This window comes from Dokdonella immobilis (genome assembly GCF_900115085.1).
GTDB lineage: Bacteria > Pseudomonadota > Gammaproteobacteria > Xanthomonadales > Rhodanobacteraceae > Dokdonella > Dokdonella immobilis.
Genome location: NZ_FOVF01000027.1, coordinates 2103 through 59773 on the forward strand (window position 1 = coordinate 2103; position 57671 = coordinate 59773).

47 protein-coding genes (1 of these 47 only partly in view) are annotated in these 57671 nt (G+C 65.9%); 33 read left to right on the forward strand and 14 right to left on the reverse strand.

Features of this window, described 5'->3' with window-relative positions; translation table 11 throughout:
• The first annotated feature begins 249 nt into the window (after positions 1 to 249).
• Positions 250 to 1293: a choice-of-anchor Q domain-containing protein gene (locus tag BM125_RS15305; protein ID WP_139225047.1), complete on the forward strand. Its 1044-nt coding sequence runs from the start codon at positions 250 to 252 to the stop codon at positions 1291 to 1293.
• Between the two features lie 45 nt (positions 1294 to 1338).
• On the opposite strand, the gene BM125_RS15310 is transcribed toward BM125_RS15305, so the two are convergent.
• The 3 genes from BM125_RS15310 to BM125_RS15320 form a co-directional block, all read right to left on the reverse strand.
• Entirely contained in the window at positions 1339 to 1767 is a 429-nt protein-coding gene (locus tag BM125_RS15310) for a type II toxin-antitoxin system death-on-curing family toxin (RefSeq protein WP_092409543.1), read from the reverse strand.
• 8 nt (positions 1768 to 1775) lie between these two features.
• The gene (locus BM125_RS15315; RefSeq protein WP_092409545.1) at positions 1776 to 1997 is read right to left on the reverse strand and encodes an AbrB/MazE/SpoVT family DNA-binding domain-containing protein; all 222 of its coding nucleotides are present in this window, start codon (positions 1995 to 1997) and stop codon (positions 1776 to 1778) included.
• A 240-nt stretch (positions 1998 to 2237) separates the two neighbouring features.
• Complete coding sequence (locus BM125_RS15320; RefSeq protein ID WP_092409547.1) at positions 2238 to 2897, reverse strand: glutathione S-transferase family protein; 660 nt, start codon at positions 2895 to 2897, stop codon at positions 2238 to 2240.
• Positions 2898 to 3117: 220 nt separating this feature from the next.
• Between BM125_RS15320 and BM125_RS15325 the strand changes: the two genes are divergently transcribed.
• The gene (locus tag BM125_RS15325) at positions 3118 to 3666 is read left to right on the forward strand and encodes a YdeI/OmpD-associated family protein (RefSeq protein ID WP_092409549.1); all 549 of its coding nucleotides are present in this window, start codon (positions 3118 to 3120) and stop codon (positions 3664 to 3666) included.
• Positions 3667 to 4283: 617 nt separating this feature from the next.
• Positions 4284 to 6449, forward strand: a complete 2166-nt coding sequence (locus tag BM125_RS15330; protein ID WP_092409551.1) for an ATP-binding protein — start codon at positions 4284 to 4286, stop codon at positions 6447 to 6449.
• On the opposite strand, the gene BM125_RS15335 is transcribed toward BM125_RS15330, so the two are convergent.
• From BM125_RS15335 to BM125_RS20285, 3 genes are read right to left on the reverse strand one after another with little or no spacing between them, the layout of a single operon-like run.
• Positions 6414 to 7289, reverse strand: a complete 876-nt coding sequence (locus BM125_RS15335) for a crotonase/enoyl-CoA hydratase family protein (protein WP_092409553.1) — start codon at positions 7287 to 7289, stop codon at positions 6414 to 6416. The two genes, BM125_RS15330 and BM125_RS15335, sit on opposite strands and share 36 nt — an antisense overlap.
• Before the next feature lie 44 nt (positions 7290 to 7333).
• Positions 7334 to 8617: a beta-ketoacyl-[acyl-carrier-protein] synthase family protein gene (locus BM125_RS15340; protein ID WP_092409555.1), complete on the reverse strand. Its 1284-nt coding sequence runs from the start codon at positions 8615 to 8617 to the stop codon at positions 7334 to 7336.
• 2 nt (positions 8618 to 8619) lie between these two features.
• Positions 8620 to 8877: an acyl carrier protein gene (locus BM125_RS20285; protein WP_175498118.1), complete on the reverse strand. Its 258-nt coding sequence runs from the start codon at positions 8875 to 8877 to the stop codon at positions 8620 to 8622.
• A 419-nt stretch (positions 8878 to 9296) separates the two neighbouring features.
• Here BM125_RS20285 and BM125_RS15350 point away from each other — a divergent pair, with 419 nt between their 5' ends.
• The gene (locus BM125_RS15350; RefSeq protein WP_175498119.1) at positions 9297 to 9614 is read left to right on the forward strand and encodes an EthD family reductase; all 318 of its coding nucleotides are present in this window, start codon (positions 9297 to 9299) and stop codon (positions 9612 to 9614) included.
• A gap of 93 nt (positions 9615 to 9707) precedes the next feature.
• Here BM125_RS15350 and BM125_RS15355 read toward each other — a convergent pair whose 3' ends face one another.
• Positions 9708 to 10280: a hypothetical protein gene (locus BM125_RS15355; RefSeq protein ID WP_139225048.1), complete on the reverse strand. Its 573-nt coding sequence runs from the start codon at positions 10278 to 10280 to the stop codon at positions 9708 to 9710.
• Between the two features lie 319 nt (positions 10281 to 10599).
• Here BM125_RS15355 and BM125_RS15360 point away from each other — a divergent pair, with 319 nt between their 5' ends.
• Both BM125_RS15360 and BM125_RS15365 read left to right on the forward strand, forming a co-directional pair.
• Positions 10600 to 11160: a DUF2975 domain-containing protein gene (locus BM125_RS15360; RefSeq protein ID WP_139225049.1), complete on the forward strand. Its 561-nt coding sequence runs from the start codon at positions 10600 to 10602 to the stop codon at positions 11158 to 11160.
• Positions 11161 to 11165: 5 nt separating this feature from the next.
• Positions 11166 to 11387: a helix-turn-helix domain-containing protein gene (locus BM125_RS15365; RefSeq protein ID WP_092409565.1), complete on the forward strand. Its 222-nt coding sequence runs from the start codon at positions 11166 to 11168 to the stop codon at positions 11385 to 11387.
• A 359-nt stretch (positions 11388 to 11746) separates the two neighbouring features.
• Here BM125_RS15365 and BM125_RS15370 read toward each other — a convergent pair whose 3' ends face one another.
• Entirely contained in the window at positions 11747 to 13210 is a 1464-nt protein-coding gene (locus tag BM125_RS15370) for a bifunctional serine/threonine-protein kinase/universal stress protein (protein WP_217647891.1), read from the reverse strand.
• Positions 13211 to 13217: 7 nt separating this feature from the next.
• Positions 13218 to 13958, reverse strand: a complete 741-nt coding sequence (locus tag BM125_RS15375; RefSeq protein ID WP_092409569.1) for a metallophosphoesterase family protein — start codon at positions 13956 to 13958, stop codon at positions 13218 to 13220.
• Between the two features lie 195 nt (positions 13959 to 14153).
• Between BM125_RS15375 and BM125_RS15380 the strand changes: the two genes are divergently transcribed.
• Positions 14154 to 14597 carry a hypothetical protein gene (locus BM125_RS15380; protein ID WP_245778945.1) on the forward strand — a complete coding sequence of 148 codons (444 nt, stop codon included), beginning with the start codon at positions 14154 to 14156 and terminating at the stop codon, positions 14595 to 14597.
• A 119-nt stretch (positions 14598 to 14716) separates the two neighbouring features.
• Here the strand turns inward: BM125_RS15380 and BM125_RS15385 are convergent, their stop codons facing one another.
• Complete coding sequence (locus tag BM125_RS15385; RefSeq protein WP_092409571.1) at positions 14717 to 17494, reverse strand: protein kinase domain-containing protein; 2778 nt, start codon at positions 17492 to 17494, stop codon at positions 14717 to 14719.
• Positions 17495 to 17827: 333 nt separating this feature from the next.
• Here BM125_RS15385 and BM125_RS15390 point away from each other — a divergent pair, with 333 nt between their 5' ends.
• The 8 genes from BM125_RS15390 (at position 17828) to BM125_RS20300 (ending at position 29009) form a co-directional block, all read left to right on the forward strand.
• Complete coding sequence (locus tag BM125_RS15390; protein WP_175498120.1) at positions 17828 to 18565, forward strand: LytTR family DNA-binding domain-containing protein; 738 nt, start codon at positions 17828 to 17830, stop codon at positions 18563 to 18565.
• On the forward strand, positions 18562 to 19845 hold the full coding sequence (locus BM125_RS15395) for an FG-GAP repeat protein (RefSeq protein ID WP_092409575.1): 1284 nt from the start codon (positions 18562 to 18564) through the stop codon (positions 19843 to 19845). The genes BM125_RS15390 and BM125_RS15395 overlap by 4 nt, the downstream gene beginning before the upstream one ends.
• Before the next feature lie 207 nt (positions 19846 to 20052).
• Positions 20053 to 21009, forward strand: a complete 957-nt coding sequence (locus BM125_RS15400; RefSeq protein ID WP_092409577.1) for a WD40/YVTN/BNR-like repeat-containing protein — start codon at positions 20053 to 20055, stop codon at positions 21007 to 21009.
• Between the two features lie 267 nt (positions 21010 to 21276).
• Positions 21277 to 24576: a sialidase family protein gene (locus BM125_RS15405; protein ID WP_175498121.1), complete on the forward strand. Its 3300-nt coding sequence runs from the start codon at positions 21277 to 21279 to the stop codon at positions 24574 to 24576.
• A gap of 383 nt (positions 24577 to 24959) precedes the next feature.
• On the forward strand, positions 24960 to 26210 hold the full coding sequence (locus tag BM125_RS15410) for an LpxL/LpxP family acyltransferase (protein WP_139225050.1): 1251 nt from the start codon (positions 24960 to 24962) through the stop codon (positions 26208 to 26210).
• Between the two features lie 440 nt (positions 26211 to 26650).
• Positions 26651 to 26791, forward strand: a complete 141-nt coding sequence (locus BM125_RS20290; protein WP_175498122.1) for a hypothetical protein — start codon at positions 26651 to 26653, stop codon at positions 26789 to 26791.
• 239 nt (positions 26792 to 27030) lie between these two features.
• On the forward strand, positions 27031 to 28305 hold the full coding sequence (locus BM125_RS20295; RefSeq protein WP_175498123.1) for a zinc metalloprotease: 1275 nt from the start codon (positions 27031 to 27033) through the stop codon (positions 28303 to 28305).
• A gap of 116 nt (positions 28306 to 28421) precedes the next feature.
• Entirely contained in the window at positions 28422 to 29009 is a 588-nt protein-coding gene (locus BM125_RS20300; protein WP_175498124.1) for an ECF-type sigma factor, read from the forward strand.
• Positions 29010 to 29034: 25 nt separating this feature from the next.
• Here BM125_RS20300 and BM125_RS20715 read toward each other — a convergent pair whose 3' ends face one another.
• Entirely contained in the window at positions 29035 to 29424 is a 390-nt protein-coding gene (locus tag BM125_RS20715; RefSeq protein WP_245778947.1) for a hypothetical protein, read from the reverse strand.
• Here BM125_RS20715 and BM125_RS15425 point away from each other — a divergent pair.
• The 4 genes from BM125_RS15425 to BM125_RS15440 all read left to right on the forward strand — a co-directional run bounded on the left by BM125_RS15425 (position 29308) and on the right by BM125_RS15440 (position 34635).
• On the forward strand, positions 29308 to 31548 hold the full coding sequence (locus BM125_RS15425) for a serine/threonine-protein kinase (protein ID WP_245778946.1): 2241 nt from the start codon (positions 29308 to 29310) through the stop codon (positions 31546 to 31548). The genes BM125_RS20715 and BM125_RS15425 overlap by 117 nt on opposite strands.
• Positions 31549 to 31997: 449 nt before the next feature.
• Positions 31998 to 32150 carry a hypothetical protein gene (locus tag BM125_RS20305; protein WP_175498125.1) on the forward strand — a complete coding sequence of 51 codons (153 nt, stop codon included), beginning with the start codon at positions 31998 to 32000 and terminating at the stop codon, positions 32148 to 32150.
• Positions 32151 to 32702: 552 nt separating this feature from the next.
• The gene (locus tag BM125_RS15435; protein WP_092409591.1) at positions 32703 to 33935 is read left to right on the forward strand and encodes a GGDEF domain-containing protein; all 1233 of its coding nucleotides are present in this window, start codon (positions 32703 to 32705) and stop codon (positions 33933 to 33935) included.
• Positions 33928 to 34635: an HAD family hydrolase gene (locus BM125_RS15440; RefSeq protein WP_092409593.1), complete on the forward strand. Its 708-nt coding sequence runs from the start codon at positions 33928 to 33930 to the stop codon at positions 34633 to 34635. Before BM125_RS15435 ends, BM125_RS15440 begins: the two co-directional genes overlap by 8 nt.
• Positions 34636 to 34739: 104 nt before the next feature.
• Here BM125_RS15440 and BM125_RS15445 read toward each other — a convergent pair whose 3' ends face one another.
• Positions 34740 to 35015, reverse strand: a complete 276-nt coding sequence (locus tag BM125_RS15445) for a hypothetical protein (RefSeq protein ID WP_139225053.1) — start codon at positions 35013 to 35015, stop codon at positions 34740 to 34742.
• Between the two features lie 243 nt (positions 35016 to 35258).
• Positions 35259 to 35549, reverse strand: coding sequence for an EF-hand domain-containing protein (locus BM125_RS15450; RefSeq protein ID WP_092409597.1), 291 nt, complete (start codon positions 35547 to 35549; stop codon positions 35259 to 35261).
• Between the two features lie 347 nt (positions 35550 to 35896).
• Here BM125_RS15450 and BM125_RS15455 point away from each other — a divergent pair, with 347 nt between their 5' ends.
• Positions 35897 to 36055: a DUF3309 domain-containing protein gene (locus BM125_RS15455; protein WP_092409599.1), complete on the forward strand. Its 159-nt coding sequence runs from the start codon at positions 35897 to 35899 to the stop codon at positions 36053 to 36055.
• A gap of 490 nt (positions 36056 to 36545) precedes the next feature.
• Here the strand turns inward: BM125_RS15455 and BM125_RS15460 are convergent, their stop codons facing one another.
• Entirely contained in the window at positions 36546 to 36821 is a 276-nt protein-coding gene (locus tag BM125_RS15460) for a hypothetical protein (protein ID WP_092409601.1), read from the reverse strand.
• A 528-nt stretch (positions 36822 to 37349) separates the two neighbouring features.
• Here BM125_RS15460 and BM125_RS15465 point away from each other — a divergent pair.
• From BM125_RS15465 to BM125_RS15525, 13 genes are all read left to right on the forward strand, one after another.
• Positions 37350 to 38600, forward strand: coding sequence for an efflux RND transporter periplasmic adaptor subunit (locus BM125_RS15465; protein WP_092409603.1), 1251 nt, complete (start codon positions 37350 to 37352; stop codon positions 38598 to 38600).
• A 152-nt stretch (positions 38601 to 38752) separates the two neighbouring features.
• Positions 38753 to 39541 (forward strand): ABC transporter ATP-binding protein, encoded by a 789-nt coding sequence (locus tag BM125_RS15470; protein WP_092409605.1) that lies wholly within the window; start codon positions 38753 to 38755, stop codon positions 39539 to 39541.
• A gap of 37 nt (positions 39542 to 39578) precedes the next feature.
• A complete protein-coding gene (locus BM125_RS15475; RefSeq protein ID WP_175498126.1) occupies positions 39579 to 41972 on the forward strand; it encodes an ADOP family duplicated permease in 2394 nt (797 codons plus the stop codon).
• Positions 41973 to 42080: 108 nt separating this feature from the next.
• On the forward strand, positions 42081 to 44510 hold the full coding sequence (locus tag BM125_RS15480; protein ID WP_092409609.1) for an ADOP family duplicated permease: 2430 nt from the start codon (positions 42081 to 42083) through the stop codon (positions 44508 to 44510).
• A gap of 54 nt (positions 44511 to 44564) precedes the next feature.
• Positions 44565 to 46979 carry an ADOP family duplicated permease gene (locus BM125_RS15485; protein ID WP_092409611.1) on the forward strand — a complete coding sequence of 805 codons (2415 nt, stop codon included), beginning with the start codon at positions 44565 to 44567 and terminating at the stop codon, positions 46977 to 46979.
• A gap of 10 nt (positions 46980 to 46989) precedes the next feature.
• On the forward strand, positions 46990 to 49443 hold the full coding sequence (locus tag BM125_RS15490; RefSeq protein ID WP_175498127.1) for an ABC transporter permease: 2454 nt from the start codon (positions 46990 to 46992) through the stop codon (positions 49441 to 49443).
• Between the two features lie 173 nt (positions 49444 to 49616).
• A complete protein-coding gene (locus tag BM125_RS15495; RefSeq protein WP_217647892.1) occupies positions 49617 to 50285 on the forward strand; it encodes an ABC transporter ATP-binding protein in 669 nt (222 codons plus the stop codon).
• A 75-nt stretch (positions 50286 to 50360) separates the two neighbouring features.
• A complete protein-coding gene (locus BM125_RS15500; RefSeq protein ID WP_092409615.1) occupies positions 50361 to 51749 on the forward strand; it encodes a sigma-54-dependent transcriptional regulator in 1389 nt (462 codons plus the stop codon).
• A 50-nt stretch (positions 51750 to 51799) separates the two neighbouring features.
• On the forward strand, positions 51800 to 52381 hold the full coding sequence (locus tag BM125_RS15505) for a winged helix-turn-helix domain-containing protein (RefSeq protein WP_092409617.1): 582 nt from the start codon (positions 51800 to 51802) through the stop codon (positions 52379 to 52381).
• A gap of 212 nt (positions 52382 to 52593) precedes the next feature.
• Complete coding sequence (locus BM125_RS15510) at positions 52594 to 54000, forward strand: hypothetical protein (RefSeq protein ID WP_092409619.1); 1407 nt, start codon at positions 52594 to 52596, stop codon at positions 53998 to 54000.
• A gap of 154 nt (positions 54001 to 54154) precedes the next feature.
• Positions 54155 to 55501 carry a sensor histidine kinase gene (locus BM125_RS15515; protein WP_092409621.1) on the forward strand — a complete coding sequence of 449 codons (1347 nt, stop codon included), beginning with the start codon at positions 54155 to 54157 and terminating at the stop codon, positions 55499 to 55501.
• Between the two features lie 61 nt (positions 55502 to 55562).
• Complete coding sequence (locus BM125_RS15520) at positions 55563 to 56228, forward strand: DUF2238 domain-containing protein (RefSeq protein WP_175498128.1); 666 nt, start codon at positions 55563 to 55565, stop codon at positions 56226 to 56228.
• A gap of 106 nt (positions 56229 to 56334) precedes the next feature.
• Positions 56335 to 57671 carry the 5' portion of a S9 family peptidase gene (locus BM125_RS15525; RefSeq protein WP_092409625.1) on the forward strand. Its footprint extends 775 nt past the window's final position, so only the first 1337 of its 2112 coding nucleotides appear in the window; the start codon lies at positions 56335 to 56337; its stop codon lies beyond the right edge, outside the window.

Below are 57671 nucleotides of genomic sequence, written 5' to 3' on the forward strand. Positions count from 1 at the left end.
CTTCGTCCGCGTTTCGTGGAAGCGCTTTCGTGCGGCGCCGCCGGAACCTGTATGGCATCGAGCTTGAATCGAGCTGGGCAATCTGCCCGGAATTGCGATTCGACGTCGTTCGGATGATCCCTTCAGCGACGAAACCCCGTCTGTCGGTTAAAGCGTCCGGCGTCTCGGGGCGGCTACCGGCATATCACCGGAGTTCGCGAGCGCCGTTTGCGCGTGCAAGGGTAATTCACTGGGCTCGGGAGCCAGGCGATGTGGCGAAGGTTATGGGTGCCTCTGTTCGGCGCGATCGCGGCGGTTGCTGCGTCGCCGGCCTGCGCCGCCACGTTCTGCATTTCGACCGTCGGCGGAATCCAGTCGGCGCTGATCATTGCCGCGAACAACGGCGAGAATGACATCATCTCGGTGGTCGGTGGTGCCTATTCACTGACCGCACCGCTTACGTTCAACTCGACCGAGACACGCAGCCTTGCGCTCGAAGGCGGGTGGAACGCCGGATGCACGTCAAGGACGGGTGCCGAGACCGTGCTGGGTGGACAGAACCAGGTGGCGATCCTGGACATCTTCAGTGATTCCGGAAGTCTCTCCATCCTTCACCTGACGATGGCGGGAGGTCGCTCGACCGGGAGTCTCGATGCGCCGATCGAACTATCGGGGAACACGGGCGATGTTCTCGTTGAACTGAACCAGTTCATCGGCAATCGCTCCGTGGCCGGAGTCGGGGCCGTGAGCGCCTACGCAGGAAGCGGCCACCTTCGCTTTCGCAACAACCTCGTGGTCGGTAATCGCGGTGCGGTCGTCGGCGGCGCGTTCCTGATCCAGGACAGTGGCGAGGCCTGGGTCACCGGGAACACGATCGCCGCGAACATCGCCGACCAGACGGATACGGTCGGTGGCCTGGTCATCACCGGCAATGGCCATTTCAGCCTGTCGGACAACATCCTCTGGAACAATGCCGGAACGACCAATGTCGATTTCCGGGCGAACTCGACGCATAGCCGCTTCCACAACGACATCGGGCTGCTCGGCAACGGCACCGCCGCGGATCAGATCCTCGGCGAACAGTACGTCGACCCGATCTTCGAACCGTGTTCGGGCTTCCTGTGCCTGAGTTTCAAGCTCAGCGGCACTTCGCCGCTGGTGAACGCCGGCTTCGACGCTCCGGCCGGCGGCCAGTCGAATACCGACCTCGCCGGCGCCGCGCGCTTGATCGGTACCCACGTCGATATCGGTGCGTATGAGAGCGATGTGCTGTTCGCTGACGATTTCGACCAAGTGGTCGAGAATGGAGGCTGAGCGACAAGGCTGTCGCCCCCACCACGGGTGGATGCGGCCATTTTGTCAGCGCGCATACCCTCCGCGACGCTCGTTTACCTGCGTTCCGACGCCAGGTTTGATGTGCTGGCGCAGCCATTCGGCAAATTGACTTTCCTGAAGGCTGCCTTCGGCGAGGGCGATGTAGCGCGGATATAGATCGAGATCTTCGGCATCGAGCAGGCCCCCGTTCAGGACGATGAAGGTTTCGCAGGCGACCGCAGCCGTGCGTTTGTTGCCATCGATGAAGGGGTGGTTCCGGGCAAGGCCGAAGGCGAGACTTGCAGCGAGCTCGGCGAGATCCGGTGGAGGGTCGCCATAGGCTTGCAACTGCTGGGGTCGGGCCAGCGCGGAAACGAGCAAAGCCTCATCGCGCACCCCGCTACCACCGCCATGCTCGGCCAGTTGGCGTTCGTGAATCGCGATGGCCAGCGCCCTTTCGATCCAGATGATCACGGGTGTTCCTACTGCGCCAGCTTGTGCAGGAGAGTACGGCGCTTGCGCATGATGTCCTCGGCGACTTCCATCTGTCGCGCCAGTTCAGGGTCGTAGGTGGTCAGGCGGATGCCGTCCGGCGTCTCCAGTGCAAACAGCTCGTCACCTTTTTCCAGACGCAGGCGTGCCAGCAGTTCGCGCGGCAGGATCACGCCGGCCGAATTGCCGATGGTGGTGATTTTGAGTTTCATGGCGGGCTCCTGAGCGGGTTATAACGCATGTTATATCGCGCAGGGAGGCTGCGTTGCAATGTCAAGGGACGGAATCGTTCGTGGATGGACCGGCCCCGGTGCATGAGTGCAAGGCGGAAGAAGTCTCCTGCGCTGATCCCTCGGAGCCGTTCGGGGGCCCTGGCGTGAGAATTGCGGGTGCCCAATCCGGCCAGGGCCTTCCGGGATAGAGTGCGGCGGGTTCGGTATCGACAGGGGCTGTCAATCCCGGTCCGGCGCACCCAACGGGAAATACGAGCGGAACGGGCGGGCTTCCTCGACCGCGCGGGCGAACGAGGGGCGTTCGAGCAGGCGGGCGCGGTAGGCGCGAACGACGGGGCAGGATTGCGGAATCCGGTGCGTCCAGTCCGCGTAGAACAGCGACGGCGCCGCGGCGCAGTCGGCCAGGCTGAAGGCGTCTCCGGCGGCCCAGGTCTTGCCGGCGAGATGGCCTTCCAGCCAGGCGTAGGCGCGTTCCAGTCTTTCGACGGCGATGGCCAAACCTTCTTCCCTTTTCATCGGCAGCCTGCCCAGCGCGCTGTCGACCGCCACCTGCATGGCATCCATCACATGCAGGTCGAAGAAACGATCGAGGAAGCGCACATCGAGCGCGGCCATCGGATCCGCTGGCAGCAGGGCTACAGGCCCCGGATGCGCGATCTGCAGGTACTCGATGATGATGCTCGCTTCGGCGAGGGTGCGCTCGCCGTCGACGAGGAGCGGAAACTTGCGCAGCGGCCAGCGTTGCAGCCAGTCCGCCGTATGCTGCGGCGTGTCCGGGCTGATGCAGCGAAACTCGAACGGAATCTCGTTTTCGTACAGCGCGATCAGCGACTTTTGCGTGTAGGAGGAGAACGGGTGGCCGTACAGGGCAAGTGACATGGGGAGCTCTCAGGTTCCGGACGCGGTGAATGATAGCCGTGGTCTGCAAAAAAGGCCGCAGACGGCAGCGGGGAGCAACGGTTCGCGAAAAATCCGTCGATCGAGATCCGCGCCGGCCTCGGCTCGTTTTCCCTGGCATCGAACCGGGGCGCCGCGCGGCGGTCCGGTCCTTGCTCGCCTTGGGTAAAATGCGCTGTCCATGCCTGCAAGGATTCTTCCAATGGCCGATGAAGGCGCGAGCATTTTCGAGGCACGATTGCTGCAACCGGCAAACCCCGGCAAGGGGGATTCCTGGGCGTTTCTCGTTATTCCGAAAAGTGCGAGCGACACCTTGCCGAGGCGCGGCAGGACGACGGTCGATGGCACCCTCAATGGCTGTTCCTTTCAGGCAACGCTCGAGCCGGACGGGCAGCTGAGCCACTGGCTCAAGGTCAGCCGGAAATTGCGCGAGGCGGCCGGCGCTGAAGTCGGCGACCTGGTGAGCGTGAGCATCGTGCCGGCCGAACCCGAGCCGGAGCCGCAGCCACCGGATGATCTGCAGGAGGCGCTTGCCGCCAGTCCGGCGGCCCTGGCGACCTGGAACGAGACCACGACCATCGCGCGCATCGACTGGATCCACTGGGTCGAATCCGCCAAGCAGGCCAAAACCCGAAAGAGCCGCGTCGATGGCGCCTGCGACATGCTTGCTTCCGGCAAGAAGCGCGTGTGCTGTTTCGATCAATCCGGCTACTACAGCAAGAGCCTCAAGGCCCCGCAGGCGGCCGGGTAGCGACATCCGTTCCGCGGAAACGCAGCGGGCAGGCCAGCCAGCCCTCCCGACATCGGCAAGGCCAAGGTTTGGTCGGCATCGCGGGCCAGGGGCAGGCCGCGGGCGGGAGGGAACATCTGCCCGCGAGAGGTCGAGTGGACGCCGACCCGCGTCGCACGTGCGATCGGCGGAACTCACCGATCCACTCCAGCCGGTTCCTTGCAATGCAGCCTACGCGTACCGCCCGATAGCAAGGAATCAAGGCCCAGGCGGCTTTGCGATCGGGGCGTTGAAGCCTGGGAGTCAGTCGCCTGACCCGCGGATTCGCCCGCCTCCGTCCCGTGCCCCCGACGAATGGCGCATCGCGACTGTGCTGCAAAACGCCGCTTGACCGCTGAGGGCCGCCGCCCCGGCCGGTCCGGCGGTACCCGGGATGAAGTTGGCCGGCATCTTGCAAGCGCCGCATCGAGGACACGTCACAGGCGCGCCTGAACGGCGCCCTCGACGGCCTGGCTGAACGCCCTCCTGGTGGCGGCCCGGCACGATCTTCTTAATGGGAATTGTACTCATACCATGCTTTTATGTCGTTTTCCATATAAGCTAGAGGCCTTCAGCATGTCCTTTGCGGGTGGCCTTCCGTGATCCCTGATATCGTTGAAGGCGCTCTCGACAAGACCGAGTCCGGCCTGCGGGCGATCCTTTCCGCCCAGGCCCGGGTCCGCGCCGTCATCGCCTTGCCAGTCGTCATCGTCGAGGCCCTGCTCTATTTGACGTCCCCCGAAGGCGTCGCCAGTCGCCTGCTCGCATTGACCCTGGGCTATTGCGCCTACGTGGTCGCCATGCACGTGCTGGTCCACCACCGCAAGTCGGTGCCGGCACACTACCTGCTCGTTGCCTCGGCGGTGCTCGATCCGCTCGCCCTGTCGGCCTGGCTGGTCGTGATAGGCGAATACGGCAGCATCATGGTCGGCTTTTACCTGTTTACGATCCTCGGCTTCGGCTTTCGCACCGGCCGGCCGCTCATGCACCTTTGCCAGCTGACTACGATCGCGAGTTTCCTGCTGGTCTTCCTCAGCGTGCCTTACTGGCAGGCCAATCCGACGGTGTGGGTCGCCCTGATGCTTCCGCTGGTGGTCGTGCCGATGTACGCCGGCGCGTTGATCAAGACCCTGCGCGAATCGCGGGAGCACGCCGAGCGCGAAAGCCAGGCCAAATCGGCCTTGCTGGCCAAGGTCAGTCATGAGTTGCGTACGCCGCTGACCGGCATCATCACGGCGACCGAATTGCTGGCGGCCGAGGTTGGCTACGAGACCGTGACCCGGCGTACCGACACGATCCTCACGCTGTCGAACGAGCTGTTGCGCGAGATCAACGAGCTGCTCGATGTGGCGAAGTTCGGCGCCCGCGCGGCCGAACTCCATCTCGCGCCATTCGATCTGGCCGAGAAGATGCAGATGGTGCACGACGCCCTGGCACCGACCGCCGCCAAGAAGGGCACGTCATTCTGCGTGGCGCTCGATCCGGCCATCGTCGATTGGATCGATACCGACGCGCATTATCTCGGCCGGGTCATGCTCAATCTGGCCGGCAATGCGGTCAAGTTCACCGAGCGTGGCCAGGTCAACGTAGCCGTCGACCTGCTCGAGGAGACCCCGCTCGAATACCGGTTGCGCTTCAGCGTCGAGGATACCGGCATCGGGATCCCGGAATCGTTCCATGATTCGATCTTCCAGCCGTTCGCGCAGGTCGAGCAGGGTGCCGGACGTCGATTCGGTGGCACCGGCCTCGGCCTGGCCTTTTCCCGGCAGATCGTCGAATTGATGGGCAGCGAGCTGCTGTTCGAGAGCAAGCAGGGCAAGGGCAGCCGGTTCTGGTTCGACGTAACCCTGCCGCGCAGCAGGGCAGCGGACGCCGAGGTCGAATCCGCCCCGACGCCCGCGGTCCAGCAGATTGTCAGCGGCTTGCGCATCCTGGTCGCCGAAGACAACGAGACCAACCTCATGCTGCTGCACGAACTGCTCGTCGGCGACGGTCATGAGGTGACGACCTGTGCCAGCGGCATGGCGGCGCTCGATGCGCTCGCCGAGCAGGACTTCGATCTCCTGCTGCTCGACTACAACCTCGGCGACATGGACGGCGTGCGCCTGTTGCAGACCTATCGTTTCGGCCGCATCGATGCGGCGCCGGCCATGTTCCTGACCGCCGACACGTCGCAGCAGACCGCCATCCGCCTGCGCGAGTGCGGCGCGGCGGGCGTGATGTACAAGCCAATCACCCTGGCCAGGTTGCGCATGGCCATCCGCGATCTTGGCAAGGCGGTGGACACCGGAGAGGGATTCGCCGTTTCCGATCCAACGCCGCCGGTCGATGCGGGGCCGCGTCAGTCAAGGCCGGTACTGACTGCCATCGTGGCCAGCCCGATCGACGCGAGCGTCATCGAGGAGCTGAAGCTGGTCAGCAATCGGCCCGAGTTCTTTCCCAACCTGCTGCTTGAAGCCTGCAGCGATATCCAGCGCAATGTCGGGCAGATCAGCGTGGCGCTGGCGGAGCGCCACTATGCCGCGGTGCGAGACGCGGCGCATGCTCTCAAGGGGGTCAGTGGTGATGTGGGTGCGGTTCGTCTGGTTGCGCTGGCAGGAAATCTGATGGCCGCAACGCGCGAAGAACTCGAAAATGCCCATGTACGCTGGTCGGCCGATCTGGCCGAGGCGACACGAGCCACCGTCACCGCTCTGCAAAAGGAGTTGCCGGAAGGTACGGTGGCCTTGTCAGTCGACGCGCCGTCCTCGCTGCATCTTGACTAGCATTTCCATGACGCGCAGTTCCTGCGGGCCGAGTTGCATGGCGGTCTCGGTCCACTCGTCGACCACCGTGTGCAATTCCTTGAGGTCCAGCGGTGCGATCCGGTGGCGGCTGCGCTGCAGCATCAGGCGGGCCTGCCGATGCTTGGCATGCTCGGTGATGAAGCGCTCGACGGCCCGCTCGCCTTCGCCGGTCGGACATACCGCATCGATCACGCCCATTTCCTTGAGCGCAGCCGCGCTGTAGATGCGTCCGTCGCCGAGCATGCGTTCGGCGGCGCGAGCGCCGATGCGCTGGGCCAGCAGGCTCATGCCGCCGGTGCATGGGAACAGCCCGAACAGGATTTCAGGGAAGCCGAACTCGCTGTGCTCCTCGGCGATGATGAAGTCGGCCGCGAGGGCGGTTTCAAAACCCCCGCCAAGCGCCCGCCCCTGCACGAGGGCGATGCTGGTCGCCTGCTTGCCGAGCGCGCTCGACCACTCGAACAGCATGTCGGCACAGGTCAGCGAATAGCGATGCAGGCCGTCACGGTCGCGACGCTGGATGCAGTCGTGGAAATGGGCCAGGTCGCCGCCGAGATTGAAGTATTCCGGGTGCGCCGAGTTCATGACCGTGTAGTGGATCGGCCGCAGGTGCCCCTGCGACGGCCAGGTCGCGCCACGCCGCTTCATGAGCTGCAGCATGTCCATCAGGTCGTCGATCAGCGGAGGCGAGAAGTAGGGCGGATTGCCGTCGATCGAGCCGGGCAGGGTGATCCACAGGGTGTTCTGTGGCCCGACATCGAAACGCGCCTCGACATGGCGCGCAGCCGGTATGCTGGGAAAAGCGTGTACAGCGTTCATGGTGGCACTCTCCTGGATGAAAAGAGCGCCTCGGCATGAAGCGCTCAGGTGATAGTTGACACGTCCCCGGCGATGTTTTTGGTGCGCAATTCGTGCTCCTTGGAAACTGCCAGGGCCACATTGGTCCCGCCGAAGCCGGCGGAAAGGGAAACGGCATGTTCGACCGGCGTGTCGAGCCAGGGGCGATTGGCGACATGGCGAAGCGCGCACTCCGGATCGACCGCATCCAGATGGGCGGTCGCCGGCAGGAACGAGCCCTCGATCGCCAGCACGCAGGCGGCGAGTTCGATGGCGCTGGCGCCACCGAGCAGGTGGCCATGGATCCCCTTGGTCGAACTGACGGGCAATTGATCGGTTGCGTCGGCGAATACCTCCCGAACGGCTGCGCTCTCAACGGGGTCGCCGCCGCGGGTCGCGGTGGCGTGTGCGTTGTAGTAGCTGACCTGGTCTGGACGCAACCCTGCGTCGGCCAGTACCGCGCGCAACGCTGCAGCCTGGCCCTGGGAATGGGGTGTGCCGATATGATACCCATCCGAAGCGATGCCGTATCCCGACAAACGACAATAAGCGGCAACACCGCGCTTTTCCGCGTGGGCGCGTGATTCCAGCATCAGGAACACCGCTCCCTCGCTGAGCACCAGTCCGGTGCGGTCGAGCGAGAACGGCCGGCAGCTGCGCGACACGTCGTTCGGGTCCGCCTCGGCGAGCGCGCGCAAGCCGCTCCACAGGGCGACGAAGGTCGGTGTCAGGGCTGCTTCGGCGCCACCGGCCAGGGCCAGGTCGAGGTAGCCGTCGCGGATGGCCCGCGAGGCTTCGCCAATGGCCGCGCCCGACGAAGAACAGGCGCTGCTGTTGGTGATCACCGGCCCGAGGATCTTGTGCTTGATCGAGATGAGCGCGGGCGCGGCATTCAGCATGCTGGCCATGATCGTGTAGGGCTTGGCACCCTCGACATGGTCGACGTGGAACTGGCGCACCCAGTCGTGCTCGGTCTTGACCCCGCCGCCGACCGAACCGTAGTAGAGGCCGGCGCGCTGGGCGTGGTCGGCGAACTGCTCGATGCCGGCATCCGCCATCGCCTGCCTCGCCGCGAGCATGGCGATCTGGCTGCAGCGGTCCATGTAGGGCAGTTCGAGCTTGCTGAACTCGCTGCTGAAATCCTTGCCGATCACGCCAGCCGGTATGCGGCGCGAAAGCTGGGGCGATTCCCAGAGCTGGATTCCGGATCGGTTCGACAGCAGGCTCTGGCGAAATTCGGTCACGTTCAGGCCGACCGGCGAGAGGATGCCAATACCCGTGATCACCACATCGCGCGCGTGGCCGGCCATGTTCAGGCGCGAACCTCGAGGTTGCGGCGGACCAGCGCAACCACGTCGCCGAGCGTCGCGTCGCGCGGCAGGGTAACGTCGTCGAGCTTCACGCCGAGCTGGTCCTCGACCTCCATCATGACATCCAGGACCATCATCGAATCGAGCCCAATGTCGCGAAGGCGCGCGTCGGGAATCGCCACGTCGGCCGCAATGTCGAAGCGCTCGGCAAGGAAACCCTGCAGCGTGGCGAGTATGTTTTCCGAATCGGGAATGCCCATGAAGTGTGGTCCGGTTGTTGGGAAGAATTGCGCATGCGAAGTTCGCGCCAGATTGCGTCTGTGCGTGCTCGGTCCAGCCGAGTCGGGAGAAACAGATGAATTTCCAATCCGGTCAATGCCGGATCGGCATCCCTTGCAAACTTGCATTTTCCGGCAGATTAGATGCTTTGTATAGTAGTGATTTCGCGGTCCGGATGAATGCGTTGGGGCGGACTGGCACCCAACGCGTCTGTTGCCGAATTGCAAGTGTAAAGCGACATGGGACTGGCGGGACGTATCCGGGTCAGCGCGGGTTCCGAGGCCATGTCGGCTGAATCCCATGCGCATGCGACATTCCTGCAAGATCCCGGTAGATTGGAGCCGAATTTCTGGCGCTCGTGCCCGTCTCTCGGGGGCGCGAACGCAAAGGAGCCATGCCGATGATCCGACTCAACATCCTGTATCCGAACACGCCGGGCACCCGATTCGATATCGACTACTACCTGGCAACCCATATGCCGATGGCGAAACGCCTGTTCGGCGATGTGCTGAAGGAAGTGACCCTCGAATACGGCATGGCAGGTGTCGAACCCGGTTCGCCGCCAGCGTACATCATGTCCTGCCACATGCGTTTCGAGTCGATCGAGGCATTCATGGACGCCTGGTCGCAGATCGGCGAACAGCTCGGTGGCGACATCCCGAACTACACCGACGCGGCGCCTTTGATCCAGTTCAGCCGCATCGTCCCGTTCGACTGACTGTCGTCTGCAGGTGGGGTCCTCGCAGGCGCGTCGGCCCGGATCCGGGCGCAAGTGAGCTGGCGAGACCACCTTCGTTCCCGCTCGGCCAGGTCAGGGCCGAGTGCGCGGCATCGGCGGGTCGGCGCGCATCGCCTGCAGTTGCCCGATGGGTGCGCGCGGTATCCAGCCCCACAGGCAGGCCGGGAGGATCACCACGACGACGCACTGGATCCGGTTGCCGCCGCGGGTGTCCCAGTGCTTTTCAAAGGTGCCGTTGCGCACGAAAGCGCCGCCCAGGGTTTCGCCTTCCGGCACCCAGCGACGATTGAAGCGCGTGCTTCGGTACGGCAGTGCATCGAGGTGGTCAAGCGGATTCGACGCGAACTCCGGCGCCTGCCTCGTCGTCGAGAATGGGTCGGTCGGCTCCACTGGCGCCGGGTCTGGCAGGACCACCCTTCCTGCGGAATCGAACAGGTCGGGTGAGCGCGCGCGCCGCGTTGGCGCAGGGCGCCGGCGGTCCAGCCTTGGCGTCACGGCCTGACCCTGCCTTGTTTGCGACTTCTCCCGGCCGATTGTTCGCTGCACCCGCGAGGTTTCCCGGTTCAGGGCGGGCGCCGGCAACACAGATGCCACGGGCGGCGCGATCGAGTCATCGATCAGGCGAGCCTGGATGGCGGATGCCACGGACGGCAAGCCCGGTTCCGATCGGAGCAGTGCCTGCAGGGCGAGAAAAAACAGCAGGTGCAGGCAGCACACGCCGAGTATGCCGATGCCCTGGCCGTAACGCCGCTCATCGATGAAACGGCTCGCAGGCAGCCAAGTCGAAAGGCGCCCATTCGAGTGCGAACAGCGCTGCCCGGCAGGGCACCGGCATGGCGTGATCCGGTCATTCATGTGTTGTCGGTCGGCGGAATGCGGTAGACTCAGAGCGACAATTAATTATCGCAAAACAATAATAAATTGTTAAGTAAGGACAATCAAGCCCGTCGCGAGGTGTTCCCGCATGCCTGCATCCCTATCGCCCCCTGCGGTCGCTGCCGACGCCATCGACCGACCCGCGCGCCGGCTTTCCCGAACCTGTCTTGTGCTTGCGTTCGTCCTCGTGCCGGCGGTCGCGGGCGTGCTCGCCCTCGGCTGGCCGGAGAGTCTGTCTAGCGCGATGCCCGAACTCGGCGCCAACGTCGATCTGGCAAACCTGCCACGCTGGCGATCGGGTTTGATCTTCGTGCTGGCGTTGATTCCGGCCCTGCTGATGGCGGCGGCCCTGCTGGAGGCCGGCCGCTGCCTGGCCGCATTCGCGCGACGGCAGTACTTCAGTGCGGAGACGGTGCGCCACATGCGCCGCTTTTCCGCCTGCGTGTTTTGGGCCGCGATCAGCGGTGTCGGGGTGCCGACCCTGGTGATCCTGATCGCGACCACGGCCGGTCCGGGACCGGCCACGCTGACGATCAGCCTCGGTTCTGACGACCTGTTCCTGCTGCTGTTCGCCGGAATCAGCTGGCAGATCGCCAGTGTGCTTGGCCGCGCAGTTGCGCTCGCCGAAGACCACGCCCAGATCGTCTGAGCCTCATGCCAATCGTCGTCAAGCTCGATGTCATGCTGGCCGAACGCAAGGTGCGCTCGAAGGAACTGGCCGAGTTCATCGGTATCACCGAGGCCAACATGTCCCTGCTCAAGCAGGGCAAGGTCAAGGGCATCCGCTTCGAAACGCTGGCCAGCATCTGCGCGTACCTGCGTTGCCAGCCGGGCGATCTGCTGAAGTTCGAGCCGGAAGACACGGCTGAAGGGTGACTCCAGGTTGCACGGTGGCGGCGGCCGATGAGTCCGCCGCGCGCCACGACCTCCAGGGAGCCTCTGAACAAGTGGCACAAACGTCACGACGCCTGCCTGCGCGCAGATCGCGGCGCGCCGGCGAAGACAGACTGGCCGTCTTTCGAGTCGGCGCAACAAAGAGCTGCGCGCAGGCAGGCGTCGCCAAACCGATTGATTAACATAGAAGAGGTGGCGCTCAGAAGGCTCGCCAAATGCACCGCGCGGCTCGTCAAGGCAACCAGCCTTCACTTCGCCACGCAGCACATTTGGCAAACCTTCTGAACGCCATGACGATTGCGCCACTTGTTCAGAGGCTCCCTAGCCGCGCCAGCGAATCACTACTGCTCGGATGCGGGCTTGGACTCGGTCGGTTCGGGCCCGGGTGCTTGCTCCGCTGCCGACTCCCGGCCTGCGCGGACCACCGTAACCGTGCAGTTCGCCTCTGCGACCACGCGCGATGACACGCTGCCGAGCATGCGCCGCACCCCGGTCACGCCACGCGCGCCCATGATCAGCTGGTCGATGCGGTTGCTGCGCGCATAGTCGATCAGGGCATCGGCGACCTCGCTGGCTTCGAGGACGTGGAAGGTGATGCGGTGTTCCTCGAGCGGCAGCGAACGCGCCCAGTCGCGCAATGCGATCAGGCGCTTGACGTGGCGGCTGCGGCCTTCGATATCGAGGGTGGGCTCGATGCCGATGCGGGCGACGCGCAATACGGTGACACAGGCCAGGCGCGAATCGGCGGCGGTCTGCACGATGCGCGTGGTCATGTCGCGCAGGGCATCGTCGAGGGCGCGGTTGGTCTGCTTCAGGTCGATGGCGGTCATGATCAGCGGCGCGCCGCGGGTCGCCACGGCCTTCTTGCGTTCGATGGTTGCCCGCGTGCCGAGCGCGGACAGCCAGTGCAGGGCACGCGCCAGCGGGCCACGACCGCCCAGGCGATCCGCGCGCGAGGTCAGCGGCACCTGGTCCGGATGCTGCAGGTCGAAAGCGAGTTGCGCCGCGCTGGCGTGGCGGCGATCCGGATCGACCTCGAGGCAGCGCAGGATGATCTCCTGCAACCAGCGCGGCACGGCCGGATTGAGCTGGCGCGGCGCGGGCGGTTCGTCATGGAGTCGGCGACGCATGCCGGCCGTGCCCGCGGGCGCACCGAATGGCAACTTGCCCGTGGCCAGCTGGTACAGGGTGACGCCGAGCGCGAACAGGTCGCTGCGCGGTTCGTCACGCACGCCGAGTACCTGTTCCGGGGCGATGTAGGGCGCGGTTCCCATCGGTACATGGAACTGTTCGGCAAGCAGATCGGGCAGGTCGGCGTGATGCGACAGGCCGAAGTCGAGCAGCACCGCGCGCTCGCTTCCGTCCCGGGGATCCGCCTGCAGCAGCACGTTGCCGGGTTTCACGTCGAGGTGGACGACGCGTTGATGATGCAGGTCCTCGAGCGCGAGTGCGGTCATCGCGCCGATCGCGGCGACCCGCTCCGCCGCCAGTGGCAGCCTTTCGAGCAGCGGCTGCAGCGTCTCGCCGTGCATGCGCTGCATGACCAGCCACGGCTGGTCCTCGTACTCCCCGCTGGCGACGTAGCGCGGCACGTGCTCGCCGTCGATCATCGGCATCAGCATGCGCTCGACTTCGAAGCTGACCACCTGCGACACTGCCTCGCCGTAGTCGATGCGTGGCAGCTTCATCAGCAGTGCCATCGTGTGGTCCGGATGGGTCACGCTCCACAGGCGCGACATGCCGCCTTCGTGCAGTGGTTCGACCAGGGTGAAACCCCCGATCGTCATGCCAGGCTGGAGTTTCACCGGCATCTCAGGTACCCCGTTCGAGTCGATCTGCAAAGGCCGCCGGCAGCCCGGCCGCGCGGATCGCAGCCGCGCTGCGCGCATGATCATAGGGCACGCGGAGGAAACACAGCTGGCGCGCGTCGGTGTCGAACCAGGCGCAGGCCGCCGCCGGATTGCCATCGCGCGGCTGACCGCAGGAACCCGGAATCGCGAGCCAGCGACGCTGGCTGGAAAGCGGGATAGGCACGCCGGGACGTGGCTCGAAGTGGCTCACCGAGTGGCCCTGCTCGTAGTAGAGCGCGGGCGCGTGCACATGACCACACAGGGTCAGCCAGCGCGTGGTCGCCGCCAGACTGCGCTTGGCCGCCAGCGGATTGGAGACATAGGCCCACTGGTCCGGTTCCCAGGCACTGGCGTGCACGTACAGGCGATCGGCGTCCTCGATCATGAGCGGCATCGATTCGAGGAAGGCGCGTTGTGGGCCGTCGAGTCGCTCGCGTGTCCACCGGGCAGTAGCGCGGATGTCGGCGTTGACCGTGTTCGCCGCCTCGTCACCGAGGGCCGCATCGTGGTTGCCACGCACGGCGAGCGCACCGCGTTCGACGTGCGCGCGGACGCAGTCGACCGTCCATTCCGGATCGGCACCGTAGCCGACCAGATCGCCCAGGAAGACCCAGCGCTGGCAGCCGGCCCTGGCCAGCGCGGCGAGACAGGCCTCGGTCGCCTGGCGGTTCGCATGCAGGTCTGCGAGCAGTCCGATTCGCACGGCGTCCCCTCGGTCGAGGTTCCGATCGTAGGCGCAAGCTCGCGCGAACGCCATTCGCCGAAAGGCGTATGCGTGGCGATGTCGTTCGTCGACGTGGGCGGGTCATTCGTCCCGGCGTGCGCGCGGCGCGCATGCCGACGCCGCCAGAATCCGGGCCCGGCCGGCATCGCGGCCGTGCAACGCGGAGAACGCCTCATGTCATCTCGAATCGTCCGGTCCCTGGTCGTCGCTGCGCTTGCGGCCTGGCCAGGCACCCATGCCCTGGCCGCGTCGGCCGCCTGCGAAGTCAACTACCGTCAGGAAGGGGGCTTCCTTGCCGGTCGCCGCTTCACGACCTGGGGCGTCGTTGCCGGCGTTGCGACGAACGACGCCTACAACCGTATCTACAAGGAAGGCCTCAAGTCGGGACTCACGGTCGCCAGCGCCGATCGGGAGCTCGGCGCGATCGCCTTCCGCCAGGCAAACGCCGGCGTCACCCATACCGGCCAATCGGTCGACGTGCCGTGGAACGTCACGATCGAAGCCGACCCGGCAGGGGCGAAGATCACGGTCAGCAAGACCACGCCGGGCGGCTACGCAACCAGTCGTGAATTCCAGATTCGTTCGATGTGCGCAGTCATCGATGCGGCACGCCCCTGAGGCGCACCCGATCACGCGCTCCCACGGGAGCGTCGTCGGACCTCGGGCATCCAATGGGCAACCCTGGCATCGAGGAGGCCCGACTCATGCACCGCGCCGCTGGCCCGGACAAGCCGATTTCAGGTCGCGGGGTCGCGCAGGGTTCCGTCATCGGAACGGATTGACGCTCGCGCCGCTTGACCGGACCCTTCCTTGCGACCTTGATGAAGCGTCGCCAGCGCGCGTCGGCACACGGCATGGATGCGTTCCGGCTCCGAGTCGGGATTCTTGCCGGCGTCGAGTCCCTTGACGCCCGACTCGAGCAGGGGCAAGGCCGCTTGCATGTTTCCGCGATGGAACAGGATCAGTCCATGCAAGGCTTCGACCATGTAGGTCCAATCCCTGTTTCCCTGCGCCGCCACGAGGACGTCCGCATCGATGCCGTCGACCAGGGCCTGCGCGGCATCGAGGTGTCCGAGCTCGGCCTCGGTTGCGGCCAGCGCGAACGCCGCGTCCTGGGTCTGCGGCGCGTTCGGTCCCTGGCTCTCGGCCAGCTTGCGGTGCGCTTCGGCGAAGCGCTCGCGCGCCTCCGCGACGTGGCCCGTTTCATAGAGGGCCCGGCCCCAGTTGACGAGCGAAACGAGGGTTTGTCCGTGATCGGGACCGAGCTTGTCGCGCACCATCTTGTAGACGCGTTCGCCGTAGACGAGGGCTCTTGGCCAGTCCGGAGTGCGGAATGCGACGCCGAATTGTTCGTTGACGAGACGCAAATGCTGCGAATGGTCGGTGCCGAGCCGCTCGACGATGACCGTCTCGGCCTCGTCGAGCATGGCGAACGCCTCTGCCGGGCGCTTCTGCAGGCTCGTGCTGCGGGCGAGCGCGACCTCGGCCATTGCAATCGCGATCGCGTTGTCGCCGGGACGCGCGCGTGCCTCGTCGATCAAGGCCTTGCCTTCGCGCTGCGCTGCGTCGAGGGCACCGGTCAATGTGTAGGCAAAGATCAGCTGGGTGCGCAGGCTGTCGCTCAGCATCGTATTGGCGGGAGCGAACTCACGCACCGCGGAGACGGCTGCCTCGAGGTCCGGAACCGCCAGCGCCATCTCGCCGCGGGTCAGGTTATAGCTGGCCGAGGGCGCCGCCACCAGATAGCGCGACTCCGCATCGGCCCGGGCTGCGAGCGCCTGCTTGAGCGTGGCAATCTCCGCGGCCGCTTCCTCGTGGCGGGAAAGCAGGGACAGCAGGCGGGCGAGGCGCGAACGCTGGCGCAGCGCGTCGCGCGAATTCGCACCGCCGGCGCCGGCATAGAGATCCATGGCGCGCCGGGTTTCGGCTTCCGCTTCGGCCCACAGGTCGATCGACTCGAACAGACCGCCGAGGCTCGCGCGAACCCCGGCCTCGGTCAGCGGCTGCCCGGTAAAGCGCGAATCGAGCCGCGATCGGGCTGCGAGCAGCACGTCGCGCAATGAGGCCGAGGCGCCCTTGGCGAACACGCGCGGATTGGATCGACTGATCAGGTCTTCATTGAGGAAGGCGCTCAAGGCATTGGCGCGCTCGAGTTCGGCGCGGGCCTCGTTGCGGGCGTGCAGGGCGGCCTGCTGGAGGGCGAGTGCAACCGCCAGGCCGATGCCGAGCGTGGCGATCAGGATGATGACGAACGGACGACGGGCCCGACTGCGGGCGAGGGCCTGCGCGGCAGCGCGCGCCTGCGCCGCGGCGTGCTCGGCATCTTGCGCGTGCGCGCGCCGTGCCTCGAGCTGGCGCAGATGCGCGGCCAGCTCGACCGCGCTCGCGAAGCGGCATTCCGGATCGCCGTTCGTGGCGAGATGGATGTCTTCGCGCAGGAGCGCATCGTCGATGTCCTTTTCCCATCCCGAGACCATCGGTCGACCGATGCGGTCCGACAGAAGCTGGTAGAGCAAGACGCCGAGCGCGAACACGTCGGAACGGGCGTTCGGTGGCTGCCCGGCGAACAGTTCCGGCGCCATGTACAACGGGGTTCCCGAGAGGAGGTTGGCGCCCTCATCGACGGTCATGCCGAGGCGCGTGATGCCGAGGGCCTCGAGTCGGTCGGGATCGAGCAGGCTTGCGTTGCCGAAATCGGTCAGGCGCACGAAAGGGCCGGAGTCGCGCGTCTCGACGAGAATGTTGGCGGGCTTGAGGTCCTTGTGCAGGACGCCGAGCGCATGCGCCTCGGCGACCGCGTCGGCGACCTGCAGGAACAGGGCGAGGCGCGCCGGGCCCTCGAGTGCCGACAGATTCCGCGAGGACCATTCGACCAGATTGGAGCCGCCATATTCGCATTCGAGGAAATACGGTGCGCTCTCGAAATTCCAGTCGAAGATGTCGACGAAGGCCTCTGGGTGGCGGGCGCTCTCCTGGAGCAGCCGCGACACCGTGACTTCGCGCTTGAGGTCGCGCAGGCGCTCGCCGTCGCTTGCAAACTTGTAGACGCGGCGTTCGAGGGTCTTGGCGTGCTCGGCCAGCCAGACCTCCGATCCCGGGCGCTCGCCAAGGCGTTGGCGCAGGAGGAAATTGTCGCGTCCCGGCACGCGATCGTCCGCGCGCAGGCTGCCGCGCTCGGTCGCATGGGTGCCGACCGCCACGCGCGCGACCGGCCCATCGAATCGGTAGCCGATGCGTTGCTGGGTGGTCAGGTGCCGCGCATTGCGCTCGCCGAGCGCGCGCCTGAGCTTGTTGATCGCGTTCGGCAGCACCTTGTCGACGGTCACGCGACCGGCCCAGACGTGTTCGAGCAGTGCGTCCTTGCCGACGACCTCGCCGACGTGGCGCAACAGGTAGGCAAGGACCTCGAGCGCACGGGGCTCGACGTCGACCGGCAATCCGGCGACGCGCAGCTCGAAACGGGCTTCATCGAATTCGGCGCTGCCGAAACGATAGGTGTAGGCGGTTCCTTCCACGTCGAGGTTCCGTTCGGAGGATTGCTCCCCCTCCCCAGGCGCGTCGATGCGACGGGGCTGGCGGGGCAGCGCAATCTACGACAGGTCTCGGAGGACGGCAATTGCAGCGGCTCGGCGGCGACGGGTCAGCTCGCCAACAAGTGATTGATCCGTAAGCCGATTCCGATCCGTTACCCAAGCGTTACCGAGGCGTGGACGGTTCCGCAGGCGGTTGTCGGTAGGCTAGCTCCATGCCGACCATCGCAGCACGACCGTGACCTTCCGAATCGCATGTCCCGCCCGACCCACGCAACGCCAGCATCACCGGTTCGGGCCTCGGCATCGGGGTCGACCATGACCCCCGTCTGCCGCCCGCGCCGCGACGACGCTGGCGATACGCCGCACGGGTCTGTCGGCGTGCACGCAGCGGGGTCGGCCTCGGGGATCTGCCGCGAATTGCTGCCCCGTCCTGTCGTTGCTTTGCCGGAGGCGATCCTGGAGTGGCTGCGTCGCTTCGATGCGTGTGGCGAAGACGGCGCGGACGGGGCCGATCGACAATGCCAAGCGCCCACGATCCCGCACGGCGTGCGCATGGCGGCCGTGGAGCGCGTATCGGAGCATGACCTCAGGCAGATTCTTGCCGCGCTGCGCGCTCGCTTCGCTCCGGCCGGAACCGGGACACTCGTGCGTGGATCCGCCCGCATTCCGATGAGCATCGGTCGGCGCACGCACCTGGTGTCGCGCGATTCGATCGATGCCGTGATCGCCCAGCGCAACTACGTCGACGTGCATGCGGGCGGGCGCACCTACACGCTGCGCAGTTCCCTGTACTCGTTCGAACGCAGGCTCGATCCGGACCGGTTCCTGCGCGTGCACCGGTCGACGATCGTGCGGATCGGCGCGATCGATGAGATCGGTACGCTCGGCTCCGGTCGCTGCCGCATCGTCCTCCAGGGCGGCCTGTCGTTGAGCAGCGCTCGACGCTATCGAGCGCGTCTGCTCGAGCTGCTGGACGAGGAGCGCGGGGTGCGGGGCGCTGGAAGCGCGGCACAGACAGATTTCAAGACCCACGGCGGAGCGTTCAATCGATGAGGATCCTTCGACACCACGGGCCGGCCCTGATGCTGGCCGTCCTTTCCTTCCACGCACAGGCCTTCGACGTGCCTGAACGCATCGTCGCACCGGCGCCGGAAGTCGGCACGGTCGCCCCGAACGCGTTCGGCGCCGCGATCGCGGCCAGCGGACCCTGGCTCGCCATCGGTGCGCCGCAGGAGGATCTGCCGGGCGTCGTCGACGCCGGTGTCGTCTACCTGTACCAGTGGGTCGACGGAACCTACCTCGAGCGGGTCCGGCTCGGCGCCGCCGATGCGGCCTCGGGCGACGGGTTCGGCAGCGCCGTCGCGATCTCGGGCGACACGGTCGTCATCGGCGCACCCACCGACAACCTCAACGCCGGCTCCGGCGCGGGATCGGTCTACGTCTTCGAACGCAACGATGCGAACTGGGACCAGCGCATCAAGCTCACCCAGCCCGGCGCCGCGACCGCCGACCTGTTCGGAAGCGCGGTCGCGATTTCGGGTGATGCCATCGTGGTGGGCTCGCCCGGCGACGACATCACCGGCCTCGGCGCGGACGTCGGCTCGGCCCATCTGTTCCAGCGCGTCGGCGGCGTCTGGACCCATACCGCGCGGCTGCTCGCTAGCGATGCGGGTTCATTGGTGCGCTTCGGACAGGCAACCGCAATCTCGGGAAACCTCGTCGTGGTCGGTTCGCGACAGGCCGATGCCAGCGCCGGTGCGGTCTACGCGTACTCGTTCAATTCGAGCTCCGCGCAATTCGAGCAGCGCCTGGTCGCCGACGACCGCCAGCCCGGCGATGAGTTCGGGAGTGCACTGGCCATGGATGGCAACCAATTGCTGATCGGCGCGCGAAGCCGCGATACCGCGCAAGCGCAGGATTCGGGCGCCGCCTACGTGTTCGCGTGGTCAGGCACGCAATGGTTGCAGCAGGCCAGGCTCGAATCGCCGGCGCCGCAGGCCGGCGAGCGCTTCGGATACGCCGTGGCCCTGCTCGATGGCTTTGCCCTGGTCGGTGCACCTTACGCGCAGGTGGGTGGCACCTGCTGCGAGCAGGGCAGGGCGCGCCTCTTCCTCGGTTCGACGAGCGCCTGGCGTCATCTTCGCCTGCTCTCGATTGGCGACGCGGCGCCGTTCGACACGACCGCATTCTCGGTGGCGCTCGCCCAGACCGGCGTCTTCGCCGGTGCGCCCGGTTCGAACGATCCGGTCAGCGGCACGGACGCGACCGGCAGTGCGGTCCGCTTCGAGCGCTCGTTGTCGCTGTTCAAGGATGGCTTCGAGCCGAACCCCTGAAACGGCCATGTCGATTATCGGGCCTCCTGGCGGAGCCACATCCTTTCATCCCGTATGCTTCGATGCCGGTTCGCCGGCGCCGGCCGACCGGTTTGGGGCATGCGCTGGCAGGCGACGCAAACGGCCTGTCGCGCGTCCGTACGACGAACGCGCTTCCGGTTTTCGCGCGAGTCAGCCGTCTTCCCATCTTCCGGAGCGGATCCATCCATGACCTTGATTCCCGCCTTGATCGCGTCGGCCGCCATGGCCGTTGCTCCGCCCGACTGGATCGTCGCGCAGGGCAGCGGCACGTGTTCGGCCACCGATGTCGACTTCTCCGATGCGCGCCACGGGCTCGCCTCGTGTGCATTCAGCGATGCGATGAAAACCAGCGACGGCGGCCTGACCTGGGCGGTCTTCCCGACCGGGCTCCAGCAGTCCCTCGTGTTTGCCCATGCGGCGTCGACCAGCGAGCTTTACCTGGCCCGGCTCGGGCTCTACCGCAGCAGCAACGGTGGATCGACCTGGGCGGAAGTCGGCAACCTCAGCGCCAACTTCGGCAGCGTCTTCGATGTGCATTTCGACGGTAGCCGGCGCGTCGCGCTGCAGGGTGGCAACATCCTCTACAGCACCAATGCGGGGGCGAACTGGCAGACCGGCTTCCCGGCCCAGACCGATGTCTATCTCGACGAACTGCATTTTCCGACCTCGACGACCGGATTCGCCTCCGGCGGCATCACGACCGAGCAGGGCAGCATTGGCAGCGTGCTGCGTACGACCGACGCCGGAGCGCACTGGACCTTGCTCGCGTTCACGCACGGCCAGATCACCGCAGCCGACTTTCGCGATGCGACCCACGGCATCGTCTCGACGCTGTCCGCGGCCGTCTATTCGACGGCCGACGCGGGCGCTTCCTGGCAAACCCTGGCGACCCTTCCCGACAACGCCTATCTGACCGACCTCGGCCAGCGTAGCGACACCCACTGGTACGGCGTGGCGACCAACGGCTGTGTCTACGAGACCTTCGACGCAGGGGCGCACTGGACTGCAAGTGTGTGTGATCCATCCGCGCGCGCACTTGTCGCCCTCACCCTGGGCGGGGGACCAGCCGTCGCGGTCGGCAGTGACGGTCTCGTGCTTTATGAAAACCGCATCCTCGAGGCCGGGTTCGAAGCCGTGCCTTGAACGCAGGGCCCGGCAGCCCGTCCGACCGTCCCTGGTCGGCTGGGGCGCGCGTCCCATCCTGCCCCGTCCGGCGTGGCGTGATCCCGCCTCGATCGCCCCGCCATGACAAGACGGACGGCATGTCGGGCGAGCAGATAGCCACGGCGTCGCGTTGATGCATGTCGATCGGACGCCGCTCGTTCGCCGGGCGGATAGGCCATGCGACACAGGCACGAGGCCGCCAGGCTCGTCTATGCTTGGGCTTCGTCGAGTAGGGGAGAGCCGAACATGTCGATTGCGCGCTTGCGTGCCCTGTTGCCGTTGCTGTTGATCCTTGTCCTTGTTGGCCAGGCCGTCATGCCTGCGGCCGCCGCCGCGCCGTCGAAGAAGGAAGCCGGGCCGATGCAGGCCGATACGTTCGCCGGTCTCGCCCTGCGCGGCATCGGGCCGGCCATGATCTCGGGCCGCATCGCCGACCTGACAGTCAATCCGAAGGACAAGTCGATCTGGTACGTCGCCGCTGCCACGGGCGGACTGTGGAAGACGAGCAACGCCGGCACGACCTGGAGTCCGATCTTCGACGACCAGGGTTCCTATTCGCTCGGCTGCGTCACCCTCGATCCGAACAACCCGCTCGTGGTCTGGGTCGGCAGCGGCGAGAACAACACGCAGCGCAGCGTCTCCTACGGTGACGGCGTCTACAAGTCGCTCGACGGCGGCACGACCTGGACCAACATGGGTCTGAAGACCTCCGAACACATCTCGATGATCGTGGTCGATCCGCGCGATTCGAACGTGGTCTGGGTCGCCGCGCAGGGGCCGCTGTGGTCCTCCGGCGGCGAGCGCGGCCTGTACGTCACGCGCGACGGCGGCGCGACCTGGAGCAAGGCGTTCGAAACATCACCCGACACCGGCGTGACCGAAGTGCACCTGGATCCGCGCAATCCGGACGTCATGTACGCGACCACCTACCAGCGTCGCCGGCATGTCTGGACCGTGATCAATGGCGGACCGGAATCGGGCCTGCGCAAATCCACCGATGGCGGCAAGAGCTGGCGCACGATCACGAATGGACTGCCCAAGGGCGACATCGGCCGCATCGGCCTGGCCATCGCGCCGGCCGCTCCCGACACGATCTACGCGGTCATGGATGCGGCCGGCAAGGACAGCGGTACCTATCGCTCGACCGACGCCGGCGAGAACTGGGAAAAGCGTTCCGACTACAAGCCGACCACCGGCCAGTACTACAACAAGCTGTTCGCCGATCCGAAGGTGGTCGATCGCTTCTACGCGATGGACACCTGGATGCATGTCAGCGAGGACGGCGGCAAGAGCGCCCATCGCGTCGGCGAGAAGCACAAGCACGTCGACAACCACGTGCTCTGGATCGATCCCGACGACACCGACCACCTGCTCGCCGGTTGCGATGGCGGCGTCTACGAGAGCTTCGATCGCGGCGCCACCTGGCGCTGGTTCCGCAACCTGCCGCTGTCGCAGTTCTACAAGGTCGGCCTCGACAATGCGACGCCGTTCTATACGATCTACGGCGGCACCCAAGACAACAATTCGGTCGGTGGCCCCTCGCGCACGCGCACGGCCCATGGCATCGTCAATTCCGACTGGTTCATCACCCTCGAGGGCGACGGCTTCCAGACCGTGGTCGACCCGACCGATGCCAATATCGTCTACTCGCAAGCCCAGCACGCCGTGCTCGTTCGCTACGACCGACGCACCGGCGAAACGGTCGATATCCAGCCGCAGGCCGATCTCGGCGACGCGCCGCTGCGCTGGAACTGGGATTCACCGCTGATCATCAGCCCGCACCAGCACACACGTCTCTACTTCGCCGCGCAGCGCCTGTTCCGCAGCGACGATCGCGGCAATTCGTGGCGCCCGGTCAGTCCCGACCTGACCCGCCAGATCGACCGCAACACGCTGCCGATCATGGGGCGTGTCTGGAGCGTCGATGCGGTGGCCAAGAACACCTCGACCTCGTTCTACGGCAACATCGTCGCGCTCTCGGAAAGCAGCCAGGTCGAAGGGCAACTGGCCATCGGCACCGATGACGGCCTGATCCAGATTTCGAGCGATGGCGGCGGAAGCTGGCGGCGTCTCGATCGCTTCCCGGGCGTGCCCGAACGCAGCTACGTCTCGCGCGTGCTGTTCTCGCCGCACGATGCGAACACGCTGTACGCCGCGTTCGACAACCACAAGCAGGGCGACTTCAAACCCTACCTGCTGCGCAGCACCGACCTCGGCCGCAGCTGGACCGCGATCACCGGTGGACTGCCCGAGCGTGGCACCGTGTATTCGCTGGTCGAGGATCCGGTCAAGCCGGGCCTGTTGTTCGCGGGCACCGAATTCGGTCTGTACTTCTCGCCCGACCAGGGCCGGCGCTGGATCCAGCTCAAGGGCGGCATGCCGACCATCCAGGTCCGCGACCTGGCCATCCAGCAGCGCGAAGGCGATCTCGTCGCGGCGACTTTCGGGCGCGGCTTCTACGTGCTCGACGACTATTCGCCGCTGCGCGCGATCGACGATGCGGCACTGGCGCAGAAGGCGCTGCTGTTCCCGGTCAAGCGCGCCTTCACCTACGCGCAGAGCACGCCGTTCGGCGGCGCCGGCAAGGGCTTCAACGGCGATCAGTTCTTCACCGCGCCGAATCCGCCGATGGGTGCCGTGTTCACCTATTACCTGAAGGATGCATTGAAGTCGCGTGCCAAGACGCGCCAGGATGCCGAAAAGGAACGTGCGAAGAAGGGCGAGGACACGCCTTATCCCTCGTGGGACGAACTCGAGCGCGAAGCGCGCGAGGAAGCGCCGGTCATGGTCTTCACGGTCAGCGATGCCGATGGCCAGGTCGTGCGCCGCATCGAGGCCCCGGCCAAGGCCGGCCTGCAGCGCGTGGCCTGGGACCTGCGCTATCCGGCGGCGGTGCCGACCGACCTCGCCCCGGGCGAACGCGACCCCTGGGATCCGGAACCGGTCGGGCCGCTGGTCGCGCCGGGCCGGTATCAGGTGAGCATGGCTGCGCGTATCGATGGCGCCCTCGTGCCGATGGGTGAGACGCAGACCTTCGATGCCGCTCCACTCGGCGGCGATTCGCTGCCGCCGGCCGATCGCGAGGCCCTGCTCGCGTTCCAGCGCCAGACCGGTCAGCTGCAGCGCGCCGCGCTCGGCGCGGTTGCCGCAGCCGGCGAAGCGCAGAAGCGCATCGATCATCTGAAGAAGGCGCTCAACGACACGCCGGCCGCTGCGCCGGCCCTGGCCGGGCGCCTGCGCGCCATCGAAGGGCGTCTGAAGGACCTGCAGGTCGCACTGAGCGGTGATCGCGTGCGCGCACGCGCTGGAGAGCCGACCCCGCCGGCGATCGTCGATCGCATCAACCAGGTCGTCTACGGGCACTGGTACTCGACCGCCGACGCCACCGCGACGCATCACCGCAATTACGAAATCGCCGCCCAGCAGTTCGCGCCGGTACTCGCGCAGTTGCGCAGCCTGATCCTCGGTGACCTGGCCACGCTCGAGAACGAAGCCGATGCGGCCGGCGCGCCGTGGACGCCGGGTCGCGTGCCGGACTGGAAGTAGGCCACTGAAATTCTGTCCCGACCCATGTCGGGCATTCGGAAATTCCGGCCATGGATGGCCCGATTTCTTGCGGCCGGCCCGGGAATCGTCGCGCGGCACCCGCTCGGCATGGGCGGACGCGATTCGGGACGCACTGTGCCGATGCGGCGAGGTCAGTCCTCGCGCGCCGCGCCAGCCGCAACCACGGTCGCGCCGCCCGACCTGCCTTGATCTGCTGATTCGATATCGGCAGTCCTGAGCATGGAGCGACCGCTTGACGATGATTTGCGCGAGTCCTGATCGAACGGACGATTCCTTTCCGAGTATCCGGAATATGGAAGCGATCGGCAGCCCACTGCCGGCCGGGCTTCCCGATCGGATCAGTCTCGGTTGGAGGTCGCGTCATGCAGGATTTCTCGAGGTCGCCTGAATTGGGCAAGGCGGCCAAAGGTGTTGCCGGGGCCGCTCAACCCAATCCGGGCGTGACCCGCCCGGGTGAATTCATTCACTATTACACCAATCTTCTCGGCCTGTTGGGACGTGAGCGCTCCGCGGCAGACATTCGTTCGATCGCGCAGGCGGCGAGCGAGTCGAGAGAGCGCGCAATCGACGGATTCGCCGCCCGACTGCGGGAACTCGAGACTGACTTCAGGCGCCAACGGACAGTCTCGGGAGATCGGCCGGAGCAGATGCCGAAAGCGTCGATGCGGGGCTGGGACCTGGCCAGGCTGGAGTCGATCCGGAACGCGCACGGCGGCGCATTGATCGCATTGTTCCACTTTGGCGAGCATCGTCAGGTGTTCACCGACCTGGCCTGCCTCGGCGTGCCCTATGTGGCACCCGTGGCCAAGCAGGCGTATTTCGACTGCTGTGAGACGCTGGGCCAGGGACCGGAGCCATTCAGGCACGCCATGTCCCTGCTCGAGGTCGAAGATTCCAGGGTTGGCCGCAAGTTGGTCGCCGGCGTGCGCCAGGGCCGCCTCGGACTGATCTATGTCGATGGCAACATGGGACCGGATGGCCATCTCGTGGAAGAGGGTGCCGTTCGCGTCGATTTCCTTGGCCGGCGCATCCGCGTCAAGGCCGGTATCGCGCGCCTGGCCCTCGGTCTTGCACTGCCGATAGTGCCGCTGTTTGCAACGGGCCACGATGATGCGGTTGTGGTTCGGCTGAATCCGGTGATCATGCGCCCGCCCCGGACCGGCGCGACGGCCGGGCCGCCTCCTGTAGCGGCCATCGCTTCGATCATGCAGTCGCTTTACGAGCAATTGGGCGACGAGGTGCTGCGAGCACCGCAGCAGTGGGAGTTCGCGTTCTGCTTTCACCGCTGGATCGAGGAATGCGAGCCTGCCGTCGCGGACCGGGACGTGGCCGAGTTGTCGGACGCGAATGGTGCGCTGGCAGTGGATCCGCAGCGAATCGCCGAGTATCGGCGTGATGGCGAAGTGTTCTGGATTCACGTCGGTCGGCAGCGGGCTTACCGACTTCCCGACTGGGCCGACGGCCTGTATGCGCGCCTCGATTCGAAGCGTCTTGGGATCGACGATTCGCTGGCGTACCTGCAGCGCAAGGGCGGTCCTCCCGATCAGACAAGAGCGCTCGTCAGCGGTTTGGTTCGGCTCGGCCTGCTTGCCCAGGTTCGGGGCGCGGCCTAGCCCGGACCACCAGGAACGTGCGAGAGACAAATGCCCAGTTCGTGGCGAACGGGTGCCAGCGCGATGGGCAGTGCCCTTCGTAGCGCGCGCAGGGCGCTGCCGTGCAAGCGCAAGGCGAGACGCCTTCCATGGAAGAGGACGCAATCGCGGCCCGAAGATTTCCGCCGCTTTGGCTCGCGGTATCGGTCGGTCGGGCCGTCTCGCCGCAGCGCAGCGGACGGATGCCGATTGCCGATGCCGGCGCGAAGTCGCGACAGCATCGGCAGTGCGATTGCTGCAGCGGCGGTGACGAGTCGGGCCGGGCGTCACGGTTGTCGGCGTGCCTGCCGATGATGCGGCCTGCTGCGCGACCGAGATCGATGCACAGCAACGAATCGTCCCGAGGTATCGGGATTTCCCTGGGCCCCTGTGGCCCGTCTTGCAAACCTGAGGAGTCACCCATGAACAAGAATCTCATCGAAGAAATGTCGATCACCGAACTTGAGCAGCGCGTCGAGTTCAGCTGCTGCGGCGGCGGCGGCGGTGGTGACGGCGACCCGTCGACCGGATGCCCCGAATTCACCTACTGCGATCCGCAGTAAGCGAACGCCGAAGGCGGGCCGGACGCCTGGCGTCCGGCCCGCCGCGTGCCCGGCGACCGGGTTCCCGGTCGCCGGCTTGCGGTCGCTGGCGACGGATCGGGTGCCTGTCGCGATCAGTTCGGTTCCGCGCAATGCGCGCCAATCGATGCGGACCGACAGGGTGCGTCGAGGTGGCGATCCGGTTCCGGTCCGCGCGATTGAAGCGTTGCACGGTCGGATCCCGTTGACGAGAGTGGGAAATGAGCGAGCGTCTCTATCAGATCAATCCGTCCCTGCGCGTTCAGGAATTCGACGACGCGGCGCTGACGACGCGCTGGCTCTATGAACTGGACGATGGCAGAGGTCGCGAGCAGCGTCTGCTGGTGTCGGCACCGATGCATCACCTGCTGACCGCGTACGCGCGCCCTCGGACCCTGGCCTGGACGGAGTCCGAACTTCAGGCCGAAGGCTGGCGCGAGTCCGATGGCCCGGCCTTGCAGGCACTCATCCACGAACGTTGTCTGCCCTGCCGGCTGCTGATTCCGTGCGGCGGCGAGGCGAGCGTGCGGCGCAATGCTCCCGAGCAGCCGCTGCGACCCGCATACATGAGTCTCATGTTGCCCGTGCTGGGCGCCGCCAGTGTCAATCGGGTGGCTCGTCACCTGCAGCATCTCTTCGCTCCGGTGCTGATGATACCGGGGGCAGTGGCCGTCCTCGTGGCGCTCGTGGCCCTCATGCAGGCGTTGTCCAGTGAAGGCCGGTTCGCGGCGGCCAGCTCCGCAGACGTGTTGCGTGCGTTGGCTCTGGGCATCGTCGGTGTCGTCGTGCACGAACTCGGTCATGCCGCTGCCGCCTGGCGCTCCGGCGCGCGCGGAGTGAGTATCGGGATCGGCTGGTACGTCTGCTTTCCGGTCGCCTACGCGGATCTGTCCGAAACCTGGCGAATGAGTCGGCGCGAGCGTGCACTGATCGACATCGCCGGGGTCTATCTGCAAGGACTCTGGATCGCCGGCTTGATGTTCTGGCACAGCGTCAGTGGGCACGCAGCATTGCTGGTGGCGGCGCTCGCCGGTGCGATATCGATCCTCTGGAACATGAACCCGTTTCTGCGCATGGATGGCTACTGGCTGGCCAGCGATCTGCTCGGTATCGCCAATCTGCGCGAGGCGGCGCGGTCTTCATTGGCAGCATCATGGAATCGTCTGCGGCGGCGACCGGTCATGGCTGGTCGGATCCGGTTCGGACCGCGAACAACGACTGCCCTTTTGGGTTATGGCGTTCTGAGCACGGCCTTCTTTGCCTGGATGGTCGTCGCCGCAGTCGACCATTTCGGCGAGGCGGCACTCGAGGCGCTGCCTCGGCTCGCGCAGGATCTGCGAACCAGTGCCTGGTCCCGGATCGGCATTGCCGACTTCTGGGTCCTGATCGGCAGTTTTCTCTGGCAGGTGTTCATGGTCGTCGTGCTTGGACGATTTCTGCAAGTGACCGCGAAACGCTGGTGGCGACGCTGGTCGAGAGGCGAGCCGTCCGCTTGATCGCATTGTCGTCCCGGCCCCGAGATGCACGACGCAGGCCTGATCGCCCGTCCCGGGAAAATGAATTCCGCATGAGTGCGACAATACCCCCGAGAACAGTTGCGGGGGTTAGGTTCGTGCCGAACAATCAGCCTGGAATCACCGGGCTCCTGACGAGTTGGCGAGAAGGCGATCGGAACGCCGAAAATACGCTGGTGGAATATCTCTATCCGGTCCTGCGCGGCCTGGTTGGCGTGCAACTGCGGCGAGCGCCGTCGGGGCTGACCCTGTCGGCAACCGAGCTGGTCAATGAAGCTTATATCCGCCTTGAGCAGCAGCGCGAGGTGGAGTGGAGGAATCGCGATCATTTCCTCGCGATCACCGCCACCGTGGTGCGCCGGGTGGTCGTCGATTACCTGCGCGAGCGCTCGGCCATGAAGCGAGGAGCGGGTCAGATCGCGGTGCAGTTCGACGAATTGAGTTCGGGGGACGTTCCGGCGGTCGGCGATCAGGTCGACTGGCTGGCGCTCGATCAGGCACTGACGCGACTTCAGGGGCTCGATGCCGACTGCGCGCGCGTCGTGGAACTGCGCCTTTTTGCGGGATTGGGTGTGGAGCGCATTGCGCAGGTTTGCGGCAGTTCGGTTGCCACCGTCGGACGCCAATGGCGGTTTGCACGCAACTGGCTGGCCGACCAATTGGACCTGACGATTCGTGACCGCTAGCGCAAGGCTCCGCCGTCTCCAGGATCTATTTGCCCAGGCGCTCGAACTGCCGCCGGAACAGCGCGTGAAATGGCTTGATGCGCTTGATTCGTCGGAACCCGGGACGATGGGCGAGCTGCGCAGATTGCTCGCGCGCGAAGAACAGGCGGCGTCGATTCCCGATGGCGTGCCGGTCGGCCTGCTCGCGTCGGCCTTGTCGGAAATGAAGCAAACCCCGGTTCATGCCACGGCGGGAGGCTTCATCCTGCACGAAGAACTCGGGCGTGGCGGCATGGGCTGCGTCTTTCGAGGTGTGCGCGTGTGCGCAGGTGCGCGTCAGGAAGCCGCCATCAAGATCCTGCGCCCTGAACTGCGCCATGGCGCGGCGATCGAGCGGTTTCTGATCGAGCGACGCATGCTCGCGCGGCTCGAGCATCCGGGGATCGCCAGATTGCTAGACGCCGGGGAAACGGCAGACGGAACACCCTTCGTCGCCATGGAGCTGATCCGCGGACAACCGCTGCTCGAGTATTGCGCGCAGAAGCGCCTTGGGATCACGGAACGCATTGGTGTGTTCCGGCAACTGGTCGCCGCGGTGATGCACGCCCACCGGGCCCTGGTCGTTCACCGTGATATCAAGCCATCGAATGTCATGGTCGATGCCGATGGTCGCGTTCGCCTCCTTGACTTCGGTATCGCCAAGGGACTGGTCGAGGAGGGCGACTCGACGATCACGGCCAATCGCTACTTCACGCCCGCCTACGCTGCTCCCGAGCAGCTGACAGGCGGGCCGATTACCGTGGCTTGCGATGTCTATTCCCTTGGCGCGCTTCTGTACGAGCTGCTTTGCGGCTCGCCGCCCTTTCGCATGGCGGGGATGCGCGCCGCCGACATCGAGCGGCTGATCCTCGCCACGCCGCCGCGCCCGATGGAGCAGGCTTTCGTAGCCACGCAAGCGCAAGGCACTCCGCAAATTTCCGCCGAGAACCGGCGTCAGTGGCGTCGAACATTGCGTGGCGAGCTGGAAAGCATCGTGCAATGCGCCTTGCGCAAGGAACCGGACGCGCGATATGCAACGGCGGCTGCGCTGGATGAGGATCTGCAGAAATGGCTCGAGAAGCGACCGGTCAGCGCGGCGGGCGCTCAATGGCATTATCGGGTCCGAAAATTCATTCGACGCAACATCGCGATCACTTCCGCCGCGGCCACGGTGATCGCCAGCACCGGAATTGCGCTCGTGCTGGTCGTGCAACAGGGCGTTGTGGCGAATCGCGAACGGGATCGGGCGCGCGAAGCGCTGAGGGCGCTTGGCGATGCATTCGTGGCGGCGGATCCAACCGGCCTGTCCGGCGGTGAAGTCAGTGCCCGTAGCATTCTCGATGCGGCAAGCCGACGAATCTCCGCGCACGTGGCCCGGCGCCCGGAGGTTTATGCGGAGCTCGCGGCCGAGGTGGGCAGCGTGCAGCTCGCGCTCGGCGTCGTCGATGCCGATGACACTTCGATGGCCCAGGCGCTGCAATGGGCAGAGGGTGAAGAGGGCCAGGAAGCGCTGGCCTGGCGCCTTTCATTGCTGCGGGCCCGGCGGCTGGTCGCGCAGCACGCATTCGACCAGGCCGATGCGGCGCTGATCGAACTCGAGCGCAAGCGCCCAACCGATGCCCTGGTCAGGCTGACGCGCGGAAAGTACTGGATGGCGCGGAGCGAGCCGTCCGCTGCGATTCCATTCCTGACCGATGTCGTGGCCGCTTTTCCGGACGATGTCACCCAGGTCGACCGCGTTGATGCGCAGTGGCAACTGGCCGAGGCGCAGCGTCTCGGCGGTAACCCGGCAGCGGCGCTTGGCACGCTCGACGCGCTCTCGACCCAGCTGGCCCGGGTCGTCGATTCGCGTCATGGGACGGTCCTGCTGACGCGCTTGCGTCGCGTCGATGCCCTGCTCGACCTCGGACGAGTCGATGAAGCGACCGCGCAAGCGCAGACGCTTTCGGTGCAGATCGAATCGACCTTTGGGCGTAAGTCATCGGTGACCGCCTTGACCTATTCGACACTGGCCCTGGCCCTGGTTCGAGCCGGGCGCTACCGCGAATCCATCGAACCCTACCGCAGCGCGGCGACTGCCTATGCCGAGAGCCTCGGCAGCAACCACGTCACGACCGCACGATCCTATTTTAATCTGGCTCTCATGCAGAACTATGTCGATCCGTACAACCCGGAAAGCGCCACCGGCTACCGGCGGGCGATCGCCTCGGCCAGCGTGGCCCGTGACCCCTCAGACCCATTGGTGACGTTTTTCCGGATCGAATACGCGAAGTCCCTGCTCAAACGAGGTGAGAAGTCGGCAGCGCGGGAGGTGCTTCTACCCGAGAATGTCGTGCCGGATCTCGATTCGGCCGGTCCGGATATCGCAGCGGCCTATCGCGAACAACTGGCGCTCTCGTTCGGATCGCTGGTCTGTCCGCCTGCGCCATCGGCAAGGTCGGCCAATGCCCCGGTTACCCAGGCGGACCGCGCCGCATCGCTAACTTGTGCGGCTGATCTGCCGAAAGTTGACCCGTCATGATCGATTCGGCCTCCGGCTTACGAGTACAGGAAGAGCTCGAACCCGGACACTCGCGGGAGGCGCGAATTGCTTCATGCCGATCCGGGCACGCCCGCTCCTGTCGTCCCGGCCGGTTGTTCCCAAACCCGAATGGAGGTTCTGCAATGAATTCATGCGTTCAGTCATTGGCCGCGCTGGCGTTCCTGGCCATCTTCGCGGCTCCGTCGCCTTCACGCGCCCAGCCTCCCGTCTGCCCGGTCGTCAAATGCACGCCGGAGGAATTTCCTGTGCGCCCGAAAGTCTATGAATGCCCAAAATTGCAGCCAGTGGGTGCGCCCATCGAGGCAATACTCGATTGCACTTCAATCCGCCCGCATTCCGTCAGGTGCCGGGCTTTTCCAGTCGAGGTTGAGAGTACTTGCGGGGGATCCGGTACCAACCTCATCTATGAGTGGTCGGTACGGGTCGGCATGTCGACCTATCCGTATCCGCCGAGCTACGACAATACGATCTCGGTGAGTTGCATGGCCCTGGAGGGCGTCAACGTCGACGTCAAGGTTTGGAACGGCGGGTACTCGAGCAACGCGCATTTCGGCATGCGCTGCGGTGACGAGCCGAACTGAGTTGCGAGCGCAGCGAAAGCGTCATGCAGGCCTCGATTTCTCGCACCTGCGACCATGACCGGCCGAATCCTCGAATGGCTGTCCCTGAATCCGCAGATGTGGCCTGACCCGCCGGTCGCGCGGGTCGTCGTCGTGTGATCAGGCAGGCTGGACTTGTGCGGGCTGGACCAACTCGGGATTCTCTGCACATTCGCGGTGTGCACAGGTGCAGGTGTCGTGGCCACTGGCGGCCATTTCGCGGCAATGGTCGCTGCAGAATTCCTGCTCTGCGGTGACCTGGCAAATGCATGGGCGGTGTGCACAAGGTTGCAGATGGTCGATTTGCATGGTCGGTCTCCCTGGAAGCCAGGCGTTCTTTTTGCATCCTCCTGCCTGAACCTGCCCCATCGCTGTGCCGGGCCAGGGCCGGACGAAGCGGGTGCGGTCGTTGCCGAGTTGTGACGCAGTTCCGTGAACGAACGCGTCGAGGCAATATGCCGTGCTGCCCCCCGGAACAGGATATGGGATCATTGAAGGCTTGCAAACTTGTGCCGTGTCCGGGGGGAGACGAGCATGACCGCAGTCGAGGTCAGCGAAGGCGAAATCCGGCGTCGACAGGACCGACGTCTGAAGACTCGCGTCTTCGATACCTATGCGCGCTCCTCGGTCGGTGGATTTCTTTATCTTATCGCGTGGTTTCCACTGGCAATCGCCACGCACCTGCATGTCCGCCACCCCTGGATCGTGCTTGCGCTGACCGTGCTGTTCGTGATCGCAGCGGTCCTGCGCAGGCTGACCCGACCCTCGCGGGATGATCCAGAAGCGCAGATGCGGTGGATCAACCGATATGCCTGCATCGCCCTTTCGAGTATCGCGATCTGGGCCGGTATCCAGGTCTGGGTCCTCGCCGACCCGCTCGTGCCGCCGCTGGTCAAGAGTGCGTCGTTGTTCGGAACGATTGCATTTTCCACGGTGCTGGTTCACCTCTATACCAGCATCCTGCGTTTGACCGTGATCGGCATCGCCCTGTTGATCATCCCGTCCGGCCTCGTGCTCTGGTCGGACCCGCAATTGCACATACTCGCATTGACCCTGACCCTCTATTCCGGATACCTCGGCGCCGCCGCATTCCGCTCGCGCAGCGACTACCGGCGTCGACTCGATGTCGACGAGGCGCTGGTCGAGCAGCGCGATCGCTACGAGGAACTGAGCAGGACCGATTCGCTGACCGGCTTGCGCAACCGGCGCAGTTTCAGCGAAGCATTGAACGAGCAGGTTCGCGAAGCGCAATGGCTGTCCGGGGCAGGGGTTGCGCTGGCCCTGCTCGACATCGATCATTTCAAGTCGATCAACGACCGCCATGGCCACGTCATTGGCGACGAGGTGCTTCGCCACCTCGCCGAGCGCCTCAGGGCAGCGTTCCCCGAGCCCGACGTCGTCGTTGCCCGGACCGGCGGCGAAGAGTTCGGACTCATCCTGCGCGACTACGACGAGATTTCGACCATGATCCGAACCGATACATTCCGCGAGGCCCTGGAAGCCGAGCCCGTCGTCTGCGCAGGCATCGCGGTGCCGGTGTCGGTCAGCATCGGCGTCGGCAGCTTCCATGCCGAACGCGACATCAACGACGATGGATTCTACGGAGCCGTCGACGTCGCCCTGTACGCGGCCAAGCAGCAGGGGCGCAATCGGGTCGTCTCGGTGAGCATGCTCGAGCCGGGCCTGATCGCGCGCCGCAGCATGGGTCGCGTGACCAAGCCAGTGCAGCCTTCGCAGGCTCGTCCAGGGATGCCCCGGGATGCTTGAACTGATCGGATTCGACGGCGACGACACGCTCTGGCAAAGCCAGGACTTCTACGACGCCGCACAGGCCGAGTTCGAACGCATCGTCGGCGCCTATGTTGATCTCGCCGACGTCCGCGTCCATGAACGCCTGCTGGCGGTGGAGACCAGGAATATCCAGGCCTTCGGCTATGGGGCCAAGGGCATGACCCTGTCGATGATCGAGGCCGCCTTCGAGATCACCGGCGGGCTGATCAGTTCCGGTGACCTGCACCGCCTCGTCGGCATCGGCAAGGAAGTGCTTGCCCACCCGGTGAACCTGCTGCCGGGTATCCGCGAGGCCGTGGAAGACGTCGCGCGTCGGTATCGAATCGTCCTCATCACCAAGGGTGACCTGATCCACCAGCAGGCCAAGGTCCGCCGTTCCGATCTCGGCGATCTCTTCCATCGAATCGAGATCGTTTCGGAAAAGGACCCGGAGGCCTACGCCCGTGTCCTCGAGGAGTGCAACGTGCAGGCCGCCGCGTTCGCCATGGTCGGCAATTCGCTGCGTTCCGATATCGCACCGGTGGTCGAACTCGGTGGCTGGGGTGTCTACATGCCCTACCACTCGACCTGGTCCCTGGAGACCAATCCGGATTTTGCCGTGGACAATCCGCGCGTCGTCCAGATCAATACGGCCAGTTCGATCCCCGCCGCGCTCGAGCGTCTTGGTACCCCGTGAGCCGATGACCGGCATCGGTTTTGCCCACCATCCTTGCCTCCGGCATACCGCCGGCAGGGCTTCTGGCGAGCCCTTGCCGACGGTTCTGGCGGGGCGCCTGCCGGTTACGGGTGACGCGTTGTCGACGCGTACAGCGGTGCGTGCTTCGCATCGGTGACGTTGTCATTGGAGTGGGCCCCGAGCGCCGCGACGCCCCGATGGCGGGACGGATAGGTGGCCAGTTCTTCGCGGTCGACCACGCCGTCGCGGTTGTAGTCAATCGAGGAGTACGTCATGTTGCCGACCACTCCAGGCGTCAGGTCCGACGCCTCGCTGAAGGCCATCACCGAGACGATGGCCAAGGTCACGGCGAACGCTCGATTGGCAATGCGGGGAAGCATCATTGGCGACTCCGTCGTGATGCCGCAGGATCGGCGGCTGTCGGACCTCAATCTGCCACCTGGCCTCCTGCTGGCTGGTGAACATGGAGCTGAACGGGCCGGGCGTTCAGTAAGATGTCACGAAGCTGGCCCGGCGCGCAGGACACGCGCTCGCGGTTGGGCAGGCCTGGCAAGCGACCTCGCCGCATGCCCGGTCCGCAGGCGGCGGGTCGAGCTTGCGCGTCGACCCGCCACCGTTCCGGATCAGTGCTTGTCGTCCTTGCGCATGTCGTGATCCATGCTCATCCACGACACGTATTCGTCCTTCGAAAGCTTGCCGTCGCTGTTGGTGTCGATCCGCGCGAAGTCCTGACCCAAGGTGGGGTAGGGCACCAGTTCCTCCTTGGACAGGTAACCATCGCGATTGCTGTCGGCATCGGTCCATTCGGGTGCTGAGGCCTGGTGCCCGGACATGTCGTCCGCCGCGGCGTTTGCCGAGACTGCCGCGAAAACAAGGGTGGATGCGAGCAAGCTCATCAGATGTCGGAAGTTCATTGGGGACTCCTTTTGTGAGGGGTGACGCTGCACGGTTTCAGCGCCACACGGGCAACCCTGACCCGAGCCACGTGGCTGGCCGATGAATTTCCGCGATTCGCTGATCGAGGATTCAGCGCTTCGACAGCAAGGCGGTCTTGCTCGGGAAGACCTGGGTGTCGGGACTGCGTCGATGAGTGCCCGCTGTATGGGGAATCCACGAACCGCTGCATGACAGGATCGGTTCACGGAGCGAACTTGATCCTGTTCATGCGCCTGAAGAGCGAAGAAGGCGCCAGCGGAAAAAGCAATTTGAGGCGGAGCGCAGGCGTCATCCCGTTACCGCAAACCCAGTGGAGAAAAGCGCAATGACCCTTTCAACAATACTACTGATTGTTTTCATCATCTTGCTCATCGGCGCCTTGCCGACCTGGGGCTACAGTCGAAGCTGGGGCTACGGGCCCAGTGGCGGCCTGGGCCTTGTCGTCGCCATCATCCTGATCCTGTTGCTGATGGGAAGGATCTAGGGAAGGTCTGAACGAATGGCGCAATCGTCATCGCGTTCAGAAGGCTAGCCACAGGTGCTGCGTGGCGACTTCAAGGCTGGTGCCTTGGCGAGTCGCGCGGTGCCTGTGGCGGGCCTTCTGCAGGTCCCCCTTGTTCCATTGAGTCGATTGCCGGGGTGGTACCTGCTTGGGTTGCGTCGACTTCAACGACCGCCCGTCTGCCTGCGTCGGCGTGCGGCGATCTGCACGCGGGCAAGTGTCGTGACGGTTGTGCCACTCGTTCATGCCCTCCCTGGACCCGTCCCCCGTCCTTCGCAATGTGGGAAGGCTCAGCGAGCACGGACTTCGCGCAGGGTGGGCATTCCCAATTCGGGCGTCTGCATGCAATAGCCATTCGGACGCGCATGAAAAAAGCCGGAGGTGCATGGCACTTCCGGCTTTTCCATTGTTGCGCTCGGGGCAGCGAATCGTGGCCTGGCGGGATCCAGACGCGCGTCGGGCCACCACGGTTTCAGGCGGCGCGGGCAACCTGTCCGGCGACGTCCTCGACGCGCTGGCGCGCATCGTCCATCGAAGGATAGAACTCCAGAGTCGGCTGGGCATCGGCGTCGCGCGAAGACCACCAGGTCAGCGCGTAGTTGCCATCCGGCCACGGCCCCGAAATGCCGGCGAATGGCACGTCGTCGATGAGGGCGACGGACAGGACGCCGTCGTAGCGGATTTCCCATCCAATGAAGGAGCCGTTGGTGTCGGCCTTGCGCGATCCGAAGCTGAAGATGCTGCCCATGATGATGTTCTCCTTGAATGGGAAACTTGCTCTTGGTAGGTGTTGAGCAAGCCCTGTGCCAAGAACGGCCCGGTTCCATGCGCTGATGCCCGTTGCCTGCCGGAATTGTGGGGCAGATCACAAACTTCGCACTCCAGGCTGAACACTTTCCACTAATCCAATGCTTTGCTGTGCCGCTTTGACCCTGCCTGGGCGCCGCCTGGCACGGCAATCTGGCAAGCCTGGACAAATCCCGTCGGTCGACCGCCACGGCCGGAGCAAGCGGCTTCGCCGAATCGTGTCGGAGATTGCCAAATCCGCTCCCGCGCGCTGCCGCTCGTGCCGTGCCGACGGCCGGCCGGTCGCCGCCGGCGAGGCTGTCCAGGAGAAGGGACCCGTGTCCAGGAGATGAACGCTGGCGTGAAGACAAGTGTTCGCAAACGGACACATGGAACCCAAGCTGCTCGCGTCGCTTTCGAATAAAGACCGGATATTCAGACAGTTATCGATTCCGTGAGTGGTTGGCACAGCTCATGCTGAACAGGGGGCATGGATATCGCCCGCCCCGAACTCAAGATACGCAAGCGTCGTCGCCAGTGGCTGGTCGGCGGCGTCGTCCTCCTCCTCGTACTGGCCGCCGCGGCCGGTCTCATGGCGCTCGGCCCGGCCATGCCCTCGGTCGAACGCAGCAGCGTGCTGGTCGATACCGTCAAGCGCGGCGAGCTGCTGCGCGAGGTGCGCGGACCCGGCACCCTCGTGCCGAAGGAGATTCGCTGGATCGCCGCGGAAACCTCGGCCCGGGTCGAACGCGTCCTGGTCAAGCCGGGCGCCGCCGTGGAGCCGGATACGGTCATCCTCGAGCTGAGCAATCCGGAAGTCGATGACCAGCTGCTGGCGGCCAAGGCCGCCCTGACCGCGGCGCAATCCGACCTCGCCGCGCGTCGCACCGACTTGAAGTCGCGCCTGCTCGACCAGCAGGCCGCCGAGGCCCAGGCAAGAACCGACTACGAGACGGCGCGCATGCAGGCCGAGTCGGAGAAGACCGTGGCGGAGAAGGGCATCATTCCCGCGGTGCAGTACAAGAAGAGCCTGGTCGTACTCGAGCAGCTCAAGTACCGCGTCGAGATCGAACGCCAGCGGGTCGCCGAATTCGAGCGCAACATCACCGCGCAGCTGGCCGCCGAGCAGGCGCGCCTCGACCAGTTGGCCAACACCCGCGACTTGCGCCAGCGCCAGGCCGACGCGCTCCAGGTCCGCGCGGGCATCGCCGGCGTGCTGCAGCGCGTGCCGGTCGAGGAAGGTCAGCAGGTCGACGCCGGCGCCAATCTGGCCCGCGTCGCCCGACCGGGCGATCTGATGGCCGAGTTGCGCATCGCCGAAACCCAGGCCAAGGATGTCGTCATCGGCCAGCCGGCGCGGATCGACACCCGCAACGGCATCGTCGCCGGCAAGGTCCTGCGCGTGGATCCGGCCGTGCAGAACGGCACCGTGCAGGTCGATGTCGAGCTCGAAGGTGCGCTGCCGGCCGGCGCCCGTCCCGATCTTTCGGTCGACGGCACGATCGAGATCGAGCGCCTGGCCGACGTGCTGTATGTCGGGCGCCCGGCATTCGGTCAACCGGAATCGGAAGTCCGCCTGTTCAAGGTGGATGCCGACAACGTGGCCAGCCGCGTGCCGGTGCAGCTGGGCCGAAGTTCGGTCAACCTGATCGAGGTGCGCAATGGCCTGCAGGTCGGCGATCGCGTGATCCTTTCCGACACCAGCGCCTACGACCAGAGCGACAAGCTTCGACTGGACTGACATGAAACGGACATCAATCAATGAAGAACCACTGTAGGAAGCGGCTTCAGCCGCGATGTCTATGCATCAAATGATGACAAGCATCGCGGCTGAAGCCGCTTCCTACAGAAAGCGTGACACCACTCGCTATTTGAATCGCAGGGCCGATTGACATGAACGAACGCAACGACTCGCTGATCCATCTCGACAACATCCAGAAGGTGTTCCTGACCGATGAGGTCGAGACGCATGCGCTGGCCGGCGTCCACATCGACATTGCCCGAGGTGAGTACGTGTCGATCACCGGCCCTTCGGGCTGCGGAAAATCCACCCTGCTGGCGATCCTGGGCCTGCTCGATACACCGACCGAGGGGCGCTATACCCTGAACGGACGCCAGGTCGCGGACATCGGCGCGAGCGAACGCGCGGCCATCCGCAACCAGGAGATCGGCTTCGTCTTCCAGGCCTTCAACCTGATCGGCGACCTCACCGTGTTCGAGAATGTCGAACTGCCGCTGACCTATCGCGACGGCACGACCAAGGCCGAACGTCGCGAGCGCGCCGTCGCCGCACTCGAGCGGGTCGGCATGGCACACCGCGTCAAGCACTATCCGGCGCAGCTTTCCGGTGGCCAGCAGCAGCGTGTGGCGGTCGCCCGCGCACTCGTCGGCGCGCCTTCGATCCTGCTTGCCGACGAACCGACCGGCAACCTCGATTCGAAGAACGGCGAGGCGGTCATGGCCCTGCTCGACGAGCTGCACAAGTCCGGTTCGACCATCTGCATGGTCACCCACGACCCGCGCTATGCCGATTTCGCCGGCCGCAAGATCTTCATGTTCGACGGTCGCGTGGTCGACGAGGAAACCATGCATCGGCTGCGCCACGAGGAAGACCAGCGGCTGCTGCGACCGCTGGCCGAGCGGGCCGCTGCGCGCATCGCGATCGACGGCGGCTCGGCGTGAGCGCAAGGATCGAAGGCCGGCGCGGGATGCCTGCGTCATGAGCTGGCTACAGGACCTGCGCTTTGCCGCGCGCAGCCTGCGCGCACATATGGGGACGACGGTCTTCGCCGTGGGCACGCTCGCCCTCGGTCTGGGCGCCGCGGTTGCGATCTACGCGATCGTCGATGCCGTATTGCTGCGCGAACTCCCCTATCCGGACGCCGATCGCCTTGTCCAGGTCGATGAGCTGGCCGGGGATGGCCATGCGATGCGCGTCGCCTGGCCGAACTATGCCGACCTCAGCGCAGGCCTTGCCGTGATCGAAGCCGCTTCGTACTACGCTGCGGTCAGTGGGCCGCTCACACGCGGCGGCGCCATGCAGCGCGCGACAACGGTGTACGCAGGCGGAGACTTCTTCCGCGTACTCGGCGTCTCCGCGGAACTCGGTCGGACCTTCGATGCGCGGACCCGGGAGCGTGTCGTCGTGGTCTCGCACGGGCTCTGGCAGGGCCTGTTGCAAGGACGTGCCGACGTACTCGGCAGCGCGCTGTCGATCGACGGTGAGCCGGCGACGATCATCGGGGTCATGCCGCCCACGTTCGCTTTTCCGGAGAAGGCGGCAGCCTGGGTACCCTTCACGGACGACCCCGGAAGCTCGCGCTCGGCGCACAACTGGTCGATGCTGGCTCGTCTTCGCAAGGACGCCCCGCTCGCCGAGGCGAGACTCGCCGCCTCGGCGCTTGCCGCCAGTCTGTCGCGCCAGTACGGCGAGCAGACCGATGCGGCCGGCTTCGACCTGGTGCCGCTGCGCGATGCGCTCGCCGCACCGGTACGCCAGCCGCTGCTGCTGCTCGCCGCGGGCACTGCGTTCCTATTGCTGATCGCGGTCACCAATGCAGCCAACCTGCTGCTCGCCCTGAATGCGTCGCGCAGCCGCGAGCTCGCCGTGCGCGCGGCCCTCGGGGCCAGCGGCCTTCGCATTGCGCGCCAGGTCTTCCTCGAAGGATTGCTGATCGCAACAGTCGCTGGCGTGGCTGCCCTTGGCCTCGCCATGCTCTCGATACGCCTGCTCGTGCACGGCGGCGAGGTCCAGTTGCCCCGCCTGGGCGAGATCGTCGTCGGGCCGGCCGCGCTGGTGTTCGTCATGGTCGCTGCGCTGTCGATTGCCGTCGTCACGACCCTGGCCGTGCTCGGGTCGCGCCGGCGTCGTTCGACGACGCTGGCCCTGCGCGAGAGCGCCCGGGGCCAGTCGCCAGGACGGTCCCAACTCGCCTTGCGTGCCGCCCTGCTGGTCGGCCAGACCGCGCTGACGACGGCCTTGCTGGTGGGGGTCGGGCTGCTTGGGCGCAGCTTCATGGCACTGCTCGACATCGACCCAGGCTACCAGGCCGAGAGCGCCATGACCGTGCAGCTCTCGCGCCCGCGAACGCGCGATCCCGACACTGCATTCGACAATGCGCGACACTTCGAGGAAGTCATTCGCGAAGTCCAGGCATTACCCGGCGTGGAATCCGTCGGCGGGGTCAGCAGTCTGCCGCTCGACGGCGGAACGAATGGTGCGTTCTGGGATGGCGGCGTCAGCGATTTCGCGAATTCACCGAAGCCGATCGGCTACGCCGAGTTTCGCGTCGCCAGCGGCGGCTACTTCGCCGCGGCCGGCATTCCGCTGCTCGCCGGGCGCACCTTCGACGAACGCGATCGTGCCGATGGCAATCACGTCGCCCTGATCAGTGCCGCTGCCGCGCGGGCGACCTGGGGCGATGCCGATCCGATCGGTCGACGCATCCAGTTCGGCAACATGGACGGCGACCTGCGCGCGCTGACCGTCATCGGTGTCGTTGGCGATGTGCACGAAAGCCGTCTCGATCGAGCGCCGATGGGTGCGGTCTATGTCGACCTCGAGCAGCGCCCGCTCGCCGCCGCCGACTTCAACCTGATCGTGCGCTCCAGCCTCGGACTGCCGGCTCTGGCCCCGAGCCTGCGCACACTACTGGAGAAGCATGCCGGGGAAATGCCGTACGCGCTGGCACCGCTGGCGGACCTGCGTTCCAATGCCCTGGCCGAGCGTCGGGTCAGCCTGGTCCTGCTGGCGGCCTTCGCCACGATTGCGCTGGCCCTCGCGGTCGGAGGCCTGTACGGACTCATGGCCTTTTCGGTTGGCCAGCGCCGGCACGAGTTCGCCTTGCGCCAGGCCCTCGGTGCCGATCGCGGACGGGTCGTGCGGCTCGTCCTGCGCAGCGGCTTGACGATCGGTGCCTGCGGGATACTCGCCGGCCTGGTCCTGGCCCTGGTCGGTTCGCGCCTGGCCACGAGCCAGCTCTACGGCATCGCCGGCAACGATCCACCGACCCTTGTCGGCGTCGCGGTGCTCCTGCTGGGCACCCTGCTGCTCGCCTGCCTGCTGCCGGCGCGACGCGCCAGCGCCATTGCCCCGGGCGAAGCGCTCCAATGAGGCGGTCGATACGCACTCCATGCGCACACGCCATTTCCGTCCCTGGAGAATTCGCGCCGGGGCATCCGCAATCTCGCCTGCTGAAGCCGAAACATCCCGGAGACGAGCATGATCAATGAACTGCGCATGGCCTGGCGCGCGATGCGTGCCAGGCCGGGGTTCTTCCTGACCGCGATCCTGACCCTGACCCTCGGCATCGGCGCGGTCACCGCGATCTTCACCGTCTACGATGCGGTCTTGCTCAAGCCGCTGCCGTTCGACCATGCCGAGCGCATCGTCACGCTCAGCCGCGAGCAGGGCAGTTCGGTGCAACGCACGGTATCGGTACCGGTTTTCGACGAGTGGCGCGAGCGCGGGGGCGGGGGATTCGCGGCGCTCGGCGCCTATGCTCCGGAAACGATGAACCTGACCGGTGCCGGCGCGGGTGATGCGCAGCGCCTGAGCCTGAGCAAAGTGACACCGGGATTCTGGCAGGTGTTCTCGCAACCGATGGCGATCGGTTCCAGCTGGGGCGAACAGGAGGAGTCGCACAACGAACACGTGGTCGTGCTCAGCGATGCCCTGTGGCGCTCGCGTTTCGGCGCCAATGCCGGCGTCCTCGGAAGCGACATCCACCTCAATGGCGATTCCTATCGCATCGTCGGCGTGGCCAGGCCGGAGTTTCGCTTCCCCGAGCGCAGCGATGTCTGGATTCCCACATTTACCCCGGGCCATGCGCAGAGCCGGCGCACGGTCAATTTCCTTCGCGTCGTCGGTCTGCTCAAGGAAGACGCGTCCGCGGCGCAGGCGGCGAGCGGTATCCAGGGCGTGATCGATTGGCAGGTGCGTACGTTCCCGCAAGACGAATCCGCCATGCAGGCGCGTGTGATCCCGCTGCAGGAGCAGATCGGCGCGCCGATCGGCAGCGCGCTGGACATGTTGCTCGCGGCAGCCGGCCTGGTCCTGCTGATTGCCTGCGCCAATCTCGCCAACCTGATGCTCGCGCGCGGCCAGAACCGCGCCCAGGAACTGGCCCTGCGTAGCGCGCTCGGCGCCGCCCGCGGGCGCCTGGTCCGCCATGCGCTCGCCGAATCCCTGTTGATCGCCCTGGCCGGCACCGGCGCGGGCCTTGCCCTGGCCAAACCCGCGATCGCCGGCCTGGTCGCCCTCGCGCCGGATCTGCTTTCTGCCTACAACCTGCCGACGATCGACCTGCGCGTGGTTGCCGGCACCAGTGCGGTCGCGTTGCTGACACTGTTCCTCTTTGCCCTCTACCCGGCGCTGCGCGCGGCGGCGACCGATCCGGTCAAGGCCATGCAGGGTTCTTCACGCAGCCAGACCGGCAGCGTCCGCCAGATGCGCGCACGTTCGATCCTGGTCTCTGCCGAAGTCGCCCTGGCGCTGACCCTGCTGGCCGGCGCCGGGTTGCTGATCGGCAGCCTGCGCCAACTCGACCGGGTCGATCCAGGCGTGCGCACGGACCACGTGCTGACCGCCCAGTTTTCCATTTCAACCCTGATCCTGCAGCCGGGCCAGGATCTCAATGTCTGGGCCGAAAACGCGATCAGGCAGCTCACCCCACGGCTCGACGCGATCGAAAAACGGCTGCGCGAATTGCCCGGTGTCGAATCGGTCTCGCTGAGTTTCGGTCTGCCGGCCTCGGGCAACGCGAGCTGGAGCAGCAGCTTCCAGGTCGTCGGCGCACCCGAGGAGAAGCATGCCGAAGTGCAATACCGCTTCGTCAGCGAAGACTATTTCAGGACCTTCGGCATTCCGGTGGAAGCCGGACGCGCGTTCAACGCGATGGACGGGCGGCGCGCCCTGATGCCGACGGAATTGCTCGTCAACCGCGCCTTTGCCGATCGCTATCTGGCCGGGCGCGATCCGCTGACGAGCGAGATCAAGACCTTTGGTGATGCGCCGATTCCGGTCGTCGGCGTGGTCGGCAACGTGCGCCAGGCCGGCCTCGATCACGACATCAACCCGGAAGTTTATTTCCCGATCAGCAAGGCGATCCAGGGTGACCTCAGCATCGCCCTCAAGGTGCAGGGCGATGCCATGGCCCAGATCGAGCCATTGCGCCGCGCCATGCGCGAAGTGGCTGCGGATGCACCGGTCTATGAAGTACGCCCGATGGACGCGGTGATCGGCGAGACGCTCGGACTGCGCCGCTTCAACACGACCCTGATGAGTCTGTTCGCCGCGGTCGCCGTCGCCCTGGCCGCGGTCGGCCTGTACGGCGTGATTGCCTATTCGGTTGGTCAGCGTCGGCGCGAAATCGGCCTGCGCCAGGCGCTCGGCGCCGGCACGCTGTCCGTCCATCGACTGATTCTCGGCAGCAGCCTGCGCATGATCCTGCCCGGCATGGCGGTCGGCCTGCTCGGCGCGCTGGGCCTCGGCCGCCTGATCTCGGCGCAACTGTACGGTGTCCAGGCTGCCGATCCGCGGGTCCTGGCCCTGGTCGTGATCGTGCTCGGCGCGGCTGCGCTGCTGGCCTGCCTGATTCCAAGTCTGCAGGCGGCGCGCATGTCGCCGATGGAAGCGCTGCGCGATGAATAGCGCGAGGCGCCTCCAATCATCGAAATCAACTCGCTGTTCCGGGGAGATACCGTCATGCACGCCATTGGCCACGAACTGAAACAGGCGACACGCGGTATCGCCAACCAGCCCGGTTTCTCGCTGCTGGTCGTCGGCGTGCTGGCGGCGGGACTCAGCGCGGTCATCTACATGCTGATCGCGATCGGCAGCATGATCCTGCGGCCGCTGCCGTTCGCCGATGCCGACCGCCTTCACACCATCGGCATCGACGACGGTCGGGCGCGATCGGGCCGGCTCGATCCGATGCGTGACCAGGACCTGGTCCAGTTGCGCCGCCAGCTCGAAGGATTGGCCGGCATCGGTGGCTTTGGCGAGGCGACGATCAACCTCAGTGATCTGGACCGCCCCGAACGCTTCGATGGAGCCATCGTCAGCGGCAACTTCTTCAGCCTGCTCGGCGTCGCGCCGGCGCTTGGCCGCGACTTCACGTTGGCGGACGAGCGCGACGGTGCCCCGAACGTAGTGATGTTGTCAAAGTCTCTCTGGAAGCAGCGCTATGCTGCCGACCCGGACGTGATCGGGCGTCGGATCCGGGTCAATTCGGCAGCGGCCACGATCGTGGGCGTGATGCCCGAGGACTTCAGTTATCCGCGCAAGGAGCGCGTCTGGATGGTCGGCCACCTGGTCGAAGGGCAGGAGACGGAGAACAGCTACACGGTGCTCGTTCGCCGCCATGCCGGCGCAAGCGTGGCTGCGGTGGAAGCCGGCCTCGCTGCCTGGGTCGCCGATGCGGCGCGCTCGGCACCGGCGCGCTTTCGTGGCATCGGCGTGGCGATGGAGCCGCTTGCCTGGCTCGCTGTCAATCGCACCACGCGAGCCGTCCTGGGAGTGATGCTGATCGCGGTGATCCTGGTCCTGCTGGTCGCCTGCTCGAATGCCGCGAATCTGCTGCTGACGCGAACCCTGTCACGCCGCCAGGAGCTCGCGGTGCGCCTGGCGCTCGGTGCCAGTCGCGGGCGGTTGACCCTGCATCTGCTGACCCAGAGTGTGATGCTGACCCTGGCCGCTGTGGCGATCGCGATCCCCCTCGCGTGCGCCGCGGCCAACTGGACCGAGCGGACGTTCCGCCTTTCCGATGATGGACCGCCGCACTGGCTACATTTCACGCTCGATGCGAACGCGCTTGGCATCACGCTCGTCGTCGCTGCCCTGACCGCACTCGCGGCGGGCCTGCTGCCGGCCCTACGGGCGGGACGCGAAGCGATGACCAACGACCTGCGCGCCGGTACTCGCAGTGTCGCGGGCGGCGGCTTCGCCCGCATCAGTCGTTTGCTCGTAGTCGGCGAGGTCGCGCTTTCATGCGTCTTGTTGATCATGGTCGGTACTCTCGTGCGCGGCATTTCTTCGCTGGACCATGCCGATACGGGCATCGATCCGGGCAATCTGCTGACCGCGCGCGTCGGCCTGTTTCCGAACCGGTATCCGACCGGTGCCGATCAGGTGCAACTGTTCGAGGAACTGGTTCGGCACCTGCGCGAGGATCCCGCCGTCGTCGACGCGACCGCGACGACCAACCTGCCCGCGGTCAGTGGCAACCGTCGCGAATTCCTGCCGGATGGCGCGGTTCCCGGGGATGAATCGATGCCGCAACTGCTGTACTCGGCGGTCGATGACCGGTTCCTCGAAACCTATGCACTCGCCCTGCGCGACGGCCGCTTCTTCGATGCGCGCGACACGGCCACGAGCACGCCGGTGGCGGTCGTCGACGAGAGCTTCGCCGAACGTTTCGGCGACCAGGGTTCGGTTCTCGGCCGTCGTTTTCGCCTCGATCCGCGCAGTGCCGAGGGGCCTCTCGTCACCGTTGTCGGCGTAGTCGCGCGCGTGTCCATGAATCCACCGGGCGCACCGCAGCGGCCGGCCCTGCTCGTGCCGCTGCGCCAGCAGCCGGCACGCTTCGTCTCGCTGGCGATACGAACATCCGGTCAACCGGCCGCGTTCGCGCCGCGCCTGGCCACTCTGATCCGGGAAGTCGATGCGGATACGCCAGCCTATTGGGTCCGAAGCTACGAAGATGCGATGCGCGAAGCAACCTTCGCCGAGCGCTTGCTGGCCAAGGTCTTCGCCGCGCTCGGCGTAATCGCGCTGGTCTTGGCCGCGGCCGGCCTGTATGGCGTCATGGCTTTCAACGTCGGCCAACGCACGCGTGAGATCGGCGTCCGCCGCGCACTCGGCGCGCCTGGGGTCAGTGTATTGCGCGACCTTCTGCTGCGCGTTGGCTCGCAACTGGGCGTCGGGCTCGGCATCGGGCTCGCGCTCGGCCTGCCATTCGCCCGCAGCCTGTCCGGTGCGCTGCCGACGATCGGGACAAGCGACGGCCTCGTGGTCTGCGCGAGCCTGCTGGTGTTGACCATGGCGGCCGTGCTGGCCGTCATTGTACCGGCTCGGCGCGCGCTGCGAATCGATCCGATGGTTGCACTCCGTCATGAGTGAGGAGCCGAGCATGTTTGACACCCTGATCAACGATGTCCGCTATGCCCTGCGCACGCTGCTGGCGAGGCCGGGGTTCTCGGTCGCGGTCGTGCTTACCCTGGCGCTCGGCATCGGTGCGAATGCGCTCGTCTTCAGCCTGATCGACGGGCTGTTCCTCAAGGCGCTGCCGTATCGCGACGATGCGAGCCTGATCGACCTGAGCAATCGTTACGCCCTGTCGGGACCCCAGCGTGCCGGTGTGTCGATTCCGGACTATATCGACCGTCGCGATGGTGTCCCGGCGTTGTCCGGCATCGCACTCTACACCGGGGCCAGTCTCAACCTCTCGACCGAGGCCGGGCCGCAGCGCCTGCAGGCGCTGCGCGCGACGCCTTCGCTGTTCCCGACCCTCGGTGTCGATGCGGCGCTGGGCCGGACCTTCAGCGAAGACGAGGCGACGATCGGCAACGACAAGGTAATCGTCCTTGGCAATGCGCTGTGGCGAAACGGATTCAACGCCGATCTCGACATCGTCGGCCGCGACCTGCGCATCGACGGCGAGAAGTGGAGGGTGGTCGGCGTGATGCCGGAAGACTTCATGTTCCCCAATCGCGATTTCCAGTTGTTCGTGCCGTTCGCCTTCACCGAGGAACAGCGAGGGGATCGCCAGCGCGGCCATGAATTCTCGGGCAGCGTCGCCCGCCTGGCCCCGGGCGCCGATCTGGCCCAGGTCCAGGCCCAGTGCGATGCGATCATCCGGCGCAATGCCGAGCGCATCGGTGCCATGGGCGCCGATGGCGCCGGTTTTCGTTCCTTCATCGAATCGTCCGGATTCACGGTCAGCGCACAACCGCTGCGCTCGATCCTGGCCGGCGAGCAGGCCGGCACGCTGTTGCTGCTGCAGGGGGCGGTCGGTCTGGTCCTGCTGATCGTGTGCGCCAACATCGCCAACCTGTTGCTGACGCGCTTTTCCTCGCGGCGCAAGGAGATCTCGGTGCGCGCCGCGCTCGGTGCAGGGCGCCGGCGAATCGCACGCCAGTTGTTTCTCGAGACCGCCGTATTGGCCCTGCTCGGTGGAGCGACAGGCCTCGTGATCGCCATGGGCGGGGCGCGACTGGTCGCCGATTCCGGCCTCGTGCCGAACTGGGTCGAGGTCGGCCTGAACTGGCGCACCATCGGCTTCGGCTTTGGCTTGTCGATGATTGCGGCCCTGATGTTCGGCGTGTTGCCGATCTTTTCAGCCGTTGGTTCGACCTCGCGACTGGCGTTGCGCGAAGGCGGTCGTTTTGGCGGCGGCGGTCGTGCCGCGAACCGCACGCGCAAGGTTCTTGTCGTCGTCCAGCTTGCCTTGGCGGTGACCTTGCTGGCCGGCTCGGGCTTGATGCTGCGCAGCTTCGCCAAGGTCCTCGGCGAAGCGCCGGGCTTCGACAGTGGCGGCTTGCTGACGGCCGCACTGACCCTGCCGGCGTCGCGCTATGCGGAAGGTCCCGCCCAGATCCGCGGCTTCGAGCATATTCTCGAAAGCGTGCGACGCCTGCCGGGGATCGAGTCCGTGGCCTTGTCCACCCAGTTGCCGTTCGATGGCAGGGACGGTGGCGCCAGTTACCGCATCGCCGGACGCGACGATGCGGGCGCGCCACCGCATGGCCACGTGCTCAACGTCGATCCGGACTATTTCAATGCGCTGCGCATCCCGCTGCTGCGCGGGCGCGCCTTTTCCCGGGCGGACTGGGACAACGCGGCCAAGGTCGTGATCATCGACGAGGCCTTCGAGCGCAAGCAGTTTCCCGCGGGCGACGCGATCGGCAGCCAGCTCGACATGGGCAGGCCCAGTGCGCCCGACCTCTACACGATCATCGGCGTCGTCGGTAACGCGAAGTACGCGGATCTCTCCGCGGAGAACCGCGAAGAGACCTACTACTTCAACTTCGCCGAGACGCCAACCGACAGCGCGATGCTGACCCTGCGCAGCACGATTCCGCCCGCGGCCCTGGTCGAGCCGCTGCGCAATGCAATCCATGCCGTCGACGTCGACTTGCCGTTGTTCGACGTGAAGACCATGCAGGAGCGCATCGATCTTTCGCTGTCCGGACGTCGCGTGCCGATGCAGTTGCTCGGTGTATTCGCACTGATTGCGATGGTCCTTGCCGGCATCGGCATCTACGGCGTGCTGGCCTTCGCAGTCACCCAGAGGACCGGCGAATTCGGCGTACGCATGGCGATCGGCGCCGATGCGTCGCGCATTCGCCAACATGTCATCAGCGACGGTGCGATCCTGATCGGTAGCGGCCTCGGGCTCGGCCTGATCGGCGCGATCGCGCTGGGTCTCGTGCTCAGGAGCCAGTTGTTCGGCGTCGGCAGCATCGATCCGCCGAGCCTGGCCCTCGTCGTCTTGCTGCTCGGCGCGATTGCTTTCATCGCCTGCTGGCTGCCAGCCCGTCGCGCTGCCGCAACCGATCCGATCGACGCGCTGCGCAACGAGTGAGCGAACATCTTGATTTCATTGTAGGAGCGGCTTCAGCCGCGATGCTTCTCCGTTTCAAGGGATCCACCAGGAGAATCGCGGCTGAAGCCGCCTCCTACAAAAAACGCACCCGGCGAGCGTCGAAAGTCCCGCGACGTCGCGTCCCGGAGCCCACGAGACCACAGCGGAATTGAATGATGATCCATCTCGAGAAAGTCGAAAAATCCTACCCGCTCGAGGGCGGGCGGACCTGGGTCCTGCGCAATGTCGATCTTGACATTGGCGAGGGCGAGTTCGTCAGCGTGATGGGGCCGTCCGGCGCCGGCAAGAGTTCGCTGCTCAACGTGCTTGGCCTGATGGACCACGACTGGCAGGGATCCTACGCGCTCGACGGCGTCGAGGTCGGCAAGCTCAACGGCAAGCAGCGGCAGGCCCTGCAGCGCGAGAAGATCGGCTTCATCTTCCAGCACTATCACCTGATCGATGATCTCAAGGTCTGGGAGAACCTCGACCTGCCGCTGCAGTATCGCGACGTGCCGGCGAAGGAACGCGCGGCGCGCGTGGCCGATCTGCTCGATCGTTTCCAGATCGTCGGCAAGAAGGATCTCTTTCCGAGCCAGCTCTCGGGTGGCCAGCAGCAACTCGTCGCCGTGGCCCGCGCGGTGATCACGCGACCGCGCCTGCTGCTCGCCGACGAGCCCACCGGCGCCCTGCATTCGGGCCAGGCCCGTATCATCATGGACCTGCTCGGCGAATTGCACGGCGAGGGCATGGCCATCGTCCAGGTCACCCACAACGAGCTCTATGCCAACGAGGCGCAGCGCATCGTGAGATTGCGCGACGGCTGGATCGAGAAGCCCTGATGAGTCTGCTTGCGCAGTCCCGCAGGACGCTGCAGGATGCCCGCAGGCGAGGGACCCACGCCCCTGGATGGATCGATGGCACCGACTGACAAACCGCATATCCTGATTGCCGACGACCAGCGCGACGTGCGCGAGGCGCTGCGCCTGCTGCTCAAGAGCGAGGGCTGGAACTGCTCGACCGCCGAGGGGCCGGCCGAGGCGCTGGCCGCCGTGCGCAAGCAGTCCTTCGACGTGGCCCTGATCGACCTGAACTACACGCGCGACACGACCTCGGGCGCGGAAGGCCTCGAATTGCTGCGCGAGCTGAAGAAGCTCGATGAGGAACTGCCTGTCGTGGTCATGACCGCCTGGGGCACGATCCATGTCGCGGTCGAGGCGATGCGCCATGGCGCCGGCGATTTCATCGAGAAGCCCTGGGACAACCAGCGCCTGATGAGCGTGCTCGGCAACCAGCGCGATCTCGGCCGCGCGCAGCGGCGCGGCCAGCGCCTGCAAGCCGAAAACGTGCTGCTGCGAGGGCCCGCCGCAGAGGGCTTCATCGCCGATTCGCCGGCCATGCGGCGCCTGCTCGAGAACCTCGCCCGGGTTGCGCCGTCGGACGCCAACGTGTTGATCCTCGGCGAGAACGGCACCGGCAAGGGTGTCATCGCGCGCCTGCTGCACGATGCCTCGAAACGCGCCCAGGCGAGTTTCGTCAAGGTCAACATGGGCGGCATCCCGGAAACCGTGTTCGAGGCCGAGATGTTCGGCCACGTGCGCGGTGCCTTCACCGACGCCAAGAGCGATCGCATCGGCCGCTTCGAACTGGCCGATGGCGGCAGCCTGTTCCTCGACGAAATCGCCAACATCCCGGTGGCCCAGCAACCCAAGCTGCTGCGCGTGCTGGAGGATGGGGAACTCGAACGGGTGGGTTCGTCGCGCACGCTCAAGGTCGACGTGCGGGTGATCTCCGCGACCAACGCGGACCTGCCGGCTGCGGTCGCCGAAGGCGCTTTCCGCAAGGACCTGCTGTTTCGCCTGAATACCGTCGAATTGCATCTGCCGCCGCTGCGCGAACGCGGCGAGGACATCCCGCTGCTCGCGCACGCCTTTCTGGCCCGCTTCGGCAAGCGTTACCAGCGCGATGGTCTCCGCTTCGCTCCCTCCGCGCTTTCGGCCCTTTCCACCTATGCCTGGCCGGGCAACGTTCGCGAGCTTTCACATACGATCGAGCGTGCCGTGCTGATGACGGGTGGCGATGTGATCGATGCCGGCGCATTGAATCTCAATGCCGGATCGGTCGCCGTCGGCAGCGGCGCCCATGCAGCTCCGATCAATGCGCAGATGACCGTCGAACAGGCCGAGGAAAAGCTGGTCCGCCAGACCCTCGAGCAAACCGCCGGCAACATCCAGCGCGCGGCCGCCAAGCTCGGCCTGAGCAGACCGGCCCTGTACCGGCGCATGGAGAAGTACGGCATCGACTGACTCGCTGACCGCGCTGATAGTTTCCGGTGCCGCATTGCGTCTTCTTGCGCATGAGTTGTGCTACGAACGCCGCCGAAGCGCCGGTACCAGTCGCCGGACTGCCGCGTGTCACGCAGTTTCGCTTCCACGATCTGGTCATCGATCTCGCCGCACGCACGCTGAGCCGCCAGGGCACCCCGCTGGCCGTGCAGCCGAGGGCGTTCGATGTGATCGCGTATCTGCTCGTGCATCGCGGGCGTGCGGTCGGTCGCGACGAACTGATTTCGGGTGTCTGGGGACGTGTCGACATTTCCGATTCGGCCCTGGCCCAGGCGATTCGTGTCGCGCGCAGAACACTGGGTGACAGCGGCGAGCGCCAGCAGACCATTCGCACGGTATTCGGATTCGGCTACCAATGGGTGGCCGACCCGGGCGAAGCCGGTGACGAGGCCATCGGCGTGCTCCGGGAAGTTGCAGTGCCCACAGTCCTCCCGTTTGCGCCCGTCGGCGGCGCGGCGACCGGCACCGGGCGGCCAAATCGCGACCGCCTGCACAAGGTGATGCTGGTCGTCCTGCTCACGCTGGCCACCTGCGGCGCGTTCGCCGTCGGCTCCGCGGTCGCCACCCTGATCGAGCACATGCAGGCTCCTTGACAGGTCCCCTGATGTGCCGGAGCCGGGTGCCGGCGGCAGACTTCAGGGCGGCATTCCGCGCCGCGCTCATGCCCTGCTCAGAACCTGCTCAGACTTCTCCAGGCCTGCTGAGCATCTGATCAAGCCAGTGCAGTCATTCGTCTACAGGATCGCCGGTCCAGCCTTGCCCGGTCGCGACGCCGGCTGCGGCCTTCTTTCCTGTGGAGAGTTCCATGAATGTCCTGAAGACACTGGCGCGTGCATGCTGCGCCATTATCGCGCTGGCCTCGATGAGCCTGCTGGCCGCGGATGGCGACCTCGATCCGGCCTTCGGCAGCGCCGGCGTCGCCTACATCTCCCCGGACGGCGTCACCGGTCATCAGTTGCGCGCACGCAGTGTGGTCAGTCGAGGCGATGGCCGCATCGTACTCGGCGGCTCGCGCAACTACCTGAGACCGGGTAGTCCGGATCCGCAAAGGCGTCCGCTGCTGGCGCGCCTGAATGTCGACGGCAGCCCTGACCCAAGCTTTGGTGACGACGTCGACCATCCCGGCATCGTCGTATTCGATTCCTTTTTCGTCGGCACGCAGGAGCAGGAGATCGAAGGCGTTCTCGTGCTCGCGGACGGCTCCGTCATCGCGACCGGCACCGCGACGGCGTTCGGGCCGACGCGCGGCTTCGTCATCAAGGTCGATGCGAGCGGACAACTCGATGGCGACTTCGGCAATCGCGGCGTTGTCGAGGTGCCAAATTCCTATCTGCATGCCATCGCCACGGATTCGCTGGGTCGCGTAGTCGTTGCCGGCGAACGCGTCGGCGGCGATCCGCTCTATCGGGGTCTCGTCATGCGCTTGCTTTCCGACGGCAACTTCGACGACACGTTCGGCTTCCGTGGCGAGGTCACCCTTTTCGAGGAAGGCGTCGACCAGCTCGGCTACCTGCGAGCGCTGGCCATCGATGCCGGAAATCGCATTGTCGTGGGTGGCCAGTACCAGGTTCCGCAGGCAGGCTTTATCGACAACTACGATCTTTCGATCGCGCGGCTGGGTACCGATGGCCAGCTTGATCCGAGCTTCGCTGGCGGCGGCTGGCGTCGCTTCAACGTGGCCGCCGATTCGGACTTCGACGGCATCGATCGTCTGCTGATCCAGGCCGACGGAAGCATCGTCTTCGCCGGGTTCTATCATCAGTTCGAGCAGGGCGGAAACGACTTCGGTACCAACGTCGTGATCGGTCGCCTCGACCAGGACGGCGCCACCGATGCCAGCTTCGGCACCGATGCCGGCTATACCCGCATGAGTCTGCTGCCGTTGGCCTTCAACCGTTATCCGACCGCATTGATCGATGACGGCCAGGGACGCTTCATGCTGGCCGTCGAGTACGCGATTTCGGGCAAGTCGAACTTTGTCGCGTTGCGCACCTCGGGTGACGGCGTGCCCGATCCGGCATTCGGTGTCGGCGGCGTGCTCGAACTCGATCTCGCGCCGCAGGGTATCTACAGCCAAAGCCTGGCCATGACCGTGCAGCAAGACCAGCCATTGCTGGCCGGCGCGGCGCATCGCAGCACGGCGTCGACACTGGTCGACATTGCCGTGACCCGCCTCTTCAACGACACGCTCTTTGCGGACGGATTCGAGTAGGGCTTCCAGGCCGCCGGGAGCGTTCAACCGATTCCGGTGGCCCTCGCCGCACCCCTGGAAGCAGGGCGGCGCGGCGCAAAACGGGCGAGGGCAAGGCTGAATCCTCTATGCTTGCGGCATGCGCCAATGCACGCCCAAGCCAGGTCGATAGCCCATGCCGATCGAGTCGCCACTGATTCGACGAAAACCGCGGCGCTGGAATCACGAGTCCCGCCTGCTGGTCGGCGCCCTGGTCGTTGCCATACCGGCCATACTTGCGTTCGCTTTCGTCCTGTTCGGTGCGAACGGCAGCCTGTCCGGAAAATCGATCGCGTTCGGCTCGGTGTTGCTGGCCACCTTCATGCTCGCGGCCAACCTGCGCCGCCGCGCGATCTACCCGCTGCGCACCATGGCCAACCTGCTCGAGGCCCTGCGCGAAGGCGACTACAGCCTGCGCGGCTCGAATTCACGCCGCAACGACGCGATCGGCGAAGTCATCATCGAGATCAATACGCTTTCGCAAACCCTGCGCGAGCAGCGCCTGGCCGTCGAGGAGAAGAGCGCCCTGCTGGCCAAGGTCATCGCCGCGCTCGATATCGCGGTGTTGGCCTTCGACGCGCAAGGGTTCCTGAAGTTGGCCAATCCGGCCGCCGAACGCCTGCTCGGCGCGCCATTCGTCGAGCTCAATGGTCGCTCCGCCCAGGCCCTCGGGCTTGGCGACTGGCTGTCGCTGGGTGAACCGAAGATCAGCGAGCGCAGCTTCCCGGGCGGCAGCGGGCGCTGGGAAGTGCGCCGCGCCAGTTTCCGCGAAGACGGTCGGCCGCACGACCTGCTCGTGATCACCGACCTGAGCCGCACCCTGCGCGAGGAAGAACGACTGGCCTGGCAGCGGCTGCTGCGCGTGCTCGGCCATGAACTCAACAACTCGCTGGCCCCGATCCGTTCGATGGCGGCGACCCTGGCCAAGCTGCTGTCGGCCGAACCGCTGGCCGAGGACTGGCGCGAGGACGCCGGCAGCGCGCTTGGTGTGATCGGCGACCGTGCCGAGGCGCTGGCGCGCTTCATGGCCCGCTACACGGCATTCGCCCGGCTGCCGCCACCCAAGCCTCGACGCTTCGCCTTCGCCGAACTGGCCCGGCGTGTCGCCCATCTCGAGCAGCGCCTGCCGGTCGCGGTCGAGGAGGGGCCCGATATCGAGATCAGCGCGGACTCCGACCAGATCGAGCAGGCCCTGATCAACCTGCTCAAGAACGCCGTCGATGCGAGCCTGGCCTGCGATGGCGGCGTGCACCTGCGCTGGGCGCTCGAAGGCGATCGTCTGCGCATCGAGATCGTCGATGCCGGATCCGGCCTGCCGCCCAGCGAAAACCTGTTCGTGCCGTTTTTCACGACCAAGCCCGGTGGCTCCGGCATCGGCCTGGTGCTCGCGCGACAGATCGCCGAAGCCCACGGCGGTTCGCTGACCCTCGAAAACCGCGCCGATGCCGAAGGTTGCATCGCGTGCGTGAGGTTGCCTGCATGACGCGGCATGCGGGCAACAGCGGGGGTGCGCCCTTGCCGATGCGGCGTGGACCGCAATGGCGATGAGCGCGATGCCGACCGACGGTCGCCCCGCCTCACGTCTCGGCGCCCTGCTGTTCGGCCTCTTCCTGCTCTGGTTCGTCGTGCTCGGCATCGCGCCAACGTCGCGCGAGGACTGGATGCTCGAGAACGTGATCACCGTACTGGCCATGATCTGGGTGGTCTGGTGGCAGCGTCGCGTGGGTTTCTCGCGGCTTGCCTGCGGTCTGCTTTTCGCCTTCGCCTTCCTGCATGAAATCGGCGCCCACTACCAGTATTCGGAGGTCCCCTACGACCGCTGGTTTGCGGCGATCAGCGATGGAGGGTCGATCGACGGGCTGTTCGGATTCCAGCGCAACCAGTTCGATCGCGGCATCCACTTTCTCTACGGCCTGCTGATCACGCCGGTGGCCTCGGAAGTCATCACGGCACGCGTGCGCCTGCGCGGGCTCTGGCTGTTCCTGATGCCGGTGACCTTCATGATGTCGCATGCGCTGATCTATGAACTGGTCGAATGGTCGGCGGCCAGTGTTTTCGCCGCGGATCTCGGCCAGGCCTACCTCGGCACCCAGGGCGACGTCTGGGACGCGCAGAAGGACATGGCCCTGGCGGTGCTCGGGTCGCTGATCGCGCAACCTCTGTGGATCTGGCGTCGCGCGAGGTTCGCGGAGGTCCGGCACGACGCCTGACGAGCGCCCCTTCCTGCATCGCATCGGGGCCGCGGTGACGATCGACAGGCTTGATCCGGAGCGGCGCCTCACGTATCACTGGTCGCGGTTTTCGTGGAGGACGACGATGCGATCGTTTTGCTGGCTGTGCCTTTTCCTGCTTTCCGGTTCCCTGCATGCAGCCGGGCAACGCACGATCACCCACGAGGATCTCTGGTTGATGCCGCGCGTCGGCTCTCCGGCGATCAGTCCGGATGGCCTGTATGCCATCTATCCAATGCTCGAATCGTCCTACCAGAAGGAAGAGGAAGTCGCCGATCTGTGGCTGGTGCCGACCGATGGGCGCGAGCCGCCGCGAAGGGTGACGGCCGGCAAGGGCGGCGAGGCGGATCCGGCCTGGAGCGGCGACAGCCACCAGGTCGCCTTCGCGGCCAACCGCGGCGACGACAAGCAGCCGCAGATCTACGTGATCGACCTGGCGCGGGGCGGCGAGGCGCAGCGCGCGACGCGCATTTCCACCGGCGCCCAAGCTCCGCGCTTTTCGCCGGAAGGCAGCCGCCTGCTCTATCTGAGCCGTGTCTTTCCCGAGGCCCGCAACGACGCCGACAGCGAGCGCCTGGCCAAGCAGGAGGAGGAACAGAAGTACAAGGCCCATGTCTACACGTCCTATCCGGTGCGCCACTGGGACAAGTGGCTCGACGGCAAGCAACTGCATCTGTTCGTGCAGCGTATCGGCGAGCAGGACGGCCGCGATCTTCTCGCCGGAACCGAACTGATCAAGACGCCCGGCTTCGATCTCGACAAGGATTCCGCGCGCTGGTCGCCGGATGGACGCTCCGTCGTCTTCGCCGCCAGCCGCAATCTGGACCGCGCGGCGTGGTCATTCACGAATGCCGACCTGTGGCAGGTGCCGGTCGCTGGCGGCGAGCCGCGACGGCTTACCGGACCTGACCAACCGGTGGCCGCGGACTCATGGTCGCAGCCGCGCTTCAGCCGCGATGGGCGCACCCTGTTCGCCGTGGTCCGACCGCTCAGCGACAAGGTCTACAGCGCGAACCGGATTGCCGTCTTCGACTGGCCGTCGATGCAGGATCGCGGCCGCATCGCCTTGCCGGAGGGGCGCGAGATCGTCGACTTCGCGGTGGCTCCGGATGGGCGCAGCGTCGACGTGCTCGGCGAGGATGCCGGGCAGGTCAAACGCTATCGTGCCCGCGCCGAGGGCGGCACGGCCGAACTGATCGACTCGCCCGAGCACGGCATGTACGCCGATCTCCGCATCGGCGGGACGCGGGCAGCGACCACCATCGCCACCTACCAGAGCGCGACCGAACCCCCCGAAATCGTGCGCCTCGACGAGCGCGGACGTGGGCATCGCCTGCTGTCATCGCATGCGCGTGCGCGGACGGCGGCGCTCGACCTGCCCGAGGCAGAGAGCTTCTGGTTCACCAACAGCCGCGGCCAGCG

Excerpts from the sequence above, each read along its gene's own strand:
- BM125_RS15305 (WP_139225047.1), top strand. The coding sequence starts at position 250 with ATGTGGCGAAGGTTATGGGTGCCTCTGTTCGGCGCGATCGCGGCGGTT.
- BM125_RS15315 (WP_092409545.1), bottom strand. The coding sequence starts at position 1,997 with ATGAAACTCAAAATCACCACCATCGGCAATTCGGCCGGCGTGATCCTG.
- BM125_RS15320 (WP_092409547.1), bottom strand. The coding sequence starts at position 2,897 with ATGTCACTTGCCCTGTACGGCCACCCGTTCTCCTCCTACACGCAAAAG.
- BM125_RS15325 (WP_092409549.1), top strand. The coding sequence starts at position 3,118 with ATGGCCGATGAAGGCGCGAGCATTTTCGAGGCACGATTGCTGCAACCG.
- BM125_RS15335 (WP_092409553.1), bottom strand. The coding sequence starts at position 7,289 with ATGAACGCTGTACACGCTTTTCCCAGCATACCGGCTGCGCGCCATGTC.
- BM125_RS15340 (WP_092409555.1), bottom strand. The coding sequence starts at position 8,617 with ATGGCCGGCCACGCGCGCGATGTGGTGATCACGGGTATTGGCATCCTC.
- BM125_RS20285 (WP_175498118.1), bottom strand. The coding sequence starts at position 8,877 with ATGGGCATTCCCGATTCGGAAAACATACTCGCCACGCTGCAGGGTTTC.
- BM125_RS15350 (WP_175498119.1), top strand. The coding sequence starts at position 9,297 with ATGATCCGACTCAACATCCTGTATCCGAACACGCCGGGCACCCGATTC.
- BM125_RS15360 (WP_139225049.1), top strand. The coding sequence starts at position 10,600 with ATGCCTGCATCCCTATCGCCCCCTGCGGTCGCTGCCGACGCCATCGAC.
- BM125_RS15365 (WP_092409565.1), top strand. The coding sequence starts at position 11,166 with ATGCCAATCGTCGTCAAGCTCGATGTCATGCTGGCCGAACGCAAGGTG.
- BM125_RS15380 (WP_245778945.1), top strand. The coding sequence starts at position 14,154 with ATGTCATCTCGAATCGTCCGGTCCCTGGTCGTCGCTGCGCTTGCGGCC.
- BM125_RS15390 (WP_175498120.1), top strand. The coding sequence starts at position 17,828 with ATGACCCCCGTCTGCCGCCCGCGCCGCGACGACGCTGGCGATACGCCG.
- BM125_RS15395 (WP_092409575.1), top strand. The coding sequence starts at position 18,562 with ATGAGGATCCTTCGACACCACGGGCCGGCCCTGATGCTGGCCGTCCTT.
- BM125_RS15400 (WP_092409577.1), top strand. The coding sequence starts at position 20,053 with ATGACCTTGATTCCCGCCTTGATCGCGTCGGCCGCCATGGCCGTTGCT.
- BM125_RS15405 (WP_175498121.1), top strand. The coding sequence starts at position 21,277 with ATGTCGATTGCGCGCTTGCGTGCCCTGTTGCCGTTGCTGTTGATCCTT.
- BM125_RS15410 (WP_139225050.1), top strand. The coding sequence starts at position 24,960 with ATGCAGGATTTCTCGAGGTCGCCTGAATTGGGCAAGGCGGCCAAAGGT.
- BM125_RS20290 (WP_175498122.1), top strand. The coding sequence starts at position 26,651 with ATGAACAAGAATCTCATCGAAGAAATGTCGATCACCGAACTTGAGCAG.
- BM125_RS20295 (WP_175498123.1), top strand. The coding sequence starts at position 27,031 with ATGAGCGAGCGTCTCTATCAGATCAATCCGTCCCTGCGCGTTCAGGAA.
- BM125_RS20715 (WP_245778947.1), bottom strand. The coding sequence starts at position 29,424 with ATGCTCGAGCCGCGCGAGCATGCGTCGCTCGATCAGAAACCGCTCGAT.
- BM125_RS20305 (WP_175498125.1), top strand. The coding sequence starts at position 31,998 with ATGTCGACCTATCCGTATCCGCCGAGCTACGACAATACGATCTCGGTG.
- BM125_RS15435 (WP_092409591.1), top strand. The coding sequence starts at position 32,703 with ATGACCGCAGTCGAGGTCAGCGAAGGCGAAATCCGGCGTCGACAGGAC.
- BM125_RS15440 (WP_092409593.1), top strand. The coding sequence starts at position 33,928 with ATGCTTGAACTGATCGGATTCGACGGCGACGACACGCTCTGGCAAAGC.
- BM125_RS15445 (WP_139225053.1), bottom strand. The coding sequence starts at position 35,015 with ATGCTTCCCCGCATTGCCAATCGAGCGTTCGCCGTGACCTTGGCCATC.
- BM125_RS15450 (WP_092409597.1), bottom strand. The coding sequence starts at position 35,549 with ATGAACTTCCGACATCTGATGAGCTTGCTCGCATCCACCCTTGTTTTC.
- BM125_RS15455 (WP_092409599.1), top strand. The coding sequence starts at position 35,897 with ATGACCCTTTCAACAATACTACTGATTGTTTTCATCATCTTGCTCATC.
- BM125_RS15460 (WP_092409601.1), bottom strand. The coding sequence starts at position 36,821 with ATGGGCAGCATCTTCAGCTTCGGATCGCGCAAGGCCGACACCAACGGC.
- BM125_RS15465 (WP_092409603.1), top strand. The coding sequence starts at position 37,350 with ATGGATATCGCCCGCCCCGAACTCAAGATACGCAAGCGTCGTCGCCAG.
- BM125_RS15470 (WP_092409605.1), top strand. The coding sequence starts at position 38,753 with ATGAACGAACGCAACGACTCGCTGATCCATCTCGACAACATCCAGAAG.
- BM125_RS15475 (WP_175498126.1), top strand. The coding sequence starts at position 39,579 with ATGAGCTGGCTACAGGACCTGCGCTTTGCCGCGCGCAGCCTGCGCGCA.
- BM125_RS15480 (WP_092409609.1), top strand. The coding sequence starts at position 42,081 with ATGATCAATGAACTGCGCATGGCCTGGCGCGCGATGCGTGCCAGGCCG.
- BM125_RS15485 (WP_092409611.1), top strand. The coding sequence starts at position 44,565 with ATGCACGCCATTGGCCACGAACTGAAACAGGCGACACGCGGTATCGCC.
- BM125_RS15490 (WP_175498127.1), top strand. The coding sequence starts at position 46,990 with ATGTTTGACACCCTGATCAACGATGTCCGCTATGCCCTGCGCACGCTG.
- BM125_RS15495 (WP_217647892.1), top strand. The coding sequence starts at position 49,617 with ATGATGATCCATCTCGAGAAAGTCGAAAAATCCTACCCGCTCGAGGGC.
- BM125_RS15500 (WP_092409615.1), top strand. The coding sequence starts at position 50,361 with ATGGCACCGACTGACAAACCGCATATCCTGATTGCCGACGACCAGCGC.
- BM125_RS15505 (WP_092409617.1), top strand. The coding sequence starts at position 51,800 with ATGAGTTGTGCTACGAACGCCGCCGAAGCGCCGGTACCAGTCGCCGGA.
- BM125_RS15510 (WP_092409619.1), top strand. The coding sequence starts at position 52,594 with ATGAATGTCCTGAAGACACTGGCGCGTGCATGCTGCGCCATTATCGCG.
- BM125_RS15515 (WP_092409621.1), top strand. The coding sequence starts at position 54,155 with ATGCCGATCGAGTCGCCACTGATTCGACGAAAACCGCGGCGCTGGAAT.
- BM125_RS15520 (WP_175498128.1), top strand. The coding sequence starts at position 55,563 with ATGAGCGCGATGCCGACCGACGGTCGCCCCGCCTCACGTCTCGGCGCC.